Below are 56,780 nucleotides of genomic sequence, written 5' to 3' on the forward strand. Positions count from 1 at the left end.
GCGTGCAAGCGCTGCGTAGTCGATCTGCGGTTTGGCGGTGGTCGGCTGACGCGCGTCGGTGGTGCGCGTCCAGGGGAAATTCTCCATCCATGACGCGTGCGATGCGGCCGGATCCGTCTCCTGCACCTTGGCCAGCGTCTGTGGCGCCCGCCACCAGTCGTGGAATTTGACCGATGCGTCGGGGTGGGAATTCAGCCATTCGGAAATCACCACCGTCGCCGGCGTGTTGCCGCCATGCCCGTTGACGATCAGGATGCGCCGGAAACCGGAGCGGTAAATGCTGTCGAGCAGATCCTCGATGACGCCAATATAGGTGGCGAGCGATAGCGTCAGCGTTCCAGGAAACGTTGCGAACGAGGAGGCAAGGCCATAAGGCACGACCGGAAAGACCGGGATGCCGAGCGGCTCGGCAGCATCGACCGAGACCTTTTCAGCCAGGATCATATCGGTCGCGATACTGAGATAGGCGTGCTGCTCGACGCTGCCGATCGGTAAAATACAGCGATCATCTTTTGCGACGCGCTCTTCGACCTGCATCCAGTTCATCTCGGCAATCTTCAATTCGCTACCCTCGTTCTCAAACTTCGTGCAACTGCGCAAAGAACGTTCTGTTTTTCGCACGGACGCACAATATTTGTGCTTTCCGATGCTTTGTGTCGCATGAAGCAAAGTTCCATACGGGACTAAAAAAAGAAATTGACAGCCATTTAAACGATCGTCAAGTTCCATACGGGACTAAACCTCACGAAGCTCGAAAGCGACCGAAGAGTGCGACAGACGCGTGGACCGACACTGGAGACTCTGCTGCGAGAGGGCGGAAAAGCCGCCGCCGGCACGCATGGCGTCGAGGACCTGGTATCCGTGAAACTGTGGAAGAACCCCTGCTGGTTGTCGTTCCGGTTCAACTTTCTGGCGCTGCAGTTCAACGAGCCGATCTACCGACTGATCGAAAAGGAACACGGCCTGGCGCGGCCGGAATTCGTCGTCATCTATTCGCTCGGCCTGTCCGACGGACTGACGGCCAGTGCCATCTGCAATTCCTCGGGCTTTCCGAAGAACACGATCAGCCGGGCGATCCAGAAGCTGATCGACAAGAACATCGTCCGTCGCGAAATCGACCAGGCGGACCTGAGAAGTTTTGTCCTCTACATCACCGAGGAGGGCAGACGCATCGTCGATCAGGCCATGCAGCCGATGGTGGAGCGCGAGAGAGCCATGATCTCGTCGCTGACGCCTGCCGAACAGCTGATGTTGTCGGAACTGCTCGCCAAGGTCGTCGTCGATTCACCCAACTGGCCATCAATGACAACAATAGAGGAGAACGAAGAATGACGGCTTCCAAGACATTCCGCACCATCGTGCTCGCCACCGGCTTGCTCGGCGGCGTTTCGGGCGCAGCACTTGCCGCCGACCTCACCATCGGCGTGCGCGCCGGTCCGCTGTCGATCGATCCCGATTTCACCGCCGCCGGCACTCACGCCGAGGCGATGAAGCACATCTACGACTCGCTGATCAAGTCGGGCAACAATCTCGAACTCGAGCCGGGCCTTGCCACCAGCTGGACCGCGATCGACGACACGACCTGGGAATTCAAGCTGCGCCCTAACGTCAAATTCCATGACGGTTCGGACTTCACCGCCGAGGACGTCAAATTCTCGATCGAGCGTATTCCGAAAGTCGCCGGCCCGAACCCGACAACCATCTACGTCCGCCGCGTCAAGGGCGTAGAAATCGTCGATCCGCTGACGATCCGCGTCAAGACGGACGGACCGGCGCCAACCCTGCCCAACGATTTCATCCGTCTGTTCGTGGTGTCGCACATCGCTGCCAAGGATTATTCCGACAGCGCGGAAAAGGCCTCGGAAGGTTTCAATTCCGGCAAGGCCGCGATCGGGACCGGTCCTTACAAGTTCGTGTCCTGGACGCCGAAGGAGCAGCTGGTTCTTCAGAGCTTCGACGGTTACTGGGGCGGCAAGGAGCCGTGGGACAAGGTGATCCGTAAGGAGCTTCCCAACGACGCCGCCCGCGTTGCACAGCTGAAGGCCGGCCAGGTCGATCTGATCGCCCGTATTCCGGCATCCGACGTGCCGACGCTGGAAACGGATTCGAAGCTGACGATCGTTCGCCAGGACAGCGTCTACCTGTTCAACATGGCTTTCGACTTCCGCGAAAAGTCGCCGCAGGTGAGCGCCAAGAACGGCTCGCCGCTGCCGAAAAACCCCTTCATCGACCCCCGGGTGCGTGAAGCCTTCGATCTTGCGATCGATCGCGAAACCATCACCGAGATTGCCATGGAAGGCATGGGCACCGTCCAGTCGCAGCTCGTGACACCGAACATCTTCGGCTACAATCCGGATGTGAAGCCCGCACCTTCCGATGTCGAGAAGGCAAAGAAGCTGCTCGCCGACGCCGGTTATCCCGATGGTTTCAAGGTGACGTTCTCCTTCACCAACGACCGCCTGCCGGGAGACAAGGACACCGGCACGACGATCGCCCAGATGCTGACCGCGATCGGTATCCAGGTGGAAGCCAACGCACAGCCCGGCGCCGTCTATTTCCCGGCCAACACGCGCGGCGATTATTCGCTGACCATGTCCGGCTGGGGCACGCTGACCGGTGAGGCGAACTACACGCTCTCATCGCTGGTTCACACCAACGATCCGACCAAGAAGCTCGGCGCCTTCAACATCCGCGGTTACTCCAACCCCGAAACGGACAAGCTGATCGAGGCGGCCGGTGTCGAGATGGATGCGGGCAAGCGCGAACAGTACCTGAAGGACGCCAACGCGCTGGTTGCTTCCGATCGCCCCAATCTTTCGATCGCTTCGATCGTATCCGCCTGGGGCATGAAAAAGACCATCACCATCGTGCCGCGTTCGGACGAAGACACACTGGCCATGAACATCAGGCCTGCGAAATAGCCTCCACGCCAACCGGAGGTAAACTTGGCCGGGCAGTTTTGCTGCCCGGCTTTTTTATTCATGGGAAGGAGAAGATCATGGGCAAGATTGCACTGGCGATCCATGGCGGCTGCGGCGTGATGGCAAAGCTCGGCCTCAGTGAGGCGGAATGGGAAGCGGCGCGCGTCGATCTCGGTCATGCGTTGAAAGCCGGATGGGCGGTGCTGAGCACCGGCGGCTCGGCGCTCGATGCTGTTCAGGCGTCGGTCGTGGTGCTGGAAGACAGCCCCCATTTCAATGCCGGCTATGGCGCAGCCCTCAATGCCGCCGGCGAGCACGAACTCGACGCCTCGATCATGGATGGCGCGACGCTTGAAGCAGGCGCCGTGACACTGGTGCGGCGCATCCGCAATCCCGTCAAGGTGGCGCGGCGGGTGATGAAAAAGGGCGAAGTGGTGCTGATGGGCGGCCACGCGGCCGACGAGTTCGCGAAGGTCGAGGGGCTGGACGTAGTTGAACCCGATTACTTCACCACCGAGAAACGCGTGAAAGCGCTGGCTGCGATGAAGGCGCATGCGGCGGCCGGCACGGCTGCAGCGGCGAGCGAATCCGAAAAGCACGGCACGGTGGGTGCCGTCGCGCTTGATAGTGCCGGACATCTAGCGGCCGCAACCTCCACCGGCGGCTACAACAACAAACCCGTCGGTCGCATCGGCGATACCCCGATCGTCGGCGCCGGCACCTATGCCCGCGACGGTCTCTGCGCTGTATCTGGCACCGGCAAGGGCGAGTTCTTCATCCGCTATGCCGTCGGCCATGAGGTCGCAAGCCGCATCGGCTATCTCGGCGAAACCGTGGAGCAGGCGGCGTCGACGGTGATCATGGAAGACTTGAAGCCGCACGCTATCGGTGCCGGACTTGTGGCCGTCGGAGCCGACGGAACGATCGCCACACCTTACAACACCGACGGCATGTTTCGCGGCTGGGTCACACCTGACGGCGAATTCTTCGTTGCTACCCACGACGTGGTGTTCAGGATCGAGTAAGGCGACCCGGAGATTGCGGAGGCCGCTGTTACGGCGGCCTCGCGGCGCTTAGATTGCGCTGGCGATCTTGTCGGCGATGTAGAGTTCGCGCAGTTTGAGCGTCAGAGTCCCCGGCTTGCCGTCGCCGACGGGTTCACCGTCGATGCGGGTGACCGGCATGACGAAGTTGGTGGCGGATGTGATGAAGGCCTCCGAGGCATTCATCGCTTCATCGGGTGTGAAGGCGCGCTCGTCATAGGGAATGCCGGCTTTTTCGGCGAGATCAAGCACGCTTGCGCGCGTGATGCCGTGCAGGATTGCATTCGACAGCGGGCGGGTGATCAGCCTGCCAGTCTTGTCGATGATATGGGCGGTTGCCGAGCTTGCCTCCGTGACGAAGCCGTCCTCCACCAGCCAGGCGTCATCAGCGCCTTTCTCCATCGCCTGCATCTTGGCCATCGAGGGATAAAGCAGTTGCACGGTCTTGATGTCGCGGCGCTCCCAGCGCCAGTCGGGCAGCAGAGCGACGGACAGGCCGGTTGCGAGCTTGGGGTTCTCGATCACCGACTTTGCCTGGGTAAAGAGAACCAGCGTCGGTGTCGGATCCTTCGGAAAGGCGAAGTCGCGATCGGCGGGGCCGCGCGACAGCTGGAGGTAGATCAGGCCTTCCTTGAGTGCATTGCGGCGGATGATCTCGCGATGAACCTCCAGAAGTTCGCTGGCCGAAATCGGCAGGTCCAGACCCAGTTCCCCGATCGAGCGCTTCAGGCGGGAGGCATGGCCCTCGTATTCGAGAAGCTTGCCGTCAATGACGCCGGTCACTTCGTAGATGGCGTCTGCGAATAGAAAGCCGCGGTCAAAGACGGAGACCTTTGCATCGGCTTCGGGCAGCCATTCGCCATTCAAATAAACGATACGGGACAAGACAATCTCCTTCAGTATGTCGGGAATTCAAAACACATCGCCGGCGGCTCGCTTGAGTTCGGCGATGAAACCGTGCAGAGGCGCGAGCGCGGTATGCCCTTGCGGGTAATCAGGACGGCCGCGACTTCGCGGGGTGGCTGGAAGGGCAGTTGCACCAACCCCTGCAATGACTGGTGGGCTGCACTATAGGGATCGACAACCGCTGCCCCGACGCCAGCTCCGGCCAGAACCGCAGCCGTTGCGCAATAGCGCACCTCGACCCGCGGCTCGTAATCGATGCCCTCGCGATCGAAGGCATCGCGCAGCATCTGGCCCATGCGCGATTCCGCTTCGAGGCCGATAAAACCGTGTTCGGACAAATCACTGACCGTCACCTCCTGCCGACTAGCGACCGGGTGGTCCTTCGGCACGAGCGCGACCATATGGGTGCGCGACAGGATCTCTACGTTCACAGACGGATGCCGTTCCAGCGCGATCGCAAGACCGACGTCGGCGGCCCCGCTCTGCACAGCTTCGATGACGTGTTCGAGCCGGCGGACATCGTAAGCGACGGACACATCCGGACGATCCTTCAGGAACCGTGCGAGCGCCACCGGTGCGACCGTATTACCAAGCGGCGGCGTCGACATGACACGCAGCCGTCCCGATGTGCCATGCCGGATCGAGCGGGCGCGGGCGGAAAAGCTGCGCAGCATGCTGAAGACAGGCCGCACCTCTTCAAACAGAAGCGTGGCTTCTTCGGTTGGCTCAAGCCGCCGGTGCAGGCGCTCAAACAGCGTTATACCGAGCTGGTTTTCCAGCTGGCGGATGCCGTTCGAAACGGCGGGCTGCGAGATGCCCAGCTGCTCGGCTGCCTCCACGGTCGTTTCGCAACGCATCATGGCCCCGAAGATTTCGAGGAGGCGCAGCGAGATATCCGGCTTCTGCTCGGTTTCGGTCATGGCGTTCAGGTGAGAACTGCGCCAAGCGCCATCGCGACGGCGGCCTGGGTCGGATCGATCACGCGGATGCCGAGCTCATCTTCGAGTCTGCGGCGGTGGCCGGACATGCCGGCACAGCCAAGCACGATCGCGCCGGCGCCCATGTGCCGCAGTTTCAGCCCGGCTTTCACGAGAGCCGCATAGCTTTCCTCTCCATGGCCGCTGTCGGCGACGCTGATTGCGCCTTCAAGCGCGACCTCGCCGGCAAGCCTGCCATCGACGCCGAGGCGGCGAAGGTTGCGCATGTGACGGGGGATTGAACCTTCGGCGACTGCGATGACGCCGAAGAGATCTGCAAGCGCCAGGGCGCTCAGTACGCCGGCATCCTGGATGCCGTAGACCGGCTTGGTGGTGATCGACCGTGCAAGGTCCAGCCCGGGCTGCGAATAGCAGGCGAGCACATAGGCTGATGCATCCGGCCGGGATTCGATCAGGTCGGCAGTGCGCAACGCGGCTTCATCCACATGGCGCTGGGTGACGACGCCGGGCGGACCCTCATCGATCGTGACGCATTCGATAACGGGACCAGCCGGAAACTGCATTCCGGAGAGCGCCTCGCGCAGGCCTTCGGTGACGCTTTCCGAACTGTTCGGGTTGATGACGAGGATCCGGCCGACGGTTCTCATGGGGCGATCTCCACGCCGAAATTCTGCGCCGGATCGAATTCCTTGGCACGGTAGCCGGGCTTGCCGGTCAGGTCGATGGGGCTGCGGGCAATGAAACGACCACGACCACGGTCCGCCTTCAACTCGCCGTTCTCGACGATGACATCGCCGCGGTTCATGGTGAGGACCGGCCAGCCTTCGATCTCCATGCCCTCAAACGGTGTGTAGTCCATGTTGTCGTTCTGATCGGCAAGCGTTGCCTTGCGGCGGGCTTCCGGGTCCCAGATGCAGATATCGGCATCGTAGCCCGGTGCAATCGATCCCTTCTTGGCCATTCCGAATGTCCTGGCGGCATTGGTGCTCGAAAGCGCAACGAACTGCTGCAGCGTGATGCGGCCTTTCGTGACGCCCTCTGAATACAGATAGGGCAGGCGCATGGCGATGCCCGGCATGCCGTTGGAGATCTTCGGGTAGGGTGCATCCGCGCCGTTGGCAAACTTTCCGCTGGCATCGAAACGGTAGGGCGCGTGGTCGGAGGACACGCTCTCGAACGTGCCTGATTGTACGTGCCGCCAGAGCGCTTCCTGTGTTGCCGAATCGCGGAGCGGCGGCGAGCAGATGAATTTCGCCCCTTCCATGCCGGGCCGGTCGAGATCATCGCGTGTCAGAGCCAGATATTGCGGGCAGGTTTCGGCAAACAGTTTCGTGCCGGCCAGCTTTTCGCGCTGGACGATCGCAGCGCCGCCCGCCGTCGAGACATGGACGATGAAGAGGGCTGCATCGACGAGTTTTGCCAGAGAGACGGCCCGGTTGATTGCTTCTTCCTCGGCAAGCTCAGGACGGCTGATCGCGTGATATTTCGGCTCTGTCAGCCCTGCCGCCGCGAGCCGTTTGTTCATCCACTTCACCATGTCGTTGTTTTCGGCATGGACCATGGTGAGCGCCCCATGGGTTTTGGCAATCGTCAGGATATCGAGCATGCCGCCGTCGCCGATGTTCATGAGGTCGTAGGTCATGAAGACCTTGAACGACGTGATGCCCTTGGCAAACACGCCCGGCAGCTCTGCAAGAACTGCCGCCGAGGGGTCGGAAATGATCAGGTGGTAGGAATAGTCGAGCACCGAGTGCGGCGCGGCACGACCGTCATAGGTTGCGATGACATCGGCAATCGACTGGCCGCGATGCTGGGCTGCGAACGGGATGAACGACGAATTGCCACCGAAGGCGGCGGAGACCGAACCGGAATAGTAGTCGTCGGCGGTCATCACGCCCGCGGAGCTTTCCTGGGCGATATGAGCATGCGCCTCGATGCCGCCGGGAACGACCAGCTTGCCGCCCGCATCGATCCGGCGGGTTCCTCCGGCGATCTTTTCGCCGATCGCCGAAATCCGACCGTCGACGATGCCGATATCGCCATCGAATATGTCGGATGCGGTGACGATGCGACCGCCATGGATGACCATATCAAACGCTGTCATGTCGGTCTTTCCTTACACTTCGATGATCACGCCGGTCTGGCTCGTCAGGCGACCGTAATGCTCGATACGACGATGACGCTCGAAATCAAAGATCGTCTTCTTGCCAAAGTCGCATTTGGAGAAATCGCATTCGGCGATGATGAGCTCGTCCTCCTCGGTCACGGCGCGGGCAAGAACGAAGCCGTCCGGATCGACGATGATCGAGCCGCCCATCAGCGGGTGGCCGTCCTCATTGCCCGCCTTGGCGACGCCGACGACATAGGTCGAGTTCTGGTAGGCTCCGGACTGCATGGAAAGGTCGGAATGGAAAAGCCGCTTTTCCAACCCTTCGGCGCTCATCTGGCTGTTCACCGACGGCGTGTTGTAGCCGATCGTGACCAGCTCGACGCCCTGCAGACCAAGGCAACGGAAGGTTTCCGGCCAGCGGCGGTCGTTGCAGATCGCCATGCCCATGATGACGCCTTCGTTACGCCAGACGTTGAAGCCGAGATCACCGGGTTCGAAGTAGCGCTTCTCGAGATGCTGGAAGGCGCGCTCGGTATCGTATTCGGAATGACCGGGAAGATGCACCTTGCGATACTTGCCGACGATATTGGCTTGCCGGTCGGTAACGATCGAGGTGTTGTAATAGTGTCCGTCCGGCGTCTTCTCGCCGTAGCCGAAGGTGATCGCGATGTTGAGCTCGCGGGCGCGATCGAACAGCGGCTGCGTGGCGGCGTTGGGCATTTCCGTCTCGAACCAGAAATCGATTTCGGCCTGGTCTTCCATGTACCAGCGGGGAAAGAAGGTCGTGAGCGCCAGCTCCGGGTAGACGACCATGTCTGCGCCCTTGGATGCGGCTTCATCGAGAAGCGCAATCATGCGGATGACGACGCTTTCGCGGCTGTCGTCTTTCTGGATGGCGCCGAGCTGGGCACCTGCGATCTTCATGATGGTCATTGGAGTTTCCTTTCGAAAGCGATCAGGCGGCCAGGCGCCGCTGGAAATGACTGACGAGGCGCACCAGCGGCCACAGCAGCACGAGATAGATGAGAGCAGCCAGCACCAGCGGCGAGGCATTGTAGGTGACCGAGCGCGCCATGCCGGCATTGTAGAGAAGCTCGGACAGCGAGATGACGGAGGCAAGCGAGGTGAGCTTGACGACTTCCACGGTGTTGGACAGCAGGTCCGGGAGAACGTTGCGGACGGCCTGCGGCAGAACGACATGGGCGAGCGTCTGCACAGGGCTCAAGCCCGTCGACTGGGCAGCCTCCCACTGTCCCTTGGCGACCGAGATCAGACCGGCGCGATAGACCTCGGCGTAATAGGAGGAGTTGTTGAGCAGGAAGGCGATGACGACGGCGTAAAACGGCGAGATGTTGACCCCCGCAAAGGGCAGTCCGGCATAGATGAAGATGAGGAGCACCAGCGGCGGCAGGGCGCGGAAAAGATCGGTATAGGCGGTCGAGATCCAGCACAGCCAGCGGCGCTCGCTCATATTGCCGAGTGCTACGAACAGGCCGCCGATCAGGCCCAGCAGAATGACGGCGCTGCACAGCTTGAGCGTCATCCAGAGGCCGGACATCAGCAACGGCAACGACTGGCGCATGATGTCGAGATTGAAGAACTGGTCGATGAAGATATCCATGTCAGCCTCCTATCGCTTCTTCCAGGCGGTCCGGCTTTCCATCCAGCGGGCGAAGACCACCATCGGCAGGAAAATCACCAGATAGGCGACAACCGACATGGTGAGCGGCGTGGCACTGCCGGAAAAACTCTGCGCCGTCGTGGCGCTCGACAGGATTTCCGAAACGCCGATGGCCGAGCCGAGCGCGGTCATCTTGGTGATGGCCAGCACGCGGTTGACGAGCGGCGGGATTGCGAGGCGGACAGCCTGGGGCAGCGCGACATAGGCAAGCGTGCGGGTAAAACCGAGCCCGGTTGCGATGCCGGCCTCCCACTGACCCTTTTCGACAGACGAGAACCCGGCCCAGAATATCTCTTCGGCAAACGCTGCAAGGGTCGCCGCCAGAACGATGAACAGAACCATCGGGCCGGACAGCTGTATGCCGATCGACGGGAACCCGAAATAGAGGATCAGGATGACGACCAGAGGCGGCAGGGCGCGAAAGATATCGGCATAGCAGATTATGAAGAAATTGAGCGTCTTGACGCCATAGCTGCGCAGGCAGGCGAGCGCCAGGCCCGCAAGGATACCGGCCACGATAACCGCTGCGGCAATCTGCAGGGTGACCCAGATGCCGGCAATGATGTCAGGCGTATATTTTGCCATCACCACCGGGTTGAAGAAGGTTTCGAGGAACCGGTCCATCGCCGTTACCCGGAAACGCGCGAAAGGAACGCGCGGGTGCGATCGGCCTTGGGGTTGCCGAACAGCTCGTCCGGCGTGCCCTCTTCAACGACGACACCACCATCCATGAAGACAACACGATCGGCGGTTTCGCGGGCAAAGCCCATCTCGTGGCTGACGACGACCATCGTCATGCCCTTGGATTTCAGGTCCTTCATCACCTTGAGGACGGAGCCGACCAGTTCGGGATCAAGTGCCGAGGTCGGTTCGTCGAACAGCATGACTTTCGGATCGAGCGCCAGCGAGCGGGCGATCGCCACCCGCTGCTGCTGGCCGCCCGACAATTCACCGGGATAGGCGTCGGCCTTGTGCGCCAGGCCGACCTGTTCGAGCATGTCCATCGCCCGGGCATCGGCTTCTGCCTTCGAGCGCTTCAGCGCCTTCCGCTGGGCAAGCGTGACATTCTTGAGGACACTCATATGCGGGTAGAGGTGAAAGCCCTGAAACACCATGCCGATCTGCAGCCGCATCCGGTCGAGATCGCGGCGGGTACCGGCCATGATGTTGCGTCCGTTGACGATGATATCGCCCGATGTTGGCTGCTCGAGCCGGTTGCAACAGCGCAGCATCGTGCTCTTGCCGGAACCGGATGGCCCGATGACGAACACGAGTTCGCCCTCGGCGACCCTCAGGTCGATCTTCTTGAGGACGGTGGTGGTACCGAAGCGCTTTTCCAGCGCGACGACTTCGAGCATTGGGCGATTGGCCATTGTGGAACCTCCGGCAGGCACGATGCGGACAGATTTTGCCGGCTGGATCTCAACCGTGATCTCCATCGGAGAGTCGGTTGGCGGCCGGCTGCCGCATCCTGTCTGATCAAGGGGGAGGGCAGGCTACTGAGCGCCTGCCCGTGCTGTAGAGCGTTACTTCAGGTTATCGCAGGAGGCTTTGTGGTCGTCGTCCTTGTAGCCATCGAAGCCCGGCGTCCCGAAACCCTTGGTCGGGGTGACGATCGTGGTGCCAGCTTCTGGCGTGACGCCGAACCATTTGACCGAAAGCTTCGCCATCGAGCCGTCTAGCTTCAGGCATTCCATCGCACGATCGACGAGATCGCGGTTCTGCTCGTCGCCTTTGCGGAAGGAAAGAGCCCAGACGAGGCCGGTTTCGTATTCGAAGGAAAGTTTCAGGCGCGGGTTCTTCTTGACCGCCCATGCAGCGGCAGTATTGCCGGCAAGGTTGGCATCGGCGCGTCCCGCGATGACGGCTGCCACAGCGTCGGTATTGGTACCGTAGCTTTCGACCTTCCAGCCAAATTCCTTTTCCTTCTCCCGCAGGAAGCTGTCGTAGGCCGAGCCTTTGTTGACGGCGATCGTCTTACCCTTGAAGTCTTCGAGCGTCTTGTATTTAGGCGCATTGGCCGGCACGACGAAGCCAAAATTGGTGTCCATGAAGCCTTCGGTGAAGAGAAGGTTCGCGGCGCGCTCCTTGTTCACGGTGACGGGTGCGACAAGGAAGTCATAGGTGCCGGCCTGCAGCGCCGGGATAAGACCCGAGAACTGCGCTCCGGTCAGATCGACTTTCTTGCCGAGACGTTCGCCGATCAGGTTCGCCATATCGACGTTGAAACCCTCGATCTTGCCGTCGAGGGTTGGCATGGCGTGCGGCGCGAAGGTCGCGTCGATCGCGGTCTTGATCGTGTCTCCGAGGGAGTAGGCTGGCGTGCAGGCAAGCAGAGTAGCTAAGCCGACAAAGCCGGCCCTGATAGATGGTTTCATCGATGTTCTCCTACTGGCGGCTCCAGGCCTTTGCGGCCCTTGTTGACGCCAGTGTTCCACCGAACCTGCTGCGCTGCAATATAATTGATTATTATAATCGAACTAGAATTATATGATTGTCGAATAGTGATTGGGTCGATCGTCGTCGTTGTCGCAACCGGCCAATGGCGCATATTGCGTCAGCTCTGAAGAGGCTGAGGCTCTTTCGGAAGAAGTTCGCCTTCGATGCGGTAGTGCAAACCATCCGTGCGGTAGTCCACGTTGGCGACGCCGTTGAAATAGGTCGGCACAACGCGCTCCATCAGGCGGGAGCCAAAGCCGCGCCGCGTCGGTTCGCTCACGGCCGGCCCCTTGCTCTCGATCCATGTGAAGGCAAAGCCGTTTTCGCCGGGCGCCGTCCAGCGGATCTCGACCTTGCCGTCGGCCGTACTGAGCGCGCCATATTTGGTGGCATTTGTCGCAAGTTCATGGATTGCCAGTGCCAAACCCATGGAAGGTTGTGCTTCGAGCACCATCGGAGGCCCGAAGATATCGAAGCGGTCGGGGCTGTCCTGGTGCGGTTCGACGGATGTCCGTACAATCGTCTCGACATCTGCTGCGGACCAGTTCGTTGCCGTCAGCGTATCCTGTGCCCGGGCAAGTGCGTCGATGCGGGCCGACGCCATTTCACCGGCAAGCTTCACGTCTGTTGCATTGCGCAGGCTCTGGGATACGACGGCTTGAACCATCGCCAGCGTGTTCTTCATTCGGTGGGACAATTCGCGCTGCAACACACGCTGTTGGCGCTCCCGTTCCTTTTGCTCGGCAAGAAGGCGCTGCTGTTCGCGCACCAAGTCTTCGCTGCGCAGGCGTTCTTCCTGAAGATCATCAACCGCCTTGTGCATGACCTGGATCAGCAGAATGTCCACGATGACCACGCACGCGTAGAAGGTCAGAGCCACGAGGACCGACCCGTTGATCTCGAACATCGCAAACGGCGGTATAAACCAGTACCAGGCAGCCACGCCACAGGCCACGGCGCAAACGGCCCCTGGCCAGACGCCCGCCAGAAACGTCGTCAGGATTACCGCGGGGAAGAAGGTCAGATACGGGAAGCCCGGCGGCAGGAGATGGTCGCAGAGAAACCGCGCGTAGAGCGCAAGCCCGAACGCTGCAACCGCCACTCCCCAGCGCTTTCCCGGGGAAGCGCGGACGTGGTCGCTCATCTCGAACAATTGCATACGTAAGGGCTTCATTCCAAGTGGGTTCCCGCGGCGTTGCTTGTTCTTGGCTTGTTCGGGGTGTTCCGTCAATCAGCAACTAGAAAGGTACGTAATGTCCGACGGGATAAGGGACAAGTTTGGCAACACCGGTGAAAGCACGGCGTATGCGGACAACAAACGTGACGAGCACGTTGAGGTATCAGAGGCGCGATATGCGGGGACAGGAGGCGCTCCGCGAGACTGACAGATCGTCAGCCTCCGACGCGGGGTTCTGACAAAAATTCGCGGGCCCACAGTACGGGCCCGCGCTATCGTCGATCAAGTCAAACCGTAAAGCCTCAAGGCCTTCGCGCCGCCAGAATGAGTCGCTCGAAGAACTTCAGCTGCTCGTCGCAGGTCTGGGCGACCGTCTCAAATATCAGCCGGTCTTCCCGCCGGATTGCCGCAATCTTCTTCGTCAGGGCCGAAATCACCCTTGCCGGCATCTTGGCAATGGTCATCGCAATCGCCTTCGGTCCGGCTTCGAGTTTGGCGATACCGAGATGGCCTGCTGCAAGCTGCAGCCTGGTTGTGCGCAACAGCAGCAGCGTCTCCTGCGGCAATTCGCCGAAGCGATCCTCGAACTCTTCTTCCAGATCATTCACGTCGCGCTGTGAGGATGCCCGCAGAAGTCTGGCATAGAGATTGAGCCTGACAGCCGGATCCGGCACGTAATCCGCCGGTATCGTGCCCGCGACGTCGAGATGCAGGATTGCGCGCTTTCTGGTGGCCGAAAGTCGTTTTCCCAGTTTCGCGACTGCACGCGCGAGGAGCTTCTGGTAAAGGCCAATGCCGATGACCTTCATATGCCCAGCCTGATCCTCGCCGGCGATGTCGCCCCCGCCGCGCAGATCGAGATCGCGCAGACTGATCGCAAGCCCGGCGCCCAGGCGGTCGTTCTCTACGAGTGTCAAAAGCCGCAAGCGCGTTTCCTCGGGCAGTTCTGCACCTTCTTCCGTCAGAAGCGTGGTCATGCCCTGCGCGCCTCCACGGCCGACCCGTCCACGCAACTGGTGAAGCTGGGCCAAACCGAACCGCTCCGCATTCCAGATGAACATCGTATTGGCGCGTGGCACATCGAGGCCGTTTTCAATAATGTTGGTGGCGAGAAGGACATCGCCATCGCCGTCCGCGAAACCGACGATCGCTTCGTCGATCGTCGCCGCCGGCATCTTGCCATGCGCGACCTTAACCAAGAGCTCGGGAACAATCTTGCGCAGGATCGCCTCGACGGCTTCGATATCCTCGATGCGCGGCACCACGACGAAGCTTTGTCCGCCCCGGCGGTATTCGCGCATCAATCCGGTGCGCATCGATGCGTTGTCGAATGCTGCAAGCGATGTGCGAACGGGTCGGCGCCGGGCGGGCGGAGTCGTCAGGAGGCTGACCTCCTGAACTCCGACCATTGCCGACTGCAAGGTGCGTGGGATAGGTGTTGCCGACATGGCGAGCGTGTGGAGGGTCGGCGCGAGCGCGCTCATGGCCCGTTTATCCTTGAGCCCGAACCGATGTTCCTCATCCACGATCAAAAGCCCGAGATGCGCAAAGCGCACGTCTTTTGCAAGGATCGCATGGGTCGCGACGATAACGTCGATTTCACCCTCGGCCAACGCCGCCTTGACCTGCTTCGCCTCGCTTGGCTTGACGAGCCGTGACAACATTCCGACAGAGATGCCTGTTCCTTCGAAGCGTCGCTTGAAGGTGGCGAAATGCTGACGTGTGAGAACAGTCGTTGGGGCGATGACGACCACCTGGCCGCCCGCAAGTGCTACCGCTGCTGCGGCGCGCAGTGCGATCTCTGTCTTGCCGAAGCCGACATCGCCGCAGACAAGGCGGTTCATGGCATGCCCGGACGCGAGATCGGAAAGCGTGGCCTTGATGGCTTCGGCCTGATCTGGTGTCTCGGCGAAAGGGAACCGTCGGATGAAGGCTGAAAATTCGGCGCGGGGGGGAATGAACGTCTCGGCCGGCGAGGCCTGCCTGTGCTTTGCGATGGTCGAAAAATGACGCGCCGTCGATTTGATGTCCGCGACGATCTTCTCGTGCTTCTTTTGCCAGGCGTCGGTGTGAAGACGATCGAGCGAGACCGCCTCGGGTTCGGAACCGTAGCGCCACAGCTTTCCGAATTCTTCCATCGGAACAAGCACGGAAGCACCTTCGCGATATTCCAGACGGGCAGCGTCACGCGCGACGCCTGCAACGGCGATGCTTTCCAGATCTTTCAAAATTCCAATGCCGTGATCTTCGTGGACGACGACGTCGCCGATCCGAAGCTCTGGTTCGGCAAGAAAGGAAGTTGCACTTGAAACATGTCGGTGTTCATCGCCCGCGGCGATCACAGCAACATTTTGCGCGACGTCGAGGAACCCGTGATCGAGGGCGCAGGCGAGCTTCAAAAGCGCGCCGGATTTGGCGTCCATCACCTGCGTCCAGCTGTCGACGGACCGAGGCGATACGCCAGTTGCTTTCGCGACACGGCGGCAAAGCGCCTCTGATGCCTTGCCATGCCCGGAAATTACAACCTTCATTCCATCGCCCAGGCGTTCCTGTGCAAACTTGACCAGTGCCTTGCGCGGGTCCGCATCCGACGCCCCGGAAGGCAGGTCACCCCCTTGTTCGAGATCCAGTGCGCTGGTCTGCACGCCGGTGAAGCGCTCTTCCCACTCCTCTCTGTCAAGATAGAACGAGCAAGGAGAGGATGTTCCGGTCTCACCGAAATCCGTGCGGGACTGGCGGGCGTCGTCGATGATTTCCAGATTCCGTGCGACCCGGTCTGCTGCGCCCGGAGCCGCAGTCAAAGCGGCATTGCCGAGGATATCGAAAACCGTCACCATGTCCGGGTAAAGGCGGGAAAGCTGGCGCTCCATCGTCTCAGATTTTGGAGCAGGGGCTTCCGGAATGAGGTCTGCGAGTATGGCTTCGGATGCCGGACCGAAGCTCAACCGTTCAAGGTAGCTCTCGGTTCGCTGCGAGACGCGGTCAAACCCACGCAATTCGGTCACGTGATCGTCTTCCGACAGGACGATGCGCATTGGGCCCGGGGCGCCGGCGGGATAGATGTCGATCATCCCGTCGCGCACCGCCAGTTCGCCGGGATCGTCGGCAACGCCCTCTTCCACATAGCCTGATCGTCTGACGAAATTCAGGAATGCCTCGCGATCGAATGGCTCGCCGACCACCAGTTCGATCTGGCCATCGGCGATGACCCCCGCCGGCGGAATGCGCTGCAGCGTCGCGTCGATCGATGTCAGCAGCAGTCGCGGCGTGTCGCTGGGCCTGGCCCATATCCGCAATGCGTCCATGCGTCGACCCATGCAGTGCCGCGAGGGCGGCGCCCGATCATAGGGAAGGCAGTCCCAAGGCGGCAGAACAATGAATTGGACCGAGGGAAAGAGCGCTGCCATGGCATCCGCTATTTTTTGCGCAGCATTTTCGCTCAATGCCACGTAGCAGAGCGAACGACCGGAGCTCCGGAGCGATGCCTCAAGCCGGGTTGCCACCAAACCCGGCGGCAGTTTCAGATGCGGGGTCTGTTCGGATGCGGGGAGGGGAGAGGGGGCGTTTTCATTTCGGGACTCAACGATACTCACATGAACCTGCCATTCTCGCTTCAGCAATTTTATCAGGCTGCAAGAACTTAGTTTGTCGCGCCCTGTTCCCTTCGAACTTTGCGTTTTCTCTTCACGCGGTCAGGCCGCCATGACGGTGAGACATCAGCGACCGGATGCCGCGTTGCCGTGCACGGAACAGGTCGATGACGAGCGGGTTATTCGACCTCACGGATAGGAGAACCATGTGAAAGTGTTCATTTACGGCACCCTGAAAAGAGGCTTTGCGCTTCATGATAAGGGGCTTGGGAATTCGGAATATATCGGGGATGTAGTGACGGTCGAGCCCTACCCACTGTTGATAGCAGCACCATTCTATGGGCCGATGATGCTCGAACAACCGGGAACCGGTTTGCAGGTGACAGGGGAGTTGTTTGAAGTCCCTGAAGACGATCTGCCGGTTCTGGATAAACTGGAAGACGTTGGTGAAGAGGGAAGTTTCCGGGCAATGCTCAAGGTTCAGGCATCGGGTGGCGGTCTCGTTCATGATGCCCTTGTCTTTCTGAAAGACGAGAACTGGCTCGACCCCATCCATTCCGGTTTCCTGTCCGCCTATAACGACCGCAGATTTATCCCGCCATGGGACCGGTAACGACAAGACAAGAGGGACGTCACGATGCGCTACGAGGCAAAGCCCGGCGATGTCAGCCTATTCGAAAATGAAAAAGCCGGCCACGAGCGCGCACCGGACCACCGCGGCTATTTCATCGCTCACAGAGATATCAAGGCCGGAGAAAAGATCGAAATGGTGCTGTGGGCCGGAAGGCCGAACAGTTCACGCTCATTTGGTGGCAGACTATCCGACGACCAGAAGGCGATCGCGTCGGCGGTTCCCGATCCGGTGGATCTGTTTGGCAACCCTTTGCCAAAGCCACAGAAAGGATGACACCGCGCACTCGTTCGATTTGACGTCTCAAACCACGGCTGTGCTCTCGCTTCGCGTCTCGGTGGAGGAACTATGGCTCCGGTTGCTGGTTACGGGGCGAGTCAACGAGAGAGATACAGTGATGAAATTTGGACTTCTTGGCGTCGCGTCAGTCGCGACCGCGGTATTCTTGAGCAGCGCAGCCTATGCACAGCAGGGCGATGGAACCGAAGTCCAGATCACGACCAACGTGTTCAAGCCAAACAAGATTCCGGCAACCGCGGAGCGGATCGCCACCTTGAAGGCACCGGAAGGTTTCACCGTTGAGCCTTTCGCCCAGGGTCTCGGAAACAGCCGCATCATCGCCGTGTCGGATAAGGGCTATATCTATGTCAGCCGCCGCGAGGAAGGCGACGTGCTGCTGCTGAAGGACGAGAACGGCGACGGCAAGGCCGACGGCGCTCCGGTGAAAGTGGCAGCGCGTGCGCAGGCCCACGGTCTGGCAATCAAGGATAACAGGCTGTATCTCGTCACGGTCAAAGAGGTGTTCGTCGCGGACATCAAGGACGACGGCACGCTCGGGCCACTTGAAATGATCATTGGCGATCTGCCGGATTCCGGACAGCATCCCAACCGCGTCATGGAGTTCGGTCCTGATGGCATGCTCTACATCAGCGTCGGCTCCACCTGCAACGCCTGCAATGAGAGCAATGCCGAAAACGCAACGGTGCTCCGGGCGACCCCTGATGGCAAGAGCCGAACCATCTTCGCGTCCGGCCTTCGCAACACGATCGGCTACGACTGGAACCGCGAGACCGGTGAACTTTGGGGGCTCGACCATGGCATCGATCTCCTCGGTGATGAGGTGCAGGCAGAAGAACTCAACCTCATCGAACAGGGAAAGCAATATGGCTGGCCGCATGTTTACGGAGCAGGCGACATCTATCCGCAGTCGACACCGGTCGGCGGCGTGACCAAGGAGGAGTGGAAGGCGCAGAGCGATCCGATGAAACTCGGCTACACGGCACACGCAGCCCCCATGCAGATGAAGTTCTACAGCGGAACGTCGTTTCCGGCCGAGTTCTCGGGCGATGCGTTTGCCACCATGCGCGGATCCTGGAACCGTAACCCGGCATCCGGATACGAGATTGTTCGCATTCACTTCGAAAATGGCAAGCCGAAATCCTTCGAACCTTTCGTCACCGGCTTCCTCAGCGATGGTGGCAAGACGCATTTCGCACGACCGGTCGGACTGGCCGTCGCCAAGGATGGCGCCTTGCTGATGGCCGACGATGCAAACGGTGTCATCTACAGGGTGGCTTACACCGGCGACGCGCAAAAGGCACAAGCGCAGCCCGCTGCGCCCGCTGAACCTATGAAGGCGCAGGCCGCCAAAGGTATCGATGTGCCACTTGCCATGGATCGCCCGGAGACCAAGACGGAAGGCAGCGTATCCGTCTCGTCCTCGTCTTTTGACAACGACGAACTCATGCCGCAGCGTCATAGCGAATATGCCGAGAGTGTCTCACCGGCGATCAGCTGGAAGACCGTCCCGAAGGCTGCCTCCTACGCGATCATCGTGGAGGATCCAGGCTCCTCACCGACCAAGCCGTTTGTTCACTGGCTGGCGTGGAATATCCCGGCAACGGTGACGTCGCTGCCGGAAGGGTTGCAGGAACAGCTCCGACTCGTTGAACCGGAAGGCGTCCTTCAGGGCCGCAACACATCCGGCAGTCACGGCTATTTCGGACCGAAGCCGCCGGCCGGCGACCCGGCGCATCACTATCACTTCCAGGTGCTTGCGCTCGACAAGATGCTGGATCTTCCCCCGACATCCGACCGGGATGCTCTTCTCGCCGCAGTGGCCGGTCATGTGATCGGCAAGGGTGAGATCGTGGGTCGCTACCAGCAGAAGGTCGATCCTCCGAAGAAGTAAGGCTTCGTCCGATCACGCCCCACTGCAACGCTCAGCAGGAAGCGATTGTCTTGGAAGAGGAGGCCGTACTGGTATCAGGCCGCCTCTTCTTCGATTGCGAGGTCTCGCAACAGGGTGTGGATCTGCTCGCCGCTCAGCCGCGACGGATCGAAACCGCTTGACGAGCCGACGTCGGCGAAGCGCTTTGCGTGGGCTTCGGATGTCCCGATAAAACCCATTGCCCAGTTCGGGAAATACCGATGGCTGATCGGGTCCACGGCCAGCAGCGAAACTTCGCCATGGCGTTCGTCCTGCTGGATGCGCTCGAATGCGGCTTCCACCCGCTCGAGCGGACCTTCCAGAACCTGGGCGAAGCAGCCCGCGTTGAACAGAAGCGCCCCGGTGATCTCGTCACGCAGATTGTTCACCCGGCTTTTCGCCAGGATCTCGTCGACGTTTGAGCTAAACGCCGCGCCATCGTCGCCGATCTGGTTGCGGCTGTAGTAGACCAGGCGATACAAGCTGTTATCCATTACCAGTTCCCCTTTATAAAATGTGTTGTGCCAGGAACGCCGGAATCTGATCCGTGCCCATGGGCCGTCCCGTCAGATAGCCCTGCACATGGGTGCAGCGTTCGCCACGAATGCGCGCCAACTGTTCCGCCGTCTCGACGCCTTCAGCCGTGATCGACAACCCGAGGCTCGTCCCGAGACTTGCGATTGATCGCAGGATCGCCTCGCTGTCTGCGTCGTCACAGGCAACAAACGAGCGATCGATCTTCAGTTTGTTGAACGGAAACTTCTGCAGGTAGCTCAAGGACGAATAGCCAGTGCCGAAATCGTCCATGGAGATTCTGACGCCAAGCGCGCGCATGGCATTCAGCGTCTGGATGACGTTATCCGTGTCATCGAGCAGGGCGCCCTCGGTAATTTCGATTTCCAGGCGATGGGCTGGCAATCCCGAGTGCCTTAGCGCCGATGCGACCGTTTCCAGCAGTGTGTCCGCCTTGAACTGAAGCGGCGAGACGTTGACGGCGACAATCATATCATTCGGCCAGGACATGGCCTCCAGGCAGGCCGTGCGCAACACCCATTCGCCGATCTTGACGATCAGGCCGTTTTCCTCCGCAAGCGAGATAAAGGAAAGAGGCGGGATGTTGCCTTTGACGGGATGTTCCCAGCGGAGCAGGGCCTCAAAGCCATCCACGCGTTTGGTCGAGACATCGAGGAACGGCTGATAGTTCAGCTTGAACTGCTTCAGGGCCAGCGCGCGGCGGAGATCGATCTCCATTTCCCGACGTCCGAGGAGTAGAGCGTCCATCCCACTTTCGAACATGCGGTAACGTCCGCGCCCGGCCTTCTTTGCCTCATAGAGAGCAAGATCACCGTTGCGGAGCAGGTCGTCTGGCTGGAGCGCATCAGCGCCAAAGGCGACCCCGACGCTTGCGCCGATATTGATTGTGTGACCGTTCAGAACATAGGTGCGGCCGACAAGGTCCACGATCCGCGAAGCGAGTTTTTCGGCCGCAGCAAGATCATCGACATCTTGCTGGAGGATCACGAACTCGTCCCCGCCAAGACGCGCAACGACATCGCTTTTGCGGCACGCGGCCTTGAGGCGGTCGGCCACCTTTTTCAAAAGAAGGTCGCCTGTTGCATGTCCCAGCGTGTCGTTGACCTTCTTGAAGCGGTCAAGATCGAGGCAGTGGACGGCGATCGATGAAGATTTAAAACCGTTGCTCAAAGCGGACGACAGGTGCGACAGCAAGGCGTTCCGCTTGGCAAGGCCCGTCAGTTCGTCGACATCGGTCTTGATGGCGATGCCCTGGTTCTGCGATGCAGGTCGCAGGTCAACGAGATACTGCCCGTCGTCGAAAGAGACGAACGCGGCATCGAAGCTCTCACCGCTATGGATGGACGTGACTGAAACCGGGGCGCAGCTGGTGTCGGGCAGGTCTGTGCCCAAGCCCGTAAAAAGCGCGTGGACGGCGCCCCCGGGAAATGCGCCGAATGAGACTTCGCTCGCCTTGTTGGCGTAGACGACGAGACCATCGGATCCGACAACCAAGACCGGGCGCGGCAACATCTCTAGTATTTTCTCGGTGTTGAGAAGCTGAAACGGATGAGGTTCCAATGTGTGGAGGATAGACGTCACAGCGTTCATGGTCGGTTACCGTTCGGAGTTGACCGAGAGGTAAACCGCAAACGTTTCCAGGCAATGGATGCCAAGCCCCGGAACGTGACTGTTTGTCGAGAGAGGGTTATCGATTGCTAAAGATGGACTGATGGCGGCAGGAAGGGCACGCCGCGCAGGATGCTCGCCTCTACTTCCGGCAACCTGAACGTGAGACTACCCAATCTAAATTAGGTAATAGGAATATATTATTGATCAACGCTTAAATGTATTTTTACAAAGGCTTATTCTTGTTTTTTGCCAAGTCTTAATTACTAATTTAACAATTGTTTGCGATGAAGGTTGACCAATCACCTGTATTGCAAGGCTTCGTAATGTTCGATTTTTTCGGCGCAAACTCTAATCAAATCCTTTCAGCCTTAGACCTGTCCTTCGCGATCATCGAGTTCGATACCGAAGGACGCATATTGCGAGCCAATACAAACTTCTGCGATCTGATGGGATATAGCGAGCAGGAGATTATCGGTCAGCATCACCGGATCTTTGTCGACGGAGATTACGCTGCAACGCCGGAATACAAAGCCTTCTGGAGCAAGCTTAAGGGCGGCACGTTCGAGTGCAGCGAATTCAAGCGCATTGCGAAAAACGGCCAGGAAATCTGGATCCGCGGCAATTATAATCCGGTGAAGAATGCCAGCGGCAAGGTCTTGAAGATCATCAAGTTTGCTAACGACATCAGCGAAACAAAGATGAATGGGCTCGACAGCGCGGCCAAACTTTCAGCTGTTTCCCGCGCGCAGGCAACCATCGAATTCACGCCCCAGGGTGAAATCCTCACCGCCAACGACAACTTCCTGTCGGCGCTCGGATATTCCTTGAACGAGATCGTGGGTAAGCATCACCGGATCTTTATGGACCCGACCGAAGCGGCATCCCCGCAATACACGCAGTTATGGGAGCGCCTGCGCGGCGGCGAATATGTTGCCGACGAGTTCCGCCGCATCAGCAAGGACGGCCGTAGCGTTTACATCCAGGCTTCCTACAACCCCGTTTTCGATCCCAGTGGCAAGGTCATCAAGGTCGCCAAGTTTGCCACCGATGTTACCGGCCGGGTCGAGAACGTCGAGCGCCTCGCAGAAGGCCTGACGCGTTTCGCCGACGGTGACCTTTCGCAGCAAATTGCAAAGCCGTTTATTCCATCACTGGAGCGCTTGCGGACCGACTTCAATGCGGCGTCGCAGAAGCTGAAGCAGGCCATGGTGATGGTTGCCGAAAACGCGAAGGCTATTTCGGCCGGTTCCAATGAGGTTCGCACATCGGCGGACGATCTGGCGAAGCGGACCGAACAGCAAGCCGCATCGGTCGAGCAGACCGCAGCTGCTCTGGAAGAGATCACCACGACCGTGAAGGATTCCAGCCGACGTGCCGAGGAAGCCGGCCAACTGGTTGCCCGCACGAAGGAGCATGCCAACCATTCCGGTGACGTGGTGCGTGAAGCGATTGGTGCCATGGACCAGATCGAAGCGTCGTCGAAGGCAATCTCGAACATCATCGGCGTGATCGACGAAATCGCCTTCCAGACCAACCTGTTGGCGCTGAACGCCGGTGTTGAAGCGGCGCGCGCAGGGGAGGCCGGAAAAGGCTTTGCCGTCGTTGCGCAGGAAGTGCGGGAACTCGCGCAGCGCTCTGCGACAGCGGCGAAGGAAATCAAGACACTCATCACGGCCTCCAGCACGCATGTCGGAAACGGCGTCTCGCTTGTCACGAAGGCAGGCGCCGCCCTTCGCGAGATCGCGACCCATGTCGAAGGTATCAACGGCGACATCACCGCGATCGTCGAAACGTCACGCGAACAGTCCACCGCGCTGACCGAAATCAACCGTGCGATCAACACGGTCGATCAGGGCACACAGCAGAACGCCGCGATGGTCGAGCAGCAGACAGCTGCGAGCCATGAAATGGCAAGGGAAGCGGCCGCGCTGTTCCAGTTGCTCGAACAGTTCAATTTCGACAACGATCGGGCCCCGGCCCAGACATTGCAGAAGCGCAATCCGATCGCCCATCGCCCCGTCGCTTCAAGACCGGTCGCACAGCCCATTTCGGATCGCCCTGCAGCCGTCGCAATGCCGCGCAAGATCGCTAACGCCTCGTCTTCCGCTGCCCTGGCGGTTGCGGACTGGGAAGAATTCTGAGTTAACAATAGGCTCCAAGCCGTTGAAAATAAGCTGTTACCGCCGCGAGCCTGGATCACGCTCGCGGCGGTTTCGCCATCTCGTTTTGGTTTGCTAGACGTTGCGCTAATGTAGCGAAGCTCATCGCTTCAGTGTTGAAGCTTGATCGCGCGCTTACTGTATCTCGTTGACGTAGCGGTGGTCCGCAGTCGTCGCCCGGTGCGCAGAGATGAGCACCGGCACGGCCATCTGGTCGTAGGCCACTTCGTCGATCGTCATGACTGCGGCTGGAAGCGTCAGGTTCAGCCAGCGTGCATCATCCTCCGATGCCAGGTCCGCGCCGATCTGTTCACGGATCGCCGAAATCCGGATCCCGTAGTTTTCCAGGAGATGCAGATAGAAGAGCGGCGGGATGTCCTCCTGCTTCTGCGGAAAGCCGGGGACGCGCTCGCGCGGCAGCGTCAATGTTTCGTGCATGATTGGCCGGTCGTCGATATAGCGGACGCGGTGGAAATGCACGATCGGCCGGCCCGTTTCAATCTGCAGCTTCGCCGCTGTTTCGTCCGAAGCCTCACCCAATTCCAGCGACGTGACCTTGGTAACGGATTTGCTCAGCGAGCCGTCCAGCCCGTGAAGACGAAAATACTGGAAGAACAGGCGCAATCCGTGCTGCGGTTTGCGTCCGGTCACGACGGTCCCGGTCTTGCGGCGTCGGCTCAAAAGTCCTTCGTTGGTGAGATCCATCAGGGCGCGTCGAATCGTTCCGACAGCAACGCCATAGGTTTGCGCCAGGGCGATCTCGCTCGGCAGCACGGAGCCGGGTTCCAGGGCGCCGATCATGATCGCCTCGGTGATCTGTCGTTTCACGACCTCATAGAGAGGCAGAGACAGGTCGCTCAGTCGGGCGGCATTTGCTGAATTATCAGGCAATGAATTGCCTCTTCTTTGGAGTTGACACGTGATGCCGATCTACGCTGTATTACTATATAGTTTATATTAATGGGCCGAGTTGTGAAGGCTGCCGGAATGCGGAGGACGACCGAGATGAGCCTACAGCAACCAGGCACCACTTCTGAGCCCCTGACGTCTGCCATGGCAGCGATTGACCGCGATGTCGAGATGGCCGTGCAGGATCTTGCACGGATGGTTGCGGTCGACACCACCTTTCCGCCGGGCGAAGGCTATGGCGCGTTTGCCGATCTGATGACCGAGTTGCTGATGCCGCTTGGCTTCGAATTCGAGCGCGTGACGGTGCCTCACGACCTCTGGCATGTCGAGGGCGGACCGGCGTCCGGCGAACGCATCAATCTCGTTGCAAGGCGCGAAACGGACAGGCCTGTCTGCGGTCTCTACTATCATGTCGATACGGTTCCGGTTGCTCCGGGCTGGAGCCGCGATCCGCTGAAGCTGACGGTCGAAGGCGATGACCTTTTCGGGCTTGGTGCTGCCGACATGAAGGGCACAATCGCTGCGACGCTTCTGGCGCTTCGGGCGGCACGCGAATGCGGCGTTTCTCTCGCTTACGATCCGATGCTGCTCCTGTGCACGGATGAAGAAGGCGGTCTGTATCCCGGCATTCGCTATCTCGCGGAACAGGGCATGCTCAAGGGGCATATCCTCAATTTCAACGGAACGGCCGCACCACGCATCTGGGCGGGCTGCTTCGGGATCTTCAACCTGCAGGTCACGATTACCGGCCATGCGGTCCATGCCGGCGAGGGCAATCGCACCGGCGCGGGTGTGAATGCCATCGAGGGCGCCTTGCCGGTTCTGAATGCGCTCGCAGCGCTGAAGCCTGACGTGGCCAAACGCGCATCCAAGCTCGCGCCGCCGCCGCATGCAACCGGGCCGCTGCGGCCACAGCTGACCATATCCGCCGTCAACGGCGGCACAGCGGGCGGGCAGGTTCCGGCCGAGGTGAAGATCCTCGTCAGCCGTCGATATGCCCCGGAAGAAAGCTATGAGGACGCACGCGCCGAGATCGAAGCGACGATCCGAAATTGCATCGAAGGGACAGAGCTCGGGCTCAAAGTCGATCTTGTCGGTCATCTGATCCCGACCGACGATCCCGATGGCCCGCACTGGCCGCGCTGGCAACAGGCGCTTTCGCTCGGCTTCGGATACGAGCCGAACGATTTTCAGAAATGGGGCGCCGCCAGCTGTTCGGACTTCGGCTATGTCCAGAAGGCCGGCTTTGGCCCTGAAGTATTGCTCGGTGGCCTCGGCCGCCCGGAAAGCTGCATCCACAGCCCGGAAGAGCACACGACCCGACAGGACATCATCGCACTCGCAAAAAGCATTCTCGCCTATCTCGCGGCGGATTTCGCTGCCGAGGCCATGCCCGAAAGTCGCATATAACCATACCAAGCAGCATCGAAGCATAAAGGGAACGATAAACATGCTGGAAATGAAACGCCGCTTCTTCCTGGCCGGCACCGCCGCCATTCTCGCAACGCCATCGCTGGGCTCTGCCCAGGCCGCAGCACCGGCCAAGGGCGGTACGCTGAAAATCTCCGTCGACCAGGCCGTCAGCGTCATCCACCCGCTTCTGACCCGCGTCAACCCGGAATACCTGGTGACCGAGCTGCTCTACAGCAACCTCACCCGTCTCAAGGTCGACATGTCGGTCGAGCCGGATCTGGCCGAAAGCTGGACACCGAACGAGGCGCTGACCGAGTGGACGTTCAAGCTTCGCACCGGCGTCACTTTCCACGATGGCTCGCCCTTCACGGCCAAGGACGTCGTCGCAACCTTCAAGGCAATCCTTGATCCGGCAACAGCATCTCCCGGCCGTAACAATGTCGGTCCGATCGCCGATATCGTTGCCGTCGACGACGCAACCGTCATGTTCAAGCTGACCGGCGCCTATGCCGACCTTCCCGTTTCCATGGCCTATACGAGCGCCCGTATCATTCCAGCATCGATCGCCACCGGCGACCTCAAGAGTCTGTCGACCAAGGCCGTCGGTACGGGTCCGTTCAAGCTGGTCTCCTATGAGCCCGATCGCCTGATCGTCGTCGAGCGCAACGAGAAATATTACGACCCGGCTCGTCCCTATCTCGACCGCGTCGAAGTGCAGGTCTTCCCGGACATTTCCGCTGAAGGTTCCGCGATGATGTCTGGCGATGTCGACATCGTCTCCACCATCCAGCCGACCGAATATCTGCGCCTCGACGGCAGCGATGGCGTCGATGTGCTGCGCACGCCGTCCGGCCAGTTCTGCAACATCAATTTCGGTTGCGATACGGCGCCGTTCAATGATCCTCGCGTTCGCCGCGCCATCGCACTGACTGTCGACCGGGAAGCAATGGTCGGTTTCGTCACCGAAGGTTTCGGAACGCAGGGTAACGACACGCCGCTCAACGGCTCCTACCAGTTCTTCAAGGGCGTGAAGCAGCGCGAGCAGAACATCGAGGAAGCCAAGAAGCTGCTTGCCGAGGCCGGGTTCCCGAACGGTTTCGAAGCCACCCTTGTCGCCTCCGACCGCCCCGCGGTCCGCACGCAGCTTGCCGTTGCACTGAAGGAAATGGCCAAGGAAGTCGGCATCACCATCAACGTGCAGACGATGCCGCATGCGACCTACCTCGAGCAGGTCTGGAAAAAGGGTTCGTTCTACGTCGGCTTCTACAACATGCAGCCCACCCCTGACGGCATCTTCAAGCTGCTCTACACGTCGGATGCCTCCTGGAACGAGACGCGCTGGAACAACAAGGCCTTCGATGCCCTAGTCAACGAAGCGCGCGGAACGATCGACACCGACAAGCGGACCGAGCTCTACACAAAGGCACAGGAGATCATGAACGAGGAAGTTCCCTCGATCATTCCGTCCTTCTTCGACGTCCTCTCGGCTAAGCGCAGCTGGGTTTCAGGTTACGAAGCGCATCCGCGCGCATCCGTGTTCCGTCTCGACTATGTCTCGCTGACAGCAGACGCACCGAAGCGCGGCTGATCTTAAAACCTGCCGGACGCCGCCAGGCGTCCGGCTCTCTTGTCAGAGGAACACGACCCTGTCCCCGAATTACATAGCCAAGCGGCTGGTGATGATCGTCTACACGCTGTTCGTCGTGTCGCTGATCGTCTTTGCCATAACCCAGGTCCTGCCGGCCGATGCGGCCGTCATGATGTTGGGCGAAAACGCGACCCAGGAAGCGCTCGACGCGCTGCGTGCGACCATGGGCCTGAACGCGCCGATCTGGCAGCAGTATCTGACCTGGCTGTGGCATGTGGTTCAGGGTGATCTCGGAACATCTCTGCGCACCGGCCAACCGGTGGGTCCGGTCATGTTCGAAGCGCTCGGTCGTTCGCTGCTTCTGGCCTTCCTGTCGATCGGCCTGATGCTGGTTCTCGCGATCCCGCTCGGCATTATCGCCGCCATCCGCCGCGGCAAGGTCGCCGACATGGTGGTGAGCCTGATCTCCTATGCGGGCGTCGCACTTCCGGAATTCGTGACGGCAACTGTCGCCGTGCTGTTCTTCGCCGACTGGCTGAAGTGGCTGCCGCCGACCGGTTACGTGCCGCTGACCGAGGACTTTTCCCGCGGGATCGCCCATCTCGTCCTGCCCGTCTGCGTCATCTCGATCATCCTAATTGCCCATGTTTCGCGCATGGTTCGGTCCGAACTGGTGGACGTGCTGCATACCGACTATATCCGCGCCGCCCGGCTGAAGGGCATTTCCCGTGTACAGGTTCTGCGCCGCCATGCGCTGCGCAACGCGCTTCTTCCCACCATCACCATTGTCGCGCTCGATGTCGGTTATCTTCTGGGCGGCGTCATCGTCGTGGAAGAGATCTTTGCCATTCCGGGCATCGGACGCCAGCTGATCGTCGCCATCCAGGCCCGCGACTTGCCGGCGATCCAGGCCGGCGTACTGATCATGGCTGCCACCTATTCGATCGTCAATTTCATCGCCGACATCCTCTATGCCTGGCTCGACAAGAGGATCCAGTATGATTGATTTCACGAAACGTCTGTTGAAGACGCCGCAGGGCGCGATCGGAATTTTCCTCGTCGTGTTCGTGCTGCTAGTAGTCGTCTTCGGTCCTCTGGTCGCGCCGCACGATCCGGAAAAGCTGTCACCTCTTGCACGCTATAAAGGTCCGAGCCTCACCTACTGGCTCGGCACCGACCAGTATGGTCGCGATATTTTCAGCCGGCTTCTGATCGGAGCGCGTGCCACCGTCGTCATGGCGGTTCTCGCCACCATCGTCGGCACCCTGATCGGGGCGCTGATCGGAACCGCCTCCGCCTTTCTCGGCGGTCGTGCGGACGAGTTGATCATGCGCACCATCGATGCCGTCATGTCGATACCGAGCCTGCTGTTTGCCCTTCTGGTGGTCAACCTTCTCGGCTCCAGCACCGTCAATGCGCTGGTCGCCGTCGCCATCGCTTTTGCGCCGGGCATGGCCCGCATCACCCGCAGCGTTGCGCTGTCGGTGCGAAAGCAGGACTACGTCAACGCGGCCGTCGCACGGGGCGAAAGTGCCGGCTACATCATCCGCCGCGAAATGCTGCCGAACGTGATTGCACCGATCATCGTCGAGATGACCATTCGCGTGTCCTTCGCGGTGATGCTGTTTGCGACCTTAAGCTTTCTCGGTCTCGGCGCCCAGCCACCGGCTGCCGAATGGGGACTTATGGTATCGGAAGCGCGCCGCTACATGCATCTTTCCGCTGGCATCCTGATCTGGCCGAGCGTGGCGATCGCGATCGTCGCCGTCGGTTTCAACCTCCTGGGCGACGGTCTCCGCGATGCCCTCAATCCGCGGGCCTGAGGTGAAAATCATGACCACTACCGAACACCCTTCGCCCGATACCCCAGTTCTCACAATCGAGAACTATTCGCTGGATTACGAGACCACCAACGGCCCGTTTCACGCGCTGAAGAACATCGACCTTGCCATCCACCGCGGCGAGATCCTTGGCCTCGTCGGAGAATCCGGATCGGGCAAGACGTCGCTCGCATGGTCGATCATGCGCTACCTGCCCAAGAACGCCCGCGAGCCCGGCGGACGCATCTTGCTCGGCTCCGACAATCTGCTGGAGAAGGCGGAGCGCGAAATGGAAACGTTTCGCGGACGCCGTATCAGCATGGTGTTCCAGGATCCGAGCACATCGCTCAATCCGACCCTCTCGCTCGGCAAACAGCTGGCCGAAGTCCTCGTTCGCCACCGCGGCCTGTCCTGGCAGCAGGCGTGGACGGAAGGAGAGGCGCGGCTTGCGCATGTCGGCCTGAAGACGCCGGCACAGATGATGCATCGCATGCCACATGAGGCATCGGGCGGCGAAAAGCAGCGTGTCGTCATCGCCTCGGCGTTTGCCTGCAATCCCGAATGCATCATCTTCGACGAGCCCACCACGGCACTCGACGTGATCACCTCGCGCCAGATCCTCGATCTCTTCGTCGAACTGCAGGCCGAAACAGGCGTCGCCTCGCTTTACATCTCCCACGACCTTGCGCTGGTCGCCCGGACCGCTGGCCGCGTCGCCGTCATCAAGCGCGGCGAGATCGTCGAGCAGGGCACCACCCGCGAGATATTCACCAATCCGCAACAGGACTATACCCGCGAGCTGATCAACGCGGTGCCCGATCCTTCCCGCCGGCTGGTGAACGATGATGTCGCTCCGACGGACAAGCCGCTCGTTGAGGTCGAGAATGTCAGCGTCCATTTCGGTCGCAAGCCGTTTCTTTCGGCCCTGACCGGCCGGAAGACCGAGCGCGTGACCGGCAACAATGCGATCAGCCTCAGCATCAGTCCTGGAGAAATCCTCGGCATTGTCGGTGAATCAGGCTCGGGCAAATCGACGCTCGCCAAGGCGATGACCGGTCTCAACCGGTTTGAGGGCAAGATCCGGTTCGAAGGACGCGAGATCCGCAATCTCGGCGATATGGACAATGCCTATCGCAAGGACGTGCAGATCATCTTCCAGCACCCGGATGCCTCGCTCAATCCGCGTCAGAAGATTTTCGAGATCCTCTCTCGTCCGCTAAAACTGTTCGGCGATGCCAGCGACCTTGAGCGACAGGTCGGCGACATGCTGGAGCAAGTGCGCTTGCCGCGCACCCACGCAAACCGCTATCCGCATCAGCTCTCGGGCGGCGAGAAACAGCGCGTGGCGATTGCCCGTGCCTTTGCCTCCAAACCGAAGCTGGTCATCTGCGACGAGATCACGTCTGCGCTCGACGTTTCGGTGCAGGCTTCGGTCGTCGAGCTTCTGCTGGAACTGCAGAAGGCCAGCGGTACCGCATATCTGTTCATCACCCACGATCTCAACCTGATCCGCCAGATCGCTCACCGGATCGCCGTCATGTATCGCGGCGACCTGATCGAGGTGGTAAAGGCGTCCGAGATCGATAGTCCCGACCGGGCGGAATACACCCGCCGCCTGATCGAGGCGGTGCCGCGCGCCGCCGCTCAATACCAGTAATACCGCATCAAGGAGCATGACAATGGACCCGAAGTCCCTCGTGGATCGGATCGACGAAAAGGCCTGCCTCGATTTTCTGTCGAAGATGGTTCAGCACAAGAGCCATTCGGAAACCGAAGGCGAGAAGGTTCTGGCGCGCTGGATGGCGGCTGAGCTTGCAAAGATCGGCGTCGAAGCCGAGCTGCAGCCCTTCGACGACGGTCGGCGGTTCAACACGATCGGTCGCCTGAAAGGCCAAGGCGGCGGCAAGAGCCTGCTGTTCAACGGCCATCTCGATACCAATCCGGTCACCGAGGGCTGGACCGTCGACCCCTATGCCGGTCTCATCGACGACAAGTTCATCTACGGTATCGGCGTTTCCAACATGAAGGCCGGCGATGCCGCCTATTTCTGTGCGGTAAAGACGCTGCTCGAGGCGGGCGTCAAGCTCAAGGGCGACGTGATCCTGACCTTCGTCGTCGGCGAATTGCAGGGCGGCGTTGGCACACTTGCTGCCATCAAAAGCGGCGTGAAGGCCGACTATTTCATCAACAGCGAACCGAGCGATCTCGTTGCCGTCACCATGCATGCGGCAGCACTGAGCTATGTCATCGAGCTGACCGGCGACACCCGCCACCTGTCGAAGCGCGAGGAATCCGTCGACGCGATTGCCGCCGCCTGCGATATCATTCCGCGCATCAATGCGATGACCTTCAGCGGCGCCAGAAGCGATGTGCATCGCTCGATCAACCGCGGCCATGTGGGCGTCGTCCACGGCGCGCTCGGTCGCGACCTCGAGGAATGGCGTCCGCCGCAAGTGGCCGACTTCGTTCGCCTCAAAGGGTCGTGCCGTTATGCACCGGGCCAGACGCAGGAAGGCGTTCTCGCCGATCTGGCCGATGAGTTGCATGCACTCGAAGGCCGTTTCCCGGGCCTGAAGGCAAAGCTGGTTCCAGAAATGATCGAGGGCCGCCCGCTGATGCCGCCCTTCGAAGTTTCGCCGGATAGCCGCATCGTCACATCGATCAACGCGGCCTATGAGGCTGTCCGCGGGGAGCAGCAGCCGACCGGCGCGATCACGCCGACGCGTTTCTACGGCACAGATGCCGGTCATCTCTACCATGAGCTTGGCATGGAAGGCATCGTCTGCGGTCCCGGCGGTCGCTACAACACCATGCCGGACGAGCGCGTCGACATCGTCGATTTCCTCGACATGATCCGCGTCTACATGCTGACCATCCTCGATATCTGCGAAGTGGCCTGAAACCTGGTCTCCCGGGTGAAACGATCGCAATATCGCCTTCTCCCGGGAGGCCATCTTCCCATCTGATACGGACTTTCGATGCATGGCTTCATCGCGCACGGGGCAGCAACGATTTTGCCGGCAATCGACCCCGAGCGACGCAGGGGCCGGGCGAGCCCGTCGAGACTTACTTCAGCTCAACGACGCCGTCAGCAATGTCGGGCACTGCCGGAATGATTCCGCTTTTGGCGTACCACTCAGCGACGGCGTTGATCTGCTTTACGGCCGATTGCGAAACGGCTGTCGTCGGCACCGCATTGTTTTCGCCGATCTTCGCCCCGAGTTCTGCCGGTACAATCATTTCCTTCGCCCAGATCGCCCCGGCCTCCGGCTTGTTGGCAACTGCCCAGGCGTTTTCCGCTTTGATGACATCGAAGACGAGCTGCAGCTGATCGGCCTTGTCCTTGGCGAATTCGCGGCTCGCGACAAGAACGACAGCGTTGTCGGACCTGATGGCGGCGCCATCGGCGATGACCGTGCCGTCATAGGCCTTTTCCGCGATGGTCAGGAACGGATCCCAGGTCGCCCAGGCGTCGACATGGCCCTGGGCGAAGCTCGGGCCGCTGTCGCTGGGACTTAGGTAGACTCGCTCGACGCTTGCAGGATCGATGCCGTTCGTCTCCAGACCGCGCATCAGCAGATACTCTCCCGTCCCCCCGCGGTTCACGGCCACCTTCTTGCCCGCGAGGTCCCTGATGGTGGCGATGCCGGAACCCTTCGTCGCCACGATACCCTCAGAGCCTGACGCCATCTTCTGATAGGCAAAGATCACCAGCGGGATCCTGGCCGAGAGGGCTGCGATCGCCGAGGTCGAACTGCCGGCGGTGATATCGATGCTGCCGGCGTTGAGCGCTTCGAAAGCAGGTGCCGCCGCCGGGAAGGGACCCGCCCACTCGACCTTGATGCCTTTTTCGGACAGCGCCTTTTCCAGCGTGCCCCGCGACTTGGCGAGCGTGATGTCGTTGGGTCCCCGCAACCAGCCGATCCGCACCACCGGATCGGCTGCCTGCACAGAGGGGGCGAACACGGCTGCGGCAGCGACGAGGGTGACAGCGGCAAGGAGAATACGCTTGGTGATCATGGCTTAGTCCGATCTGCTATTTGGGTACGGAAGTCAGTCTTGCGTGGGAAGGACGCCGAGCTCCTCCAGAAGCGCCGCTTCGATACGGCCTGTTCTGGGGTCGTCGCGGCGGCGGGGGCGGTCGATATCGACCTTGATTTCGAGCACGAAACGTCCCTGGTCGAGCACCAGGATACGGTCGGCAAGGGCGACGGCTTCCCAGACATCATGGGTGACGAGCAGCACGGCCGGGCAATGCTTGCGCCACAACGCGAGGACGAGCTCATGCATTCGCAACCGGGTCAGCGCGTCGAGGGAGGCAAACGGTTCGTCCAGCAGCAGCAGTTGAGGTTCGCGGACCAGCGCCCGCGCAAGCGCCGATCGTTGCGCCTCGCCGCCCGAGAGCGTCAGCGGCCAGGCATCGAGCCGGTGCGACAGGCCGACTTCCTCCAGTGCCTGGGTCGCCAGCGCTCGCGCATCCGGGTGGAGCAGACCGAGCGCGACGTTGTCGATGACGCTTTTCCACGGCAGCAGGCGCGGTTCCTGGAAAACCACTGAACGGCGGGTGGTCAGCTGAAGCTTTTCGGCTGGAGAGGTATCGAGCCCTGCCAGAATGCGCAGCAGCGTGGTTTTTCCGGAACCACTGCGGCCGAGCAGGGCGACGAATTCGCCGGGCGCCATGGCGAGGTCGATGCCGTCGAGAACGGCCGCGCCGCCAAACGAGCGGGTGAGTTGCCTGATGTCGACGAGGGGGATCAACCGAACACCACCGGACGCCAGCGCAGCGCATAAGCCTCGATCATGCGTACGAGACCATCGGTCAGCAGGCCTAAGATGGCGTAGACTAGAAGGCAGACGACGATGACATCTGTCTGCATAAAGTCGCGGGCATAGGAAATCGTGTATCCGATACCACTGGAGGCATTGATCTGTTCGCCGACGACGAGGCTGAGCCAGGCGACGCTGAGGCCGTATCGGACGCCCACGAGCAGCGAGGGCAGGGCGCCAGGAATGACGATATGGCGAATGATGCTTGTCGTGCCGAGGTCCATCATCTGCCCCGCCTCGATCAGCTTCCTGTCAATGCCGCGAATGCCGCCATAAAGGGTGAGATAGATCGGAAAGATGGCGCCGAAGGCGACGAGCCCGATCTTCGGCATCTCGCCGATTCCGAACCAGAGGATGAACAGCGGCAGAAGACCCAGGAACGGCATGGCCTTCAGCATCTGGATCGGTGGGTCGATGATCGTTTCTCCAAGACGCGACAGACCGGAGATCAGCGCCAGAACAATCCCGGCGACGAGCGCTATCGAAAAGCCGGCAAGCACCCGCAGGGACGATACGATCAGACCGCTGATCAGTTCGCCGGACGCGATGAGGCGTCCGGCCGTTGCGATGATGTTGCTCGGTCCGGCAAGAATGCGCGGCGACAGCAGTCCCGTCATGCTGGCGATCTGCCAGATGACGAGGAGGGCAACCGGCGAGGCCAGTCGCGACGCGAATTGCGTCATGCGTCCGGCCCTCGCAGGCCCCGCGATTCCCAAGCTCATGCCGGCCACCACCTGTGGAAGTGGTGGACCGGGCCATGCCCGCCGCCGATAGAAAGAGCTTTTCCGGCAATCAAAGCGTCCTGAAGATATGTTTTTGCAGCGCCAACGGTCTGATGCAACGACAGGCCGCGGGCGAGGCCGGCGGTGATGGCCGCCGCAAGCGTGCAGCCGGTGCCATGGTCGTTTTTCGTATCGACACGGGGAGAAGAAAACTCCGTCACGCCTGACGTATCGAACAAGAGATCGATGCTGTCGGGGCCGCACCCGTGACCGCCCTTGATCAGCACGGCACGGGCGCCGGCGTTCAGGATCATCTCTGCCTGCCGGACCATATCCGATCGGGTTTGCGCAACAGGCATGCCGGTCAGCAGTGCTGCTTCCGGCAGGTTCGGCGTCACGATCGTCGCTCTTGGCACGAGGCTGGCGATGAGGGCCGAGATCGCATCCTCGCGCAGCAGCCGATCGCCCGAGGTGGCGACCATGACGGGATCGAGGACGACGGGACCGTTATAGTGTGTCAGCCCCCCGGCAACCGCGTGGATTGTTTCGCAGCGGGACACCATGCCGATCTTGATCGCATGCACCGTGATATCTGCAAGCACTGCGCGCATCTGCTCTCGGATCATCGTCGCCGAGATGTCTTCGACGGCGCTCACGCCCCGCGTGTTCTGGGCGGTCACGGCGGTGATTACGCTGGTCGCGAACACACCGTGTGCGGAAAATGTCTTGATATCGGCCTGAATGCCGGCACCTCCGCCACTGTCGGAGCCGGCGATTGTCATGGCAACGGATGTCATCGTTTCACCTCGCTCAGAGCATCATCCACCCGGCGCCGAAAACTGCGGCAGGCGTCTGCAGGGTCCGGTGCGCGGAAGATTGCCGAAATGACCGCGACACCGTCGGCCCCCGCGTCGATGACGCTCCGCACCTGCTCCAGCCCGATGCCCGCGATCGCGCCGACCGGGAGGGTCGGATTCAGTTTTCGCAACCGTTCGCGCAGATCCCGAAAACCGTCGAGGCCGACCGGTGGATCGGGGTTCTGTTTCGACAAGGTCTCGAATACCCCGCCGATACAGGCATAGCTCGCCTGCGCCCGGCCGGCGCGTTCCGCATCGGCACGTGTTTTGACGGTGAGGCCGATGATGGCGTCGGGGCCGAGCAGTTGGCGTGCGATCGCGGCATCCATGTCGTCAGCGCCCAGATGCACGCCGTCGGCGCCTGCAGCGAGCGCCACATCGACGCGGTCGTTGATCACAAGCGGCACGCCGGTGCCTTCGAGGGCGGCCTTGATGCCGCTGGCCATGGCGATCATCTGCCGAGTGGAGCCGGTCTTGTCGCGGTACTGGATCAGCGTCGCGCCGTTTCTCGCGGCCTTTGCTGCAAGATCCGCAAGGTCGCCGACATCGGTGAGACCAGCATCGACGATCGGGTTCAGTCGGTAATCAAATCTCATGGTCGATCCCTCCGTGCAGGCTGAGCTCTTCGGCCGTGAGCGCTGACAGCGCATCCAGGAAAGCAACGGCGAAACTGCCGGGGCCGCGCGCGTGCTCGGCGGCCTGTTCGGCTGCAACACCGGTCGTCGCCAAGGCCGCAGCGGCCGCAGCCAGTGCATCCGGTTCGATGGCAAGAAAGGCAGCGATGATGCCGCCTGAAAGGCACCCGGTCCCGGTGACATCCGCCATCCATCTATGGCCGTTGCGGACAGTGACGGTGCGTGTGCCATCGGTCAGCCGGTCGTGAGCACCGGTCTCGATTGTCAGTTTTTCGCCTATGTCTCCGAACAGCGCCATCTCTGCGCTATTGCCGCGAAGGGCCGTCGGCCCGCGGGCGATCAATGTCTTTGCAAACTCAAGCCGGACCGGGGAATAATCGCTATGCACGGGATCGAGGATCCATGGTTTCCCCTGATCAATTGCAACATCGACGGCCAGGTCGATGACCTTGCGACGGTCTGCATCCAGTGTACCGAGATTGACGACGAGGACATCCGCTTTCGAGACGAAACCGACGATTTCATCCGGGGAGGAGGTCATCGACGGAATGGCGCCGATCGCGGTGAGACCATCGGCGACGAATTTCTGCACCACCGTGTTCATCAGACAATGGACGCGTGGGCGCCGGGCCCGCACACGTGCCAGAAGATCGCCGGCCTGTTGCGGCGTCGGGTAATTGTTCATTGTCATCACCGGATTTCGATCGCCACGTCTTCGACCGGCGGCGCCTGCGGAATGAGGCCGCTCGCTGCCATGAACTCACCGAAACGCTGGTATCTGCCGCGATCAAGCGCTGCAGGCCGTTTGGCGAAACGTGGCAGCGTATCGGTGAACGCCTGCCGATTGAGCTGGTCGTCGAGGTTGGGATAGGCCTTGATGAACAGCTTCCAGGCATTGTCCGGGTGATTGGTCAGGAAGATCGCAGCCTTCTCGACGGATTCGAGAAAGCGGGGGAGGCGGGGATCTGTCGCAAGCGCGTCGCGCGTCACGAAGATCAGCTCGTCATAAACAGGGACGCCGTGTTCTTCCGGAAAGAAGGAACGACCCTCGTGCCCTTCGATCCGCATCTGCGTCATTTCGAAGTTTCTAAAACCGCCAAGCGTGGCATCGACCTTGCCGCCGATCAGCGACGGCGAGAGGGCGAAATTGACGTTGATCAGTTGGACCTCGGTAAGTGCAACGCCTTCGCCTTCGAGCATGCGCTTCAACATCGCATCTTCGAAACCCGTCACCGAAAAACCGACCTTCTTGCCGCGCAGATCCTTGAGGCTCTTGATCGGGCCATCCGCGAGAACCGTTACCGTGTTCAAGGGCGTTTCGACGAGCGTGCCGAACCGCTTGAGCGGCAGGCCGGCTGCACGATCGAGATACAGGTTCGGCTGGTAGTGGATGCCGATATCGGCCTGGCCGGCGGCAACGAGGCGAGGCACCGTCGACGGGTCGGCGGGAGGCACCAGCTCGACATCGAGGCCGGCGGCTTTGAAATAGCCGTTTTCGGCGGCAATCACGAGCGGCGCATGGTCCGGGTTCACAAACCATTCAAGCATGATGGTGAGCTTTTCTGCGGCATGCGTTGCGGATGCATTCATGCTGGCGGATATGGCAATGGCAAAGGCCAGAAACATGCGTTTCATGGGTGGTTGTCTCTCCTCACGATGATAACTGTGTCTGTGGTTCGGTCTCGATTGCCCAATGGGGGTGTCCCTTTACGAGACGGTCGAAACCCAGGCGCAGCGCGACGCTGGTCAGGGCCAGGATGGTCATGGCTGCGAAAACGGTGTCGGTCTGCATGCGGGCGTTCGCCTGAACCATGACGAAGCCGAGCCCGGCTGAAGCCCCGACCCATTCGCCGATCACGGCACCCAGCGGCGCGAGCGGCACGGCGACGCGCAGACCGGACACGAGCGCCGGCAGCGCAATCGGTGTTCTGAGCCTCACAAGGATCTGCCAGGGCGTCGCTCTTGTCAGCGCGGCGGCTTCCAGAATCGCTGGTTCCGTCCGCCTCAGGCCATCTGCAAAGGCGGAGGCGACCGGGAAGAAGATGACGAGCGTCGTCATCATCACTTTCGACGCCATGCCGAAACCGAGCCAGAGCACCAGGATGGGTGCCAGCACGAAGACCGGAAAGGTCTGCAGGATAAGGATGATCGGCCAGGCAAGCCTGCCGGCCCGCGGGAATGCCACAACGAGAAACGCAACCGCCGCACCGAAAATGCTGCCTGCGATGAGACCTGCAAGGATTTCGCTCAGGGTGACGAGCGTGTGGTGGGCGAGGAAGCCGCTCTGACCCACCAATGCCTGCACCACCGCGAGTGGTGACGGCAAAAGATAGCGCGGCGGTGAAAAAACCTGAACGGCAAGCTGCCAGCTTACCAGTAGCAGAAAAAGCCCGAGGGCTGCGAACCGGGACTGCATGTCAGCGACGCGGGTTCAAACCGTCGAACCGCATTCGTCCTATTCGGGGATTTCTCGAGAGCGTAAGCATGGCTGATCTCCTGACCTTGACATCATGGAGATCCAGGCGAGCGGAGAATAAGAAAGAGGTGCGGTATTGCGCCGTTTCCGTTCCTACGCCGGTATGACCCGGATCAGGTTCAAGGGTCCGGCTCACCGCCATCTCAGCACCGTTCGATGCTCCCCTCGGAATGACGCCAAGGTTGGACAAAGAAACGGCCTTTGTCAATCGCTTGCGATCGCTGTCCGGCAGAGCCTGCGCGGCGAGCTGACAAAAATTTTATTCTATGTCATCCGCCTCACGGAAACCCGGGGCCCGTCCGCTGGTTATGTCTTCGCAACTTAGGAGGAGCAACCATGACCGATAGAGAACAGGAACAGCGCGAACGGGCCTACAGACTGTGGGAGGAAGAAGGCCGTCCTGAAGGGTCCCATGACGATCACTGGAAGCGTTCCGAGCATCCAGCCGACATGTCGGATCAGGAAAGCGACGATGTGACCAAGGTCAACCAGCAGGCTGATGCCGCGTTTGGTGGAGAGAACGATGCAGCGGTCGACGATGCCGCCACAATCCGGCCTCCGTCGTCAGTCGCGCCGGACTGACGTCGACCAGAGGCAGTCTGGATAGGTATCAGACCTGCCCTGCATGAAAGGGCTTGGCACAACACCTCGAAATATCGGCTGCCGATAGTTCGGCCGTCGACACACGTCAGCCGTCGCGAACACCGTTCGTCCGGTCCACTTTATGCGTCGTCGGGGGATCGAGAACCTGACCGAAACACACGACGGCCACCCGTTTTCCCGTGGCTTTCGCCAGATACATATAGTCGTCAGCGCGTTTGACATAGGTTTGCGGCGTGTCTTCGGCCTTTAGGAACGTAACGCCGACCGCGGCACCCGTGAATGTCACCTGGCCATCGATGGGGATCGGCTTGAACACCCTTTCCATCGTTTCCTGAATATGCGTCTGCATATCGCCCGCAAACTTGCGATCCATGTCGAGAAGAATAGCAAACTCGTCTCCTCCGACCCTGGCGATGAAATCCGTCGCTCGGAAACTTTCGCGAAGTCTCGCCGAGATCGTTCGCAGGACTTCGTCGCCTGCGGAATGCCCCAGACTGTCGTTGACAATCTTGAAGCCGTTGAGATCGATGTAGGCGATGGCGAGCTTTCTGTCATTGAGCAGGTTGCGGGCAACCTCTCCGGCAACAACCTCATCGAAACAGGCTCGGTTTGGGAGACCTGACAGGGCATCGGTCTGCGCGGAGGTTTTCAGAGCGCTTTCGATAGCGCGCTGCTGCCTGACGCGGGCAGACACATCGACAATGACCTCCACATCGAATGAAACGCCATCGACGATCGTGCGCTGCGCGGAAATCAGGGTTGGGATGATCGTACCATCCGAATGCGCAATTTCAACATCTTCGAGCTCGTAGGCGCCGTCCTCGCGCAACAGCCGGTGCCGTCTGTCGCGGGCGGGATTGTCGATCGCGGCACCCTCGGAAATCAGCTTCTTTCCGTTGATCTCGTCCCATTTCAGGCCGGTGAGCTTCAGATAGGCATCGTTGACTTTGACGTAGCTCGAAGTTTTCGTGTCGCTCGTCGTGATGGCCATGGCAATGGGCGCGGACTCAAACATCCTCATCAGCATCGAGATCAAGTGTTGCGTCGGCAGGACATCAGCCTGGTCCGGATCATGCCAGACATGAGGAGCCTTCACGGATACTTTCCCGTCCAGCGGGACCTCCGTGGGCACGATCTCGGTGATGGTGCCGTACCATTTCACGATCTTGCCGGTCGCATCGCGATGAGGCTTTGCCCGACTGACCATCCATCGCCAGCTGTCGTCGTGCAGACGCATGCGAAACCTGGTTTCGAATGGGTCGCCGGATGGCAGCCATCCAAGCCATTCCCGCCGAACCCGCAAACTGTCGTCCGGATGCATCCGACCGTACCAGTCCGCGATCCGGTCACGCATCCTGGACATCGTCGGGTCTGGCGTTGGCCCCATGAAATTGACAATGCCTTCGGCATCGCTCGACCAGGGAATGTTCGGGCTGAGTTCGATCGACCATCGTGCGTGGTCTTCCGTCTCGGTCAGCGCCTTTTCCATCGACTTGTGACCGGTAACATCGATCGCCGTGACCGAAATGCCGACCGGCTCGCCCGCGTCGTCATCGACCCGCTGGTTCACCACGAGGAGAATGTTCTCACTTCCGGGCGGACGATATTCGTCCACAATCAAAGGCTCGCCCGCAAGGACTCGCTGAAGATCTTTGGTGACCCGGCGCGCCTCTCGTGCCGGCATGAAACTGTGAACGGTGAGCCCGATCATCTGCTCGGGCGTTAATCCCAGCATTGCAGCGAACCGATTGTTTACACTGACATGGCGCAAGTCTGAATCGAGAAAGCAGAGACCGACCGGTGCCGCCTCATAGAGCGTTTCCAGTTGATGGACCCGCTGGAACAGCGAGCCGGTTCCGCGGCGTTCCGTGAGTGGCTTCTGCTTGCTGACAGCGAGATGCCGTTCTGTCGCATCACCGTCGACAGGTCTGCCAAACAGCCACCCCTGTCCAACGTCGCAACCAAGACGCTTCAGCATTTCTGCTTGTTCTTCGGTTTCAACGCCTTCGGCAACAACCGTCATGCCAAGGCTTTGCCCCAGCCCAATGACCGAGGCGACGATTTTCCGGCTGCCGCTGTCATGCTGCATGGAGCGCACGAAGCTTGTGTCGATCTTCAGTTTGTCGAAGGGGAACGCGTGAAGCCGCGTCAGGCTGGCAAAGCCGGTCCCGAAGTCGTCGAGGGAGATGCCCATGCCGGCAGACTTGAGCGATGCAATGTTTTCCCGGACGACTGTATCGTCATCGAGCAGTGCGCTTTCCGTCATTTCGATATGGATCCGGTTCATCGGAAACCCGGTTTCCGAGATTATCGAAGCCAGAAAGTGGAAGAGGTCTGGGTCCTGAAACTGCGTCGGCGACAGGTTGATCGCGAGGACAAAGTCTCCCCTCCAGCTTGCAGCTTTGCGACAGGCATCCTGGACGATCTTTTGCGTCAAAGCGCCAATCAGATTGCTGGTTTCTGCGAACGGAATGAAATCTGAAGGTGCGATGGCACCTGCTTCGGAATCGGTCCAACGCGCAAGAACCTCAAAGCCGATGATCGCACCGCTCTGCAGATCGACAAGCGGCTGAAATGCCGGCCAGATCGCATCGGTTGAGAGGGTGTCGGAAAGTCGTCGCTTCGACAAGATGCTGTCTTTGGCGGACGCGGGTCCTTTCGTCGAAACCTGCTGTGCAGATTTCCGATTTGCCGGACCGATTTGTCGACCAGAGATCATGGCACTTTCCACACTTGCGGAAAAGCAATGTCAGAGACCGCTTAAGAATAGATTAGCATGGCTTAATTTAAGAACCGATGCGTATCTGTCGGCACCTACGTTGGTTCGATGGCCGCCATGAGCTATGACCCCGCTCGTGAGACTACAGGAGCGCGCTGCGGATCTTGCTGATGGCGACGTCGGGATCCGAGCCATAGGGAATGAGCCCCTTCAACCGGCCATCCGCACCGATCAGGAACAGATCCATCGTGTGGCTCATGGAATAGCCGCCACTCTTGTTCGGCTTCTTTTCCGCGAATGCGCGCCATCCGGCGACCACCCGCCGGATCTCTTCAGGCGTTCCGGTCACCCCCGTGATCCGGTCCGAAAAGGCGGTGACATAGCCGTTCATGATGTCAGGGGTGTCTCGCTCCGGGTCGACCGTGAACAGGTAGCTTTTGATCGGCAGGCCATCTTCACCCAGTTCCTTGAGGTATCCAGCAACTTCATAAAGCGTCGTCGGGCAGGCTTCCGGGCAATGCGTGTAGCCGAAATAGACCAGTGACGGGTTGCCCTTGAAGATCGACTGATCGACCGCTTCTCCCCGATCGTTGATCAGGGAGAATGCGGTATTGAATGTGGTGTTTCTTGGCTCATCCTTGAACGTGAAGAAGAGGATTCCGACGAGGACAGTGATGAAGATTGCCGAGATCGTTGTGGCAACCAGCATGAACGGGTTCTTCGTCATCAGTTGTGACCCTCATGAGCGGCGTGAGGCCTTTGCGCACCGGCAAACGGTCCGACGGCAAAATCGACCTCGATCGGCCCGGCCTTTTCAAAGATGAGCGTGACCGCCAGCGTCTCGCCCTCCTTGAAAGGTCTAGAGACATTCGTGAACATGAGATGATAGCCACCGGGTTCCAGCTTGACGGTAGACTTGGCCGGCACGGGGATGCCCTTGTCCAGTTCCCGCATTTCCATCACGGCGCCGGTCATCTTCATCTCGTGGATCTGGACTTCTTCGGCACGATCCGACTTTGCTCCGACAAGCAGATCGGCCGCGCCGGCGTTGTTGATCGTCAGGTAACCCCCTCCGACCTTTGCTACCGGCAGCATGGCGCGGGAATAGGCGGATTCGATCGTGATATTGCCGGTCCCGTGTGCATGCATGTGCTGGGAAGATGCGGTGCCAGGCAGCATTAATGCCACGGCCGCTAGAAGAAATTTCGCTCGGATTGTCGACATGGGTACTCGCCTTTGACGTAGCAGAATTGGTTTTCTTTCTGATCAGCTACGAAGAGGGGGCCCTCTGGCCGAGGTGCCGGTCAGCAGGACGAAGCGAGGAGGGCTTTCGTCGGTTCCGGAATGGGCGTGAACGATCTCGCGCAGGATCGGCGCACCCAACGTATCTGTCGGCAGTGGCAGTATTGATGCCGTCACATGCCGGCAGGCGTCGCAGGAGATCTTGCTTTCACCTTTATGGTGATGCGTTTTCCCGGCTTCCGAGGGAAGGCAAAGATCAGGCAGACTTCCGTCCGGGAGGATGTAGGACGCAATCGCGATGGTCTCGATCGAGCGCGCATTGGCGGTCGGATGGGAATTGGCAAATCCGAGCAACAGAAACGCAAGGCTGCAGAGAATGCGCAACCCTACCTGTCTAATCTGCCCAAAACGCCGGATCATCTCGCCTATCAGCTTATCATGCAGCCCAAGGTCATAATGAGTTACGGCAACCCATGCAATGAGTTGCAACCACGAGGACATTGTGACGCAGATGAGCCGCGCGGGCAGACGACCCGCCCGATCACGTGCAGCGCTGAATTGGCGTCAGAGGCTCACGCCGCTTTCCCGGTCGAAGACGTAGACAAGGTTTTTGTCGATGCCGGCGCGAAACTGCGTTCCGTGTCGCACGGGATGGTCTCCATCGACGATGGCGGTCATCTGCTGGCCGGCAAATTCAAACAGCACATGCGTCTGGGCGCCCGTCGGTTCGACGAGCAGCGTTTCTCCACCGATATTGTCGCCGCCGGCCGTCAGGTGTTCGGGGCGGAGCCCGAGCTTGACGCTCTGGCCGTGTCGCACCTTGCGCAGCGGTGAAATGTCGATTGCGGATCCTTCTGCCAGACGAACGACCGGCCTGTCGTTTTCGCCGTCGATCGTGCCGTCGAGAAGGTTCATCGCGGGTGAGCCGATGAAGCCCGCGACGAAGAGGTTGGCGGGTGTCCGGTAGAGCTCCATCGGCGTGCCGACCTGCTCGATGCGGCCGGAATTGAGGACCACGATCCGGTCGGCAAGGGTCATCGCTTCGATCTGGTCATGCGTCACATAGATGGACGTCGTCCCGACCTTCTGGTGCAGCGCCTTGATCTCGGTGCGCATCTGCACGCGCAGTTTGGCGTCGAGATTGGACAAGGGTTCGTCGAACAGAAAAACGGCTGGATCGCGCACGATTGCCCGTCCCATCGCGACGCGCTGCCGTTGCCCGCCGGAAAGCTGGCTGGGCTTGCGGTCCAGAAGATCTTCGAGCGCCAGCATGCGGGCTGCTTCTCCTACGCGGGTGGCGATGTCAGGCTTGGTGACACCGGCAAGCTTGAGGTTGAAGCCCATGTTCTCGCCGACCGTCATGTGCGGGTAGAGTGCGTAGGACTGGAACACCATGGCAATGTTGCGTTCCCGCGGCGTCATGGCATTGACCACCGTGCCGCCGATCGTGACTTCGCCGTCGCTGATGTCTTCAAGCCCCGCGATCATGCGCAGCAGCGTCGACTTTCCGCAGCCCGACGGCCCGACCAGGGCGATGAATTCGCCGTCATCGACCGACAGCGAGATATCGTGCACCACTTGAAGCGCGCCGTAGCTCTTGCGAACGTTTGTAAGGCCAACCGATGCCATGATGCTAATCCCTCATTTCAAGACTTTACGGCGCCGGCGGTGAGGCCTGCGATGATGTGTTTCTGGGCCAGGAAGAAGACGATGATCGTCGGCAGGATGGTGAGCGTGATAAACGCAAGCACCAGCTGCCAATCGGTGCCGAACTCACCGCGATAGACCATGATACCGAGAGGCCACGGATATTTGCTTTCGGTATTCAGCATGATCAGCGGCAGGATGTAGCTGTTCCAGCTGCTGACGAAGGTGACGATACCGACCGTAGCCACGATCGGTCGCGACAGCGGCAGCGATATGTACCAGAAGAAGCGGATATAGCCGCAGCCATCAACAAACGCCGCCTGGAACAGCTCTTCCGGCAGATTGCGGAAATAGTTGCGGAACAGGAGAATGCTCATACCGAGCCCGAACGCGACTTGCGGCAGGATCACGCCCCAGTACGAATCGAGCAGGCCAAGATCGCGAATGCGGATGAACAACGGGAGAATTGCCGTTGCTGCCGGAAACATCAGCCCGATCAGAAAGTAGTTCAGCAGCTGGTTTGAGCCGAAGAAACGGATATGCGCAAAACAGAAAGCCGCCATCGACGAGACGACGAGTGTCAGGAACACGGTAACGCAGGCGATGATCAGCGAGTTCATCATCTGGCGCCAGTAGCGCTCTCCAAACAGGATATCGACATAGTTGGACCAGACCCATTCGCTGGGCAGTCCGAACGGATTGAGCCGGAGGTCGCCGAGCGTCTTGAAGCCGCCTAATGCCGTGGTCACAAGCGGGACGAGCACGATGGCAGCGACCAGCGACAGCGAAACATAGACATAAAGGCGCGTTGCTGTGGACACGCGGACTGTGGACGATGTGTCAGTCATTTCGCATGAATATCCTTTTGTAACCGAAGGCGATCGTTACACAAATGACGAACAGGACGACGCCGACGGCGCTTCCCAATCCGACCTGCATGCGCGTGACGCCGTAGGTGTAGAGAAAGGTGACCATGGTCTGCGTCGAGTTCGACGGACCGCCGCCGGTCAGCGGCATGATCAGGTCGAACAGTTGCAGCGATCCGATGATGGCAAAGAAGACGGACAGGCGCACGGTCGATCCGAGCAGTGGCAAGGTGACGTAGCGGAATTTCTGCCAGCCGGTCGCACCGTCGATCTCGGCCGCTTCCATGACGCTCTTGTCGATCGACTGGAGGCCGGCGATGAACAGCATCATGTGAAAGCCGAAATATTTCCAGATGACGACGGCCAGCACCGCGTAGATCGCAAGATCCCTGTCAGCTAGAACATACGGTGTCGCGACGCCGAGAAAGCCGGCGATTGCGGCGAACAATCCATAGTCACCGTCATAGACGAAGCGCCAGATGAGACCGGCGGCCACGTCGGCCAGAACATAAGGTAGAAAGAAGATCAGCCGGAATGCGACGACGCCTCTGATCTTCTTGCCGAGCATCACCGCCAGCCAGATTGCCAGCGGCACCTGCAGCAGCAGGGACACGACGATGATCAGGCCATTGTTGATCAAAGCGGTCGAAAAGGCGGCGTTGTTGAACAGCACCTCGAAATTGCGAACGCCCACAAATTCGGTCGGCGTGCCGTAGCCGTTCCAGCGATAGAAACTGTACCACGCGGCTTCGCCCATGGGCAGGATCACAAAGAGCGTGAACAGAAGCAGGGCAGGCGGCAGGAAGATGATCAGCGCCGGCAATCGGCCACGCGCGGTCGGGCTTTTGTAGCGGACCTTTTCCGGCACACCCATGACGGAGGCGCCGCTGATCTTCGCGGTCATGTTGTTCATCCGGTCTATCCTTGTCGCACCAATTCAGAAGTGCCGTTGCCGGTGACGGCGCTGCCGCCACCGGCTTGTCGGCTTACTCCAGTTCGGTCGCGTCCTGGATTGCCTGCGCTCCCTCTTCGGCGGTCATCTGCCCGGCGAGAATTTCGACCGAGACATCATTGACGACGCGGCCAACCGATGGACCGAGATCCTGGTCGAAGAAGTTCTGGTGCCAGGTGGATGCGGCGAGCTGGTCGGCAGATTCCCGCATCAGCGGGTTTTTCAAGCCTTCCTCGGCATCGACAGCCGCAGGAATGATCATCCCTTCGGAGGCCATCTGCCGCTCCATCTCCTGACTGGTCAGAAAGCGGAGGAAATCGACAGCCGCCGGCGAAGCGTTCTTGCTGACGCCCCAGCCGTTCAGCCCGCCCAGCGTATCGGTGGCTTTGCCGGCGCCGCCTTCGACAATCGGGAACCCGAAGCGGCCGATGTTGTCGGCAGCAAGCCCCTTGCCGTCGCCGGCATTCTTGCGCTGGTTTGGCTCGGTATTTTCAAAGCCGAGAAGCATTGCAGCCCGTCCATCGCCGAACGCACCGAGCGTCTGCGGCCAGTTGGCGCCGAGATAGCCATTCTGGAAAGGCTGAAGCTTCCCGAGCTCTGCCAGTTGCTCGCCGGCCTTGATCACCGCAGGGTGCATGAAGCCTTCGCCTTCCTTATTCTTGGCGGCTTCGAACACCGCTTCGCCGCCATTGCGCATGACGAGGAAGCTCCAGTAGAAATGCAGCGGCCACTTATCGCCACCGCCACCTGCGATCGGTGCAATGCCGGCACCTTTCAACGTCTTGACCGCTCCCAGGAAATCGTCCCAGGTCTTGATGTCTTCGGCCTTGACGCCTGCCTTGGCGAACAACTCCTTGTTGTAGAAGAAGCTGACGGTCCCCATGCGGTAAGGGACGGCATAGATCTTGTCATCGAATGTCAGGCCGGCGACGGCGGCTGGCTTGTAGGTCTTGGCCCATTCGCCGCCGTTTGCGTTCATGGCCTCCGTCAGGTCCATCAGGGCGCCCGTCTGGGACTGCTGACGAAGAACGCCGCCACCCCAGCTGTAGAAGAAGTCAGGCGCCGCGTCGGACTGCAGAAGCGTCGGCAACTTGGCCTTGAACGCTTCGTTTTCGAGAAACTGCAGCTGGATATCGACATCCGGATGCTGCGTTTCATAGTTCTTGGCGATGTCTTCCCACGTCTTGATATAGGCGGGTACGGTTTCGACGTGCATCCACTTCACGACCGTCTGTGCAGCAGTTGCCGTATGGGTCCCGAACAGCGTCGAAAGTGCAGTGGCTGCGGCGAGCGCAGTGATCCGAACGCCCGTATAGGACGTTGCCTTGTGGTGATAGGTCATTCTTCCTCCTCCAAAGGGAAACAACCATCCTCAATTTTTCCCTTATGCGGATTAATTCAAACGACATTTGCATCATTGTCAACCACACTCGCTGAAGTTTTGCTCACATTGGCTTGACAAGAGGCAGTTCGTCGACGCTATTTAATTCGCGATCCGACATAAATATCGGAATCAAACGTCATAGCGATACGGGCATCCGGCTTTCCATGAAGACTGCAGATCCAGAATTGATGCGGGCGATCAATCGTTTCACGGTGCTGGACAAGATCCGCAGGCGCGGCCCGATTTCCCGGGTCGAGATCAGCGAACGTTCGCAGCTGTCGACCACGACCGTTTCGGCTATCACCGCATCGCTGCTCGATGACGGGCTGATCCTGACAAGGCACGAGGGCGATATCCGCAATACGGCGGCACGTGGCAGGCCGCGTGTGATGCTGGAGCTGAACCCGGATGCGGCACGCGTCGTCGGCGCAAAGATCGCCACCAACCGCCTCGTCTTTGCTCTCACGAATTTCTGCGGCGAGGTTCTGTCGCAGCTCACCATTCCGGTCCGCGTTGACAGGTTGCCGATCGCCGTCATCAGCGATCTGGTCGAAGACGGCGTGCGCCGGTGCATCGTCGATGCCGGGATTTCGCTGAGCGACATCGACACAGTGTGCCTGGGCCTGCCGGGTGTTGTCGAACATCGCACCGGAAAGGTGCGCTCCAGCCCGATCTTTCGCGAGACGGATATCAATTTTGCCGAGGAGATGACGAGCCGGCTTGGCCTTCCGACCATCGTCGAAAGCGATGCGCACGCGATCGCCTTGTCGCATCACTGGTTCGGTCAGGCCCGGGATCTCGACGATTTCGTCATCGTCTCGCTGGAGCAGACATTAGGCCTTGCCCTTCTTCACAACGGCCAGGTTTTCCGTGGCGCTGGCGGTCTCAGTCATAACCTCGGCGATCTGGTGCTCGGGGCGACATGCGAGGAGACTCTGCGGCTTTCAGCGGTCGCGGGCGAGACAGCCATTTTCGGCGAGCAGCAAATGGTCGGTCACTTTGCCGAAGCCGTGCGGCTTGGGCGCGGCATGGCGCATGCGCAGGCGCTGATCGCCTCCGAGAACAATCCCTTGTCGGGCGCCGCCGTAAGGGCCGGCGAAGCGGTCGGCTTGGCGATTGCCAACATCGTCACACTGTTCGGTCCGCCCCGCGTCATCATCGTCGGCTCGACGCTGGGGCTCGGCGCCGTGTTTACCGACAGCCTGCAGCAATCCTATTCCCGCGCGATCCCGAGCTCGATCAGCGAAGTCGCCGAACTGGTTTTCGACCAGTCGACCGACGAGGCGTGGGCGCAGGGCGCGGCGGTCGTCGCGTTGCGCGAGCTTTACGAGTCGCCCTGGGGAACGACAGGTCCCGCTTCGAGCCTCTAGCGCAGGCGAACCACATATTTGCAACTTTGGGAGGAGACTATGCAAAAACTCGGCATCGGCATCATCGGATGCGGCAACATATCGTCAGCCTATCTGAAAGCGATGGCGTCTTTCCCGGTCCTCGACATCCGCGGCATCGCCGACCTCAATCACGGTCTGGCGGAGCAGCGCGCCGGCGAGTTCAACCTTTCGGCCCGCAGCATCGATGAGTTGCTCGACGATCCGGAGATCCAGCTGATTGTCAACCTCACCGTGCCCAAGGCGCATGTGGAGGTTGGTCTTCGCGCCCTTGCGCATGGCAAGCATACCTATTCCGAAAAGCCTCTCGGGATTACCTTTGCGGAAGGCAAGAAGCTGGCGGAGACCGCGAAAACGACTGGTCTTCGGATCGGCGCGGCACCCGATACCTTTCTTGGTGGTTCGCATCAGACAGCTCGGTCGATCATCGATACGGGCGTGCTGGGAACGCCGGTTGGCGGAACCGCCACCTTCATGTGCCCCGGCCACGAACGTTGGCATCCAAACCCGGATTTCTACTATGAGGCCGGCGGCGGCCCGATGCTCGATATGGGGCCTTACTACATCACCGACCTCGTCAACCTTCTGGGTCCGGTTGCCAAAGTCGCGGGCTTTGCGGTCACTCCGCGCAACGAGCGCACGATCACCAGCGAACCTCGCAACGGCCAGAAGATCCCGGTGCATATTCCCACGCATGTTTCGAGCGTCATGGCGTTTGAAAACGGAGCCGTGGTGCAGATCAGCATGAGCTTCGACGTCGCGGGTCACAAGCATGTGCCGCTCGAGGTCTACGGTACCGAGGGAACGCTGATTGTCCCCGATCCGAACCACTTCGTCGGCGACATTCAGCTGCTGAAGAAAGGCGGCAGCTTCGAGCTGCAGCCGACGACGGAACCCTATGCGGATGGCAATTACCGGTCGCTCGGCGTTGCGGACATGGCTCATGCCATCCTGTCCGACCGCCCGCATCGGGCAAGCGGCGACCTGGCTCTGCATGTCCTTGAGGTCATGGAAGCCTTCGGCACCGCGGCGGACAAGGGGCAGACCGTTGACATCACTACCAAGCCCGAGCGGCCGGCACCGCTTTCGCAATCCTTGATAGACGGGCAGATCGCCCGCTGACACCACACTGGAGGAGACTGATATGCGCGAAGCTTTGATCGTATGGGGTGGCTGGAGCGGGCATGAACCGCAGGAATGCGCTCATGTCATAAGGGACATTCTTCAGGAAGATGGTTTCAAGGTCTATCTTGAAAACACGACGGAAGCATTTGCAGATCCTTCCATTCACGACCTGTCCCTGATCGTCCCGATCATGACCATGTCGAAGATCGAGAAGGAGGAGGCAAAGAACCTCGCGTCCGCCGTGGAAAACGGTGTCGGCATCGCCGGCTACCATGGCGGCGCCGGTGACGCGTTTCGCGAATGCGTGGAATACCAGTTCATCATTGGCGGCCAGTGGGTGGCCCATCCCGGCAACATCATCGACTACACCGTCAATGTGACCCGCCCGGACGACGAGTTGATGCAGGGGATCGGCGATTTCGCTTATACGTCCGAGCAGTATTACATGCATGTCGACCCCTCGAACGAGGTGCTGGCGACGACAACGTTCAACGGCGAACACGCGTCCTGGATCGACGGCGTTGTCATGCCTGTCGTCTGGAAGCGCAATTACGGCAAAGGTCGCGTCTTCTATTCGTCGCTTGGCCATGTGGCGAAGGAATTCGACGTGCCGCAGATGAAGACGATCTTCAGACGTGGTGCAAACTGGGCGGCGCGCTGATGGTTGCCTGACGCTCAGTCCACCCGATCTCCGACAAGCATGGCTCGGCTCTCATGAAAATCTCCGCGATAAAGCCCTATGTCACCAAACTCGGTGTCCGCAACCAACTGCTTCTCAAGGTGGAAACGGAGGAGGGGATTTATGGTTGGGGCGAGTCGGGCCTGTCATATCGAGAGAAGGCGGTTCTCGGGGCGATCGACCACTACAGCCGGTTTCTGATCGGCCGGGATCCGATGCAGTGCGGCGCCCTGTGGCAGGAGATGTATCGAAGCCAGTATTTTGAGGGCGGCCGGGTGCTGACGGCAGCGATCTCTGCCCTCGATATCGCCTTTCACGACATCAAGGGCAAGGCGCTCGGCGTGCCCGTCTACCAACTCCTCGGAGGCCGGCAGCGTGAGCTAGTGCCGGCCTTCGCGACAACCTCTGCCGAACCGGGACCTGACATGGTCGAGCAGGCGCTGCTCCTGAAGGCCCGGGGATGGCGGTGCATCCGGATGATCGCCACCGGCCAGGAAAACAGCGATCGTTTCGAACCACGCGAGTCGATCGCGACGACAGCCGAATGGGTCACCCGCGTGCGCGAGGCCGTGGGCCATGAGATAACGCTCGGCGTCGAGTACCATCATCGCCTCAGCGTCGCCGAGGCCGCCTCGTTTTGTCAAAAGCTGCCGCGGGGCACTCTGGATTTCATCGAGGAACCGATCCGCGACGAGACGCCCGGTGCCTACGAAGCACTGCGCAGAATGACGGAGATACCGTTTGCTATCGGCGAGGAGTTTTCGTCGAAATGGCAATTCCTTCCCTATGTCGAACGTGACCTCCTGCAGTTCTGCCGCATCGACATCTGCAATGTCGGCGGTTTCACCGAAGCGATGAAGATTGCCGGTTGGTGCGAGGCGCATTACGTCGACCTCATGCCGCATGCGCCGCTTGGCGCCGTATGCACGGCGGCCTCCGTCCACCTTGCCGCAGCCGTCGCCAACTTCGCTTGGCTGGAATGCCGCAACTCACCGACAGAGCAGCTGGGTTTCGGTGACCCCGCAACCTACCCGAAACAGATCGGGATGGACGGAGCCTTTTACCGCGCGCCGGACGAGCCGGGTCTCGGTGTCGAGGTCAATGAATCGCTTCTACAGGCGTCGAGCTTCGAATACAGCGAGCCGCCGCACCTGCGCCGCGATGACGGCTCTTTCACCAACTGGTGAGAGCGGGGCCAACCGTGTTCGTATCGTGGGTGAACGCGGATGCGCGTCCTTGCTTGATCCGCCGTGCCTAATCTCAACGGAACAAAATCCGGCTCCGCGGGTTGTCCTCCGCGCATTCGAAAGTGAATGCAGAACTTGGAGGAACACCATGAAAAAACTTAGCTTTGGCCTCGCTGCAGTCCTTCTTTCGGCATCCGCCGTTCTGGCTCAGACAGAGCCTAAGACGACCGAGACGACACCAGCGGTGAGCACCTCCGGCGAAACCAATCCGGCCGCACCGGTTGCTGGCAAGAACAGCTTCACAGAGGCGCAGGCAAAATCGAGAATCGAAGAAGCCGGTTACGCGGAAGTCTCCGGTCTCAAGCTGGACGACCAGGGCATCTGGCGCGCCATGGGTACCAAGGACGGCAAGCACGGCAACGTGGCGCTGGACTTCCAGGGCAATGTGGTGATGGCGAAGTAATCCTGATCGTCCCAACAACAATAACGAACACGAAGAGGAAATTCCCATGCGTACAATTACTGGACTTTACGACAGCTACGATGACGCCCGCGCCGCGGTGAAGGCTCTCGAAGACGCTGGCGTGTCATCCGACGACATCAGCATCGTGTCGCACAAGAACGGCAAAGAAGATATCGAAGGCCAGGGCAGCAACGCTGCTGAAGGCGCGGGCACAGGCGCTGGCATCGGTGCCGTCGCTGGTGGCGCCGGCGGTCTTCTGGCCGGTCTCGGAATGCTCGCAATTCCAGGCGTTGGCCCGGTTGTAGCAGCTGGCTGGCTTGCAGCAACGGCAGCCGGTGCTGTCGCTGGCGCAGTGGCCGGTGGCGCAGCAGGCGGTATCGTCGGTGCAATGATCGAATCCGGTGTGTCGGAGAAGGACGCCCACCTTTATGCCGAAGGCGTACGCCGCGGCGGTTCGCTGGTCGTCGCCAAGGTCGATGACGACAAGGCAGTGGCTTCTGAAGCGATCCTGACCCGTTCGCGTTCTGTCGATCTCAACGAGCGTCGCACAGCATACACCAATGATGGCTGGTCGCAGTTCGACGACAAGGCTGATCCTTACACACAGGACCAGATCGACGCCGAGCGCGGTCGCTACCGCACCAACACTCCGATCTGATCCATATTCTGAAAGGGCGGTCTTCATGGCCGCCCTTTCTTTATGCCGGGCAATTGCCGGCGACTGCGCAAGGCGGCATCGATCTGTCAACTTGTGCTTTGTCAAAACCAACACGCAGCACCGCAAATTTAGGCTGGGCCGCGAACTCGATAGTCGCACTCGGGTACAATTCGCGTGAAAATAGCCAGCTACAACGTCAACGGCATCAACGGGCGGATCGATATCCTCCTCCAGTGGCTGGAGGAATCGCAGCCTGATGTCGTGTGTCTGCAGGAGCTCAAAGCGCCTGATCAAAAGTTTCCAATCAAAGCCATTGAAGCAGCCGGTTACGGCGCCGTGTGGCACGGGCAGAAATCCTGGAATGGCGTGGCGATTCTAGCGCGCGGCGAAGAGCCGCTGCTGACTCGAAAGGGCCTCCCTGGCGATCCTGACGATGTCCAAAGCCGATATATCGAAGCCCTTGTGAACGGTATCCTCGTCGGCAACGTCTATCTTCCGAATGGTAATCCTTCACCCGGCCCGAAATTCGATTACAAGCTCGCGTGGCTTTCGCGACTGCAGGACTATGCCGCCGAGCTGATAGAATTAGACGTTCCGGTCGTCATCGCGGGTGATTACAACATCATACCGACCGAACTCGACGTCTATAAGCCTGAGCGATGGACAGATGATGCGTTGTTCCGGGCCGAAGTTCGCGATGAATTCAGGGAGCTTCTCGCGCAGGGCTGGACGGATGCCATTCGCAGGTTACATGCCGACGAGCGCATCTACACCTTCTGGGACTACATCCGGAATGCGTATGGGCGAAACGCAGGACTTCGCCTCGACCATTTCCTGTTGAGCCCAGGTCTCGCAGACGACCTCTCGCGAGCCGAGGTCGACACGCATGTTCGGGGCTGGGCCCACACGAGCGACCATGCACCTGTATGGATAGAGTTGTTAGACGATCTTAAAAAAGGAGCTGAGTGATGGAAGGCCATTGGACAAACGAACTTCGCCAGAAGGTTGAGGCACTCGTCGACGAATACGTTGCAGCTGGAGCATCCCAGAGCGATGTGCTCGATGTCATAGCAAAGACAGGGGTCGATCTGCGGCTTCCGAAAACCGATGAGCCTGATCGCGCCAGCGACAAGGCTGTTGTCGAGGAACCCGCCAACGATTGGCCGGCTGCGACGTAACGCTGCGGCGAGGGGCGTGACGATCACGACGCCGCGGACTACCATGACCGCCCGGCATGGCGGTTATGGCTCACATATGGGAAGGGAACAGAAACATGACAAAGTGGATCGTTTTCACTGGCGGCACCGGAAAAGCCGGCAAGCATGCGGTATCGTATCTTCTCGCGAAGGGATACTCGGTCCTGAATGTCGATCTGAAACCGCTCGATATGCCCGGCGTGAATACGCTGATCACGGATATCACCGACAGCGGCCAGGTCTTCAATGCGTTGACGACGCATTTCGGGTTCTCCGGCTTCGAAGACGGCGCACCGCCATCGGCACCCGATGCGGTCGTCCATTTCGCAGCGGTTCCACGCGTGCTGATCGAGCCTGATAACAAAACATTCGAAGCCAATGTCATGGGCACCTATAACGTGCTGGAAGCCGCCATGAAGCTCGGCGTACGCAAAGTCGTGATTGCTTCAAGCGAGACGACCTACGGCGTCTGCTTTGCCGAAGGTGACAAGAATTTCCACGCGTTTCCGCTGGAAGAAGATTACGACAGCGATCCGATGGACAGCTACGGATTGTCGAAAGTCGTCAACGAAAAAACCGCTCGCGCCTTTGCCATGCGCTACGGAGCCGACGTCTATGCTCTGCGCATCGGAAACGTGATCGAGCCTGACGAATACGACAATTTCGCAGATTTCCTTGAACAGCCGATGTCGCGAAAACGCAATGCGTGGAGCTACATCGACGCGCGCGACCTTGGTCAGATCGTCCATCTCTGCCTGGAGAAAGGCGGGCTTGGCTATCAGGTCTTCAACGCAGTCAACGACACGATCACCGCCGAGCTGCCAACCGCCGAATTCCTCGCCAAATATTGTCCGGATACGCCGGTCTGGCGCGAGATGGGTCGGGATGAAGCGCCGCTCTCGAACCGCAAGGCCCGCGAAGTTTTAGGCTTCCGCGAAGAGCATCCCTGGCGGCGATATATGCTTCGCTGAGCTGCCAGATTGTCCGCTTCCGCGAGGGCGGGGGAACTTGAAATGGATGCGGAAGTCAGCCTATCGGAGGGGCTGGCGTCATCTCCGGCAAGCGGTTAGCAATAGTTCTAGACGAAGCCGCAGCTTCATCTTTGATCGCGAAGGCATAAGGCGCGCCGCTGTCGCATCAGCCTTAGCTGGGGCACGGGGACGAGGGGATGGGAGACGACAACGCATGCTGCAGATAATCGAACAGCTGGAACAACGCAGGGCTGAGGCGCGTCTCGGAGGGGGCCAAAGACGGATCGACGCCCAGCACGCGAAGGGCAAGCTGACGGCGCGCGAGCGGCTAGAGGTCCTGCTGGACGAGGGCTCCTTCGAGGAGTTCGACATGTATGTCACCCATCGCTGCACGGATTTCGGCATGGAGACACAGAAGGTGGCCGGCGACGGTGTCGTGACCGGCTGGGGCACCATCAACGGGCGCCAGGTCTATGTCTTCAGCCAGGATTTCACAGTGCTCGG

The 56,780-nt window shown here is 60.1% G+C and carries 55 protein-coding genes and 1 riboswitch (2 of these 56 cut by a window edge); of the genes, 24 read left to right on the forward strand and 31 right to left on the reverse strand.

The window, feature by feature from the left end:
- Positions 1–729, reverse strand: the 5' portion of a protein-coding gene (locus tag ACQY1J_RS01035) for a creatininase family protein (RefSeq protein WP_430249755.1). It extends 141 nt beyond the left edge of the window; 729 of the gene's 870 nt are visible here — the first part of the coding sequence; it begins with the start codon at positions 727–729; its stop codon lies beyond the left edge, outside the window.
- Positions 730–768: 39 nt separating this feature from the next.
- On the opposite strand from ACQY1J_RS01035, the gene ACQY1J_RS01040 reads away from it, so the two are divergent.
- From ACQY1J_RS01040 to ACQY1J_RS01050, 3 genes are all read left to right on the forward strand, one after another.
- Entirely contained in the window at positions 769–1,332 is a 564-nt protein-coding gene (locus ACQY1J_RS01040) for a MarR family winged helix-turn-helix transcriptional regulator (RefSeq protein WP_430249756.1), read from the forward strand.
- Positions 1,329–2,921, forward strand: a complete 1,593-nt coding sequence (locus ACQY1J_RS01045; RefSeq protein ID WP_430249757.1) for an ABC transporter substrate-binding protein — start codon at positions 1,329–1,331, stop codon at positions 2,919–2,921. Before ACQY1J_RS01040 ends, ACQY1J_RS01045 begins: the two co-directional genes overlap by 4 nt.
- A gap of 77 nt (positions 2,922–2,998) precedes the next feature.
- Complete coding sequence (locus ACQY1J_RS01050) at positions 2,999–3,946, forward strand: isoaspartyl peptidase/L-asparaginase family protein (RefSeq protein ID WP_430249758.1); 948 nt, start codon at positions 2,999–3,001, stop codon at positions 3,944–3,946.
- 48 nt (positions 3,947–3,994) lie between these two features.
- Here ACQY1J_RS01050 and ACQY1J_RS01055 read toward each other — a convergent pair whose 3' ends face one another.
- From ACQY1J_RS01055 to ACQY1J_RS01105, 11 genes are all read right to left on the reverse strand, one after another.
- Entirely contained in the window at positions 3,995–4,849 is an 855-nt protein-coding gene (locus ACQY1J_RS01055; RefSeq protein WP_113166077.1) for a D-amino-acid transaminase, read from the reverse strand.
- 11 nt (positions 4,850–4,860) lie between these two features.
- The gene (locus tag ACQY1J_RS01060) at positions 4,861–5,790 is read right to left on the reverse strand and encodes a LysR family transcriptional regulator (RefSeq protein WP_430249760.1); all 930 of its coding nucleotides are present in this window, start codon (positions 5,788–5,790) and stop codon (positions 4,861–4,863) included.
- A 5-nt stretch (positions 5,791–5,795) separates the two neighbouring features.
- Positions 5,796–6,455, reverse strand: a complete 660-nt coding sequence (locus ACQY1J_RS01065) for an aspartate/glutamate racemase family protein (RefSeq protein WP_430249761.1) — start codon at positions 6,453–6,455, stop codon at positions 5,796–5,798.
- Entirely contained in the window at positions 6,452–7,912 is a 1,461-nt protein-coding gene (hydA, locus tag ACQY1J_RS01070) for a dihydropyrimidinase (protein WP_430249763.1), read from the reverse strand. The genes ACQY1J_RS01065 and hydA overlap by 4 nt, the downstream gene beginning before the upstream one ends.
- Before the next feature lie 12 nt (positions 7,913–7,924).
- Complete coding sequence (locus ACQY1J_RS01075; protein WP_430249764.1) at positions 7,925–8,851, reverse strand: N-carbamoyl-D-amino-acid hydrolase; 927 nt, start codon at positions 8,849–8,851, stop codon at positions 7,925–7,927.
- Between the two features lie 22 nt (positions 8,852–8,873).
- Positions 8,874–9,539, reverse strand: coding sequence for an amino acid ABC transporter permease (locus tag ACQY1J_RS01080; RefSeq protein WP_430249766.1), 666 nt, complete (start codon positions 9,537–9,539; stop codon positions 8,874–8,876).
- Between the two features lie 9 nt (positions 9,540–9,548).
- Positions 9,549–10,223 (reverse strand): amino acid ABC transporter permease, encoded by a 675-nt coding sequence (locus ACQY1J_RS01085; RefSeq protein WP_430249767.1) that lies wholly within the window; start codon positions 10,221–10,223, stop codon positions 9,549–9,551.
- A 5-nt stretch (positions 10,224–10,228) separates the two neighbouring features.
- A complete protein-coding gene (locus ACQY1J_RS01090) occupies positions 10,229–10,972 on the reverse strand; it encodes an amino acid ABC transporter ATP-binding protein (protein ID WP_430249769.1) in 744 nt (247 codons plus the stop codon).
- A 153-nt stretch (positions 10,973–11,125) separates the two neighbouring features.
- A complete protein-coding gene (locus tag ACQY1J_RS01095; protein WP_430249770.1) occupies positions 11,126–11,977 on the reverse strand; it encodes a transporter substrate-binding domain-containing protein in 852 nt (283 codons plus the stop codon).
- A 179-nt stretch (positions 11,978–12,156) separates the two neighbouring features.
- Complete coding sequence (locus ACQY1J_RS01100; protein ID WP_092663140.1) at positions 12,157–13,212, reverse strand: sensor histidine kinase; 1,056 nt, start codon at positions 13,210–13,212, stop codon at positions 12,157–12,159.
- A gap of 305 nt (positions 13,213–13,517) precedes the next feature.
- Positions 13,518–16,520 (reverse strand): DEAD/DEAH box helicase, encoded by a 3,003-nt coding sequence (locus ACQY1J_RS01105; protein ID WP_430249772.1) that lies wholly within the window; start codon positions 16,518–16,520, stop codon positions 13,518–13,520.
- Between the two features lie 493 nt (positions 16,521–17,013).
- Between ACQY1J_RS01105 and ACQY1J_RS01110 the strand changes: the two genes are divergently transcribed.
- The 3 genes from ACQY1J_RS01110 (at position 17,014) to ACQY1J_RS01120 (ending at position 19,627) form a co-directional block, all read left to right on the forward strand.
- Entirely contained in the window at positions 17,014–17,418 is a 405-nt protein-coding gene (locus ACQY1J_RS01110; protein WP_325264835.1) for a gamma-glutamylcyclotransferase family protein, read from the forward strand.
- Between the two features lie 24 nt (positions 17,419–17,442).
- Entirely contained in the window at positions 17,443–17,712 is a 270-nt protein-coding gene (locus tag ACQY1J_RS01115; protein ID WP_430249774.1) for a hypothetical protein, read from the forward strand.
- Positions 17,713–17,833: 121 nt separating this feature from the next.
- Complete coding sequence (locus ACQY1J_RS01120) at positions 17,834–19,627, forward strand: YbhB/YbcL family Raf kinase inhibitor-like protein (RefSeq protein ID WP_430249775.1); 1,794 nt, start codon at positions 17,834–17,836, stop codon at positions 19,625–19,627.
- Between the two features lie 74 nt (positions 19,628–19,701).
- On the opposite strand, the gene ACQY1J_RS01125 is transcribed toward ACQY1J_RS01120, so the two are convergent.
- Both ACQY1J_RS01125 and ACQY1J_RS01130 read right to left on the reverse strand, forming a co-directional pair.
- A complete protein-coding gene (locus ACQY1J_RS01125) occupies positions 19,702–20,139 on the reverse strand; it encodes a BLUF domain-containing protein (protein ID WP_062459555.1) in 438 nt (145 codons plus the stop codon).
- A 13-nt stretch (positions 20,140–20,152) separates the two neighbouring features.
- Positions 20,153–21,691, reverse strand: coding sequence for a putative bifunctional diguanylate cyclase/phosphodiesterase (locus ACQY1J_RS01130; protein ID WP_430249776.1), 1,539 nt, complete (start codon positions 21,689–21,691; stop codon positions 20,153–20,155).
- 422 nt (positions 21,692–22,113) lie between these two features.
- Between ACQY1J_RS01130 and ACQY1J_RS01135 the strand changes: the two genes are divergently transcribed.
- Positions 22,114–23,931, forward strand: a complete 1,818-nt coding sequence (locus ACQY1J_RS01135) for a methyl-accepting chemotaxis protein (protein WP_430249777.1) — start codon at positions 22,114–22,116, stop codon at positions 23,929–23,931.
- A gap of 153 nt (positions 23,932–24,084) precedes the next feature.
- Here the strand turns inward: ACQY1J_RS01135 and ACQY1J_RS01140 are convergent, their stop codons facing one another.
- Positions 24,085–24,840: a GntR family transcriptional regulator gene (locus ACQY1J_RS01140; protein ID WP_430249778.1), complete on the reverse strand. Its 756-nt coding sequence runs from the start codon at positions 24,838–24,840 to the stop codon at positions 24,085–24,087.
- Positions 24,841–25,002: 162 nt separating this feature from the next.
- On the opposite strand from ACQY1J_RS01140, the gene ACQY1J_RS01145 reads away from it, so the two are divergent.
- From ACQY1J_RS01145 to ACQY1J_RS01170, 6 genes are read left to right on the forward strand one after another with little or no spacing between them, the layout of a single operon-like run.
- Positions 25,003–26,268 carry a M20 family metallopeptidase gene (locus ACQY1J_RS01145; protein WP_430249779.1) on the forward strand — a complete coding sequence of 422 codons (1,266 nt, stop codon included), beginning with the start codon at positions 25,003–25,005 and terminating at the stop codon, positions 26,266–26,268.
- Between the two features lie 40 nt (positions 26,269–26,308).
- Positions 26,309–27,859: an ABC transporter substrate-binding protein gene (locus ACQY1J_RS01150; protein ID WP_174197668.1), complete on the forward strand. Its 1,551-nt coding sequence runs from the start codon at positions 26,309–26,311 to the stop codon at positions 27,857–27,859.
- A 58-nt stretch (positions 27,860–27,917) separates the two neighbouring features.
- Entirely contained in the window at positions 27,918–28,865 is a 948-nt protein-coding gene (locus ACQY1J_RS01155; RefSeq protein ID WP_430249991.1) for an ABC transporter permease, read from the forward strand.
- Positions 28,858–29,682, forward strand: coding sequence for an ABC transporter permease (locus tag ACQY1J_RS01160; protein ID WP_062459577.1), 825 nt, complete (start codon positions 28,858–28,860; stop codon positions 29,680–29,682). Before ACQY1J_RS01155 ends, ACQY1J_RS01160 begins: the two co-directional genes overlap by 8 nt.
- Before the next feature lie 10 nt (positions 29,683–29,692).
- A complete protein-coding gene (nikE, locus tag ACQY1J_RS01165; protein ID WP_062459580.1) occupies positions 29,693–31,336 on the forward strand; it encodes a nickel ABC transporter ATP-binding protein NikE in 1,644 nt (547 codons plus the stop codon).
- Between the two features lie 22 nt (positions 31,337–31,358).
- Positions 31,359–32,579, forward strand: a complete 1,221-nt coding sequence (locus tag ACQY1J_RS01170) for a M20 family metallopeptidase (protein WP_430249780.1) — start codon at positions 31,359–31,361, stop codon at positions 32,577–32,579.
- A 166-nt stretch (positions 32,580–32,745) separates the two neighbouring features.
- Here the strand turns inward: ACQY1J_RS01170 and ACQY1J_RS01175 are convergent, their stop codons facing one another.
- The 8 genes from ACQY1J_RS01175 to ACQY1J_RS01210 are packed head-to-tail and all read right to left on the reverse strand — an operon-like array spanning position 32,746 to position 39,136.
- The gene (locus tag ACQY1J_RS01175; protein WP_430249782.1) at positions 32,746–33,699 is read right to left on the reverse strand and encodes an aliphatic sulfonate ABC transporter substrate-binding protein; all 954 of its coding nucleotides are present in this window, start codon (positions 33,697–33,699) and stop codon (positions 32,746–32,748) included.
- Positions 33,700–33,732: 33 nt separating this feature from the next.
- A complete protein-coding gene (locus ACQY1J_RS01180) occupies positions 33,733–34,437 on the reverse strand; it encodes an ABC transporter ATP-binding protein (RefSeq protein ID WP_092663110.1) in 705 nt (234 codons plus the stop codon).
- Positions 34,434–35,228 (reverse strand): ABC transporter permease subunit, encoded by a 795-nt coding sequence (locus tag ACQY1J_RS01185; protein WP_430249783.1) that lies wholly within the window; start codon positions 35,226–35,228, stop codon positions 34,434–34,436. The genes ACQY1J_RS01180 and ACQY1J_RS01185 overlap by 4 nt, the downstream gene beginning before the upstream one ends.
- On the reverse strand, positions 35,225–36,025 hold the full coding sequence (gene thiD, locus ACQY1J_RS01190) for a bifunctional hydroxymethylpyrimidine kinase/phosphomethylpyrimidine kinase (protein WP_430249784.1): 801 nt from the start codon (positions 36,023–36,025) through the stop codon (positions 35,225–35,227). The genes ACQY1J_RS01185 and thiD overlap by 4 nt, the downstream gene beginning before the upstream one ends.
- Entirely contained in the window at positions 36,022–36,681 is a 660-nt protein-coding gene (gene thiE / locus ACQY1J_RS01195; RefSeq protein WP_325264867.1) for a thiamine phosphate synthase, read from the reverse strand. The genes thiD and thiE overlap by 4 nt, the downstream gene beginning before the upstream one ends.
- On the reverse strand, positions 36,671–37,411 hold the full coding sequence (locus ACQY1J_RS01200; RefSeq protein WP_430249785.1) for a hydroxyethylthiazole kinase: 741 nt from the start codon (positions 37,409–37,411) through the stop codon (positions 36,671–36,673). Before ACQY1J_RS01200 ends, thiE begins: the two co-directional genes overlap by 11 nt.
- Positions 37,411–38,355, reverse strand: a complete 945-nt coding sequence (locus ACQY1J_RS01205; RefSeq protein WP_430249786.1) for an ABC transporter substrate-binding protein — start codon at positions 38,353–38,355, stop codon at positions 37,411–37,413. The genes ACQY1J_RS01200 and ACQY1J_RS01205 overlap by 1 nt, the downstream gene beginning before the upstream one ends.
- 16 nt (positions 38,356–38,371) lie before the next feature.
- The gene (locus ACQY1J_RS01210) at positions 38,372–39,136 is read right to left on the reverse strand and encodes an ABC transporter permease (RefSeq protein WP_430249787.1); all 765 of its coding nucleotides are present in this window, start codon (positions 39,134–39,136) and stop codon (positions 38,372–38,374) included.
- A 133-nt stretch (positions 39,137–39,269) separates the two neighbouring features.
- A riboswitch (TPP riboswitch) is annotated at positions 39,270–39,372 on the reverse strand.
- Positions 39,373–39,532: 160 nt separating this feature from the next.
- Between ACQY1J_RS01210 and ACQY1J_RS01215 the strand changes: the two genes are divergently transcribed.
- Entirely contained in the window at positions 39,533–39,778 is a 246-nt protein-coding gene (locus ACQY1J_RS01215) for a DUF2934 domain-containing protein (protein WP_113111486.1), read from the forward strand.
- A gap of 106 nt (positions 39,779–39,884) precedes the next feature.
- On the opposite strand, the gene ACQY1J_RS01220 is transcribed toward ACQY1J_RS01215, so the two are convergent.
- The 8 genes from ACQY1J_RS01220 to ACQY1J_RS01255 form a co-directional block, all read right to left on the reverse strand.
- A complete protein-coding gene (locus tag ACQY1J_RS01220; RefSeq protein WP_430249788.1) occupies positions 39,885–42,428 on the reverse strand; it encodes an EAL domain-containing protein in 2,544 nt (847 codons plus the stop codon).
- 232 nt (positions 42,429–42,660) lie between these two features.
- A complete protein-coding gene (locus ACQY1J_RS01225) occupies positions 42,661–43,245 on the reverse strand; it encodes an SCO family protein (protein WP_244508843.1) in 585 nt (194 codons plus the stop codon).
- Positions 43,245–43,742, reverse strand: a complete 498-nt coding sequence (locus ACQY1J_RS01230; protein ID WP_430249789.1) for a copper chaperone PCu(A)C — start codon at positions 43,740–43,742, stop codon at positions 43,245–43,247. The genes ACQY1J_RS01225 and ACQY1J_RS01230 overlap by 1 nt, the downstream gene beginning before the upstream one ends.
- Positions 43,743–43,784: 42 nt before the next feature.
- A complete protein-coding gene (locus ACQY1J_RS01235) occupies positions 43,785–44,249 on the reverse strand; it encodes a hypothetical protein (RefSeq protein WP_430249791.1) in 465 nt (154 codons plus the stop codon).
- A gap of 75 nt (positions 44,250–44,324) precedes the next feature.
- The gene (locus ACQY1J_RS01240) at positions 44,325–45,389 is read right to left on the reverse strand and encodes an ABC transporter ATP-binding protein (protein ID WP_430249793.1); all 1,065 of its coding nucleotides are present in this window, start codon (positions 45,387–45,389) and stop codon (positions 44,325–44,327) included.
- Between the two features lie 17 nt (positions 45,390–45,406).
- Positions 45,407–46,255: a carbohydrate ABC transporter permease gene (locus tag ACQY1J_RS01245; RefSeq protein ID WP_062459629.1), complete on the reverse strand. Its 849-nt coding sequence runs from the start codon at positions 46,253–46,255 to the stop codon at positions 45,407–45,409.
- Positions 46,248–47,147 (reverse strand): carbohydrate ABC transporter permease, encoded by a 900-nt coding sequence (locus ACQY1J_RS01250; RefSeq protein WP_092663466.1) that lies wholly within the window; start codon positions 47,145–47,147, stop codon positions 46,248–46,250. Before ACQY1J_RS01250 ends, ACQY1J_RS01245 begins: the two co-directional genes overlap by 8 nt.
- Positions 47,148–47,259: 112 nt before the next feature.
- Positions 47,260–48,567, reverse strand: a complete 1,308-nt coding sequence (locus ACQY1J_RS01255) for an ABC transporter substrate-binding protein (RefSeq protein WP_430249795.1) — start codon at positions 48,565–48,567, stop codon at positions 47,260–47,262.
- Between the two features lie 206 nt (positions 48,568–48,773).
- On the opposite strand from ACQY1J_RS01255, the gene ACQY1J_RS01260 reads away from it, so the two are divergent.
- The 10 genes from ACQY1J_RS01260 to ACQY1J_RS01305 form a co-directional block, all read left to right on the forward strand.
- Positions 48,774–49,979, forward strand: coding sequence for an ROK family transcriptional regulator (locus tag ACQY1J_RS01260; RefSeq protein WP_092663085.1), 1,206 nt, complete (start codon positions 48,774–48,776; stop codon positions 49,977–49,979).
- A gap of 39 nt (positions 49,980–50,018) precedes the next feature.
- Positions 50,019–51,119 (forward strand): Gfo/Idh/MocA family protein, encoded by a 1,101-nt coding sequence (locus ACQY1J_RS01265; RefSeq protein ID WP_430249796.1) that lies wholly within the window; start codon positions 50,019–50,021, stop codon positions 51,117–51,119.
- A 22-nt stretch (positions 51,120–51,141) separates the two neighbouring features.
- Positions 51,142–51,783 carry a ThuA domain-containing protein gene (locus tag ACQY1J_RS01270; RefSeq protein ID WP_430249798.1) on the forward strand — a complete coding sequence of 214 codons (642 nt, stop codon included), beginning with the start codon at positions 51,142–51,144 and terminating at the stop codon, positions 51,781–51,783.
- Between the two features lie 53 nt (positions 51,784–51,836).
- Entirely contained in the window at positions 51,837–52,988 is a 1,152-nt protein-coding gene (locus ACQY1J_RS01275) for a mandelate racemase/muconate lactonizing enzyme family protein (protein WP_430249800.1), read from the forward strand.
- Between the two features lie 148 nt (positions 52,989–53,136).
- Positions 53,137–53,451: a hypothetical protein gene (locus ACQY1J_RS01280; protein ID WP_062459650.1), complete on the forward strand. Its 315-nt coding sequence runs from the start codon at positions 53,137–53,139 to the stop codon at positions 53,449–53,451.
- 46 nt (positions 53,452–53,497) lie between these two features.
- Positions 53,498–54,109: a general stress protein gene (locus tag ACQY1J_RS01285; protein WP_062459654.1), complete on the forward strand. Its 612-nt coding sequence runs from the start codon at positions 53,498–53,500 to the stop codon at positions 54,107–54,109.
- A 174-nt stretch (positions 54,110–54,283) separates the two neighbouring features.
- Positions 54,284–55,078, forward strand: coding sequence for an exodeoxyribonuclease III (gene xth / locus ACQY1J_RS01290; protein ID WP_062578035.1), 795 nt, complete (start codon positions 54,284–54,286; stop codon positions 55,076–55,078).
- Complete coding sequence (locus ACQY1J_RS01295) at positions 55,078–55,287, forward strand: hypothetical protein (RefSeq protein WP_092663073.1); 210 nt, start codon at positions 55,078–55,080, stop codon at positions 55,285–55,287. Before xth ends, ACQY1J_RS01295 begins: the two co-directional genes overlap by 1 nt.
- 95 nt (positions 55,288–55,382) lie before the next feature.
- Positions 55,383–56,276, forward strand: coding sequence for an NAD-dependent epimerase/dehydratase family protein (locus ACQY1J_RS01300; RefSeq protein ID WP_430249801.1), 894 nt, complete (start codon positions 55,383–55,385; stop codon positions 56,274–56,276).
- A 214-nt stretch (positions 56,277–56,490) separates the two neighbouring features.
- Positions 56,491–56,780: the 5' end (the start) of an acyl-CoA carboxylase subunit beta gene (locus ACQY1J_RS01305; RefSeq protein WP_430249803.1), read on the forward strand. The gene runs 1,243 nt beyond the window's last position; the window shows 290 of its 1,533 coding nt (coding positions 1–290); it begins with the start codon at positions 56,491–56,493; its stop codon lies beyond the right edge, outside the window.

Origin of the sequence: Neorhizobium sp. DAR64860/K0K1 (genome assembly GCF_050500205.1) — a bacterium.
GTDB classification, from domain to species: domain Bacteria; phylum Pseudomonadota; class Alphaproteobacteria; order Rhizobiales; family Rhizobiaceae; genus Neorhizobium; species Neorhizobium soli.

Excerpts from the sequence above, each read along its gene's own strand:
- ACQY1J_RS01045 (WP_430249757.1), top strand. The coding sequence starts at position 1,329 with ATGACGGCTTCCAAGACATTCCGCACCATCGTGCTCGCCACCGGCTTG.
- ACQY1J_RS01050 (WP_430249758.1), top strand. The coding sequence starts at position 2,999 with ATGGGCAAGATTGCACTGGCGATCCATGGCGGCTGCGGCGTGATGGCA.
- ACQY1J_RS01060 (WP_430249760.1), bottom strand. The coding sequence starts at position 5,790 with ATGACCGAAACCGAGCAGAAGCCGGATATCTCGCTGCGCCTCCTCGAA.
- ACQY1J_RS01065 (WP_430249761.1), bottom strand. The coding sequence starts at position 6,455 with ATGAGAACCGTCGGCCGGATCCTCGTCATCAACCCGAACAGTTCGGAA.
- hydA (WP_430249763.1), bottom strand. The coding sequence starts at position 7,912 with ATGACAGCGTTTGATATGGTCATCCATGGCGGTCGCATCGTCACCGCA.
- ACQY1J_RS01075 (WP_430249764.1), bottom strand. The coding sequence starts at position 8,851 with ATGACCATCATGAAGATCGCAGGTGCCCAGCTCGGCGCCATCCAGAAA.
- ACQY1J_RS01080 (WP_430249766.1), bottom strand. The coding sequence starts at position 9,539 with ATGGATATCTTCATCGACCAGTTCTTCAATCTCGACATCATGCGCCAG.
- ACQY1J_RS01085 (WP_430249767.1), bottom strand. The coding sequence starts at position 10,223 with ATGGACCGGTTCCTCGAAACCTTCTTCAACCCGGTGGTGATGGCAAAA.
- ACQY1J_RS01090 (WP_430249769.1), bottom strand. The coding sequence starts at position 10,972 with ATGGCCAATCGCCCAATGCTCGAAGTCGTCGCGCTGGAAAAGCGCTTC.
- ACQY1J_RS01095 (WP_430249770.1), bottom strand. The coding sequence starts at position 11,977 with ATGAAACCATCTATCAGGGCCGGCTTTGTCGGCTTAGCTACTCTGCTT.
- ACQY1J_RS01100 (WP_092663140.1), bottom strand. The coding sequence starts at position 13,212 with ATGAAGCCCTTACGTATGCAATTGTTCGAGATGAGCGACCACGTCCGC.
- ACQY1J_RS01105 (WP_430249772.1), bottom strand. The coding sequence starts at position 16,520 with ATGGACGCATTGCGGATATGGGCCAGGCCCAGCGACACGCCGCGACTG.
- ACQY1J_RS01115 (WP_430249774.1), top strand. The coding sequence starts at position 17,443 with ATGCGCTACGAGGCAAAGCCCGGCGATGTCAGCCTATTCGAAAATGAA.
- ACQY1J_RS01120 (WP_430249775.1), top strand. The coding sequence starts at position 17,834 with ATGAAATTTGGACTTCTTGGCGTCGCGTCAGTCGCGACCGCGGTATTC.
- ACQY1J_RS01125 (WP_062459555.1), bottom strand. The coding sequence starts at position 20,139 with ATGGATAACAGCTTGTATCGCCTGGTCTACTACAGCCGCAACCAGATC.
- ACQY1J_RS01130 (WP_430249776.1), bottom strand. The coding sequence starts at position 21,691 with ATGTTGCCGCGCCCGGTCTTGGTTGTCGGATCCGATGGTCTCGTCGTC.
- ACQY1J_RS01135 (WP_430249777.1), top strand. The coding sequence starts at position 22,114 with ATGTTCGATTTTTTCGGCGCAAACTCTAATCAAATCCTTTCAGCCTTA.
- ACQY1J_RS01145 (WP_430249779.1), top strand. The coding sequence starts at position 25,003 with ATGGCAGCGATTGACCGCGATGTCGAGATGGCCGTGCAGGATCTTGCA.
- ACQY1J_RS01150 (WP_174197668.1), top strand. The coding sequence starts at position 26,309 with ATGCTGGAAATGAAACGCCGCTTCTTCCTGGCCGGCACCGCCGCCATT.
- ACQY1J_RS01160 (WP_062459577.1), top strand. The coding sequence starts at position 28,858 with ATGATTGATTTCACGAAACGTCTGTTGAAGACGCCGCAGGGCGCGATC.
- nikE (WP_062459580.1), top strand. The coding sequence starts at position 29,693 with ATGACCACTACCGAACACCCTTCGCCCGATACCCCAGTTCTCACAATC.
- ACQY1J_RS01170 (WP_430249780.1), top strand. The coding sequence starts at position 31,359 with ATGGACCCGAAGTCCCTCGTGGATCGGATCGACGAAAAGGCCTGCCTC.
- ACQY1J_RS01175 (WP_430249782.1), bottom strand. The coding sequence starts at position 33,699 with ATGATCACCAAGCGTATTCTCCTTGCCGCTGTCACCCTCGTCGCTGCC.
- ACQY1J_RS01185 (WP_430249783.1), bottom strand. The coding sequence starts at position 35,228 with ATGAGCTTGGGAATCGCGGGGCCTGCGAGGGCCGGACGCATGACGCAA.
- thiD (WP_430249784.1), bottom strand. The coding sequence starts at position 36,025 with ATGACATCCGTTGCCATGACAATCGCCGGCTCCGACAGTGGCGGAGGT.
- thiE (WP_325264867.1), bottom strand. The coding sequence starts at position 36,681 with ATGAGATTTGATTACCGACTGAACCCGATCGTCGATGCTGGTCTCACC.
- ACQY1J_RS01200 (WP_430249785.1), bottom strand. The coding sequence starts at position 37,411 with ATGACAATGAACAATTACCCGACGCCGCAACAGGCCGGCGATCTTCTG.
- ACQY1J_RS01205 (WP_430249786.1), bottom strand. The coding sequence starts at position 38,355 with ATGAAACGCATGTTTCTGGCCTTTGCCATTGCCATATCCGCCAGCATG.
- ACQY1J_RS01210 (WP_430249787.1), bottom strand. The coding sequence starts at position 39,136 with ATGCAGTCCCGGTTCGCAGCCCTCGGGCTTTTTCTGCTACTGGTAAGC.
- ACQY1J_RS01215 (WP_113111486.1), top strand. The coding sequence starts at position 39,533 with ATGACCGATAGAGAACAGGAACAGCGCGAACGGGCCTACAGACTGTGG.
- ACQY1J_RS01225 (WP_244508843.1), bottom strand. The coding sequence starts at position 43,245 with ATGACGAAGAACCCGTTCATGCTGGTTGCCACAACGATCTCGGCAATC.
- ACQY1J_RS01230 (WP_430249789.1), bottom strand. The coding sequence starts at position 43,742 with ATGTCGACAATCCGAGCGAAATTTCTTCTAGCGGCCGTGGCATTAATG.
- ACQY1J_RS01240 (WP_430249793.1), bottom strand. The coding sequence starts at position 45,389 with ATGGCATCGGTTGGCCTTACAAACGTTCGCAAGAGCTACGGCGCGCTT.
- ACQY1J_RS01245 (WP_062459629.1), bottom strand. The coding sequence starts at position 46,255 with ATGACTGACACATCGTCCACAGTCCGCGTGTCCACAGCAACGCGCCTT.
- ACQY1J_RS01250 (WP_092663466.1), bottom strand. The coding sequence starts at position 47,147 with ATGGGTGTGCCGGAAAAGGTCCGCTACAAAAGCCCGACCGCGCGTGGC.
- ACQY1J_RS01255 (WP_430249795.1), bottom strand. The coding sequence starts at position 48,567 with ATGACCTATCACCACAAGGCAACGTCCTATACGGGCGTTCGGATCACT.
- ACQY1J_RS01260 (WP_092663085.1), top strand. The coding sequence starts at position 48,774 with ATGAAGACTGCAGATCCAGAATTGATGCGGGCGATCAATCGTTTCACG.
- ACQY1J_RS01265 (WP_430249796.1), top strand. The coding sequence starts at position 50,019 with ATGCAAAAACTCGGCATCGGCATCATCGGATGCGGCAACATATCGTCA.
- ACQY1J_RS01270 (WP_430249798.1), top strand. The coding sequence starts at position 51,142 with ATGCGCGAAGCTTTGATCGTATGGGGTGGCTGGAGCGGGCATGAACCG.
- ACQY1J_RS01275 (WP_430249800.1), top strand. The coding sequence starts at position 51,837 with ATGAAAATCTCCGCGATAAAGCCCTATGTCACCAAACTCGGTGTCCGC.
- ACQY1J_RS01280 (WP_062459650.1), top strand. The coding sequence starts at position 53,137 with ATGAAAAAACTTAGCTTTGGCCTCGCTGCAGTCCTTCTTTCGGCATCC.
- ACQY1J_RS01285 (WP_062459654.1), top strand. The coding sequence starts at position 53,498 with ATGCGTACAATTACTGGACTTTACGACAGCTACGATGACGCCCGCGCC.
- ACQY1J_RS01295 (WP_092663073.1), top strand. The coding sequence starts at position 55,078 with ATGGAAGGCCATTGGACAAACGAACTTCGCCAGAAGGTTGAGGCACTC.
- ACQY1J_RS01300 (WP_430249801.1), top strand. The coding sequence starts at position 55,383 with ATGACAAAGTGGATCGTTTTCACTGGCGGCACCGGAAAAGCCGGCAAG.